Source organism: Armatimonadota bacterium, assembly GCA_036504095.1.
Taxonomy (GTDB): Bacteria; Armatimonadota; DTGP01; order JAKQQT01; family JAKQQT01; genus DASXUL01.
In genome coordinates this window covers 56,668-114,338 of record DASXVS010000048.1, presented here as the reverse complement: position 1 = coordinate 114,338, position 57,671 = coordinate 56,668, and the positions used below count along the sequence as shown (strand labels likewise).

General features: G+C 61.9%; 51 protein-coding genes (2 of these 51 only partly in view). 19 read left to right on the top strand and 32 right to left on the bottom strand.

Annotation, left to right across the window (positions count from 1 at the left end):
* The 3 genes from VGM51_11910 to VGM51_11900 form a co-directional block, all read left to right on the top strand.
* Positions 1-873, top strand: the 3' portion of a protein-coding gene (locus VGM51_11910) for a Clp1/GlmU family protein (GenBank protein HEY3413742.1). 171 nt of this gene lie to the left of the window's left edge; 873 of the gene's 1,044 nt are visible here — the last part of the coding sequence; the start codon falls outside the window, past its left edge; its stop codon occupies positions 871-873.
* Positions 874-886: 13 nt separating this feature from the next.
* The gene (locus tag VGM51_11905) at positions 887-1,537 is read left to right on the top strand and encodes a histidine phosphatase family protein (GenBank protein ID HEY3413741.1); all 651 of its coding nucleotides are present in this window, start codon (positions 887-889) and stop codon (positions 1,535-1,537) included.
* Between the two features lie 142 nt (positions 1,538-1,679).
* Positions 1,680-2,279, top strand: coding sequence for a superoxide dismutase (locus tag VGM51_11900; protein HEY3413740.1), 600 nt, complete (start codon positions 1,680-1,682; stop codon positions 2,277-2,279).
* A 67-nt stretch (positions 2,280-2,346) separates the two neighbouring features.
* On the opposite strand, the gene VGM51_11895 is transcribed toward VGM51_11900, so the two are convergent.
* From VGM51_11895 to VGM51_11820, 16 genes are all read right to left on the bottom strand, one after another.
* Positions 2,347-3,417, bottom strand: coding sequence for an AsnC family transcriptional regulator (locus VGM51_11895; protein ID HEY3413739.1), 1,071 nt, complete (start codon positions 3,415-3,417; stop codon positions 2,347-2,349).
* A gap of 110 nt (positions 3,418-3,527) precedes the next feature.
* Positions 3,528-4,613: a hypothetical protein gene (locus tag VGM51_11890; protein HEY3413738.1), complete on the bottom strand. Its 1,086-nt coding sequence runs from the start codon at positions 4,611-4,613 to the stop codon at positions 3,528-3,530.
* A gap of 133 nt (positions 4,614-4,746) precedes the next feature.
* Positions 4,747-5,196 carry a hypothetical protein gene (locus VGM51_11885; protein ID HEY3413737.1) on the bottom strand — a complete coding sequence of 150 codons (450 nt, stop codon included), beginning with the start codon at positions 5,194-5,196 and terminating at the stop codon, positions 4,747-4,749.
* A 102-nt stretch (positions 5,197-5,298) separates the two neighbouring features.
* Entirely contained in the window at positions 5,299-6,384 is a 1,086-nt protein-coding gene (locus VGM51_11880) for a zinc-binding dehydrogenase (GenBank protein ID HEY3413736.1), read from the bottom strand.
* A 54-nt stretch (positions 6,385-6,438) separates the two neighbouring features.
* Positions 6,439-6,786 (bottom strand): hypothetical protein, encoded by a 348-nt coding sequence (locus VGM51_11875; protein HEY3413735.1) that lies wholly within the window; start codon positions 6,784-6,786, stop codon positions 6,439-6,441.
* A 48-nt stretch (positions 6,787-6,834) separates the two neighbouring features.
* Complete coding sequence (hisI, locus tag VGM51_11870; GenBank protein HEY3413734.1) at positions 6,835-7,203, bottom strand: phosphoribosyl-AMP cyclohydrolase; 369 nt, start codon at positions 7,201-7,203, stop codon at positions 6,835-6,837.
* A 33-nt stretch (positions 7,204-7,236) separates the two neighbouring features.
* Complete coding sequence (locus VGM51_11865) at positions 7,237-7,830, bottom strand: helix-turn-helix transcriptional regulator (GenBank protein ID HEY3413733.1); 594 nt, start codon at positions 7,828-7,830, stop codon at positions 7,237-7,239.
* Between the two features lie 70 nt (positions 7,831-7,900).
* Positions 7,901-8,692, bottom strand: coding sequence for an imidazole glycerol phosphate synthase subunit HisF (gene hisF, locus VGM51_11860; GenBank protein HEY3413732.1), 792 nt, complete (start codon positions 8,690-8,692; stop codon positions 7,901-7,903).
* A 154-nt stretch (positions 8,693-8,846) separates the two neighbouring features.
* Positions 8,847-9,569, bottom strand: a complete 723-nt coding sequence (gene hisA / locus VGM51_11855) for a 1-(5-phosphoribosyl)-5-[(5-phosphoribosylamino)methylideneamino]imidazole-4-carboxamide isomerase (GenBank protein HEY3413731.1) — start codon at positions 9,567-9,569, stop codon at positions 8,847-8,849.
* The gene (gene hisH / locus VGM51_11850; protein HEY3413730.1) at positions 9,566-10,177 is read right to left on the bottom strand and encodes an imidazole glycerol phosphate synthase subunit HisH; all 612 of its coding nucleotides are present in this window, start codon (positions 10,175-10,177) and stop codon (positions 9,566-9,568) included. The genes hisA and hisH overlap by 4 nt, the downstream gene beginning before the upstream one ends.
* A gap of 75 nt (positions 10,178-10,252) precedes the next feature.
* The gene (hisB, locus tag VGM51_11845) at positions 10,253-10,840 is read right to left on the bottom strand and encodes an imidazoleglycerol-phosphate dehydratase HisB (protein ID HEY3413729.1); all 588 of its coding nucleotides are present in this window, start codon (positions 10,838-10,840) and stop codon (positions 10,253-10,255) included.
* A gap of 92 nt (positions 10,841-10,932) precedes the next feature.
* On the bottom strand, positions 10,933-11,916 hold the full coding sequence (locus VGM51_11840) for an HAD family hydrolase (protein ID HEY3413728.1): 984 nt from the start codon (positions 11,914-11,916) through the stop codon (positions 10,933-10,935).
* Complete coding sequence (hisD, locus tag VGM51_11835) at positions 11,913-13,214, bottom strand: histidinol dehydrogenase (GenBank protein ID HEY3413727.1); 1,302 nt, start codon at positions 13,212-13,214, stop codon at positions 11,913-11,915. The genes VGM51_11840 and hisD overlap by 4 nt, the downstream gene beginning before the upstream one ends.
* A 123-nt stretch (positions 13,215-13,337) precedes the next feature.
* Positions 13,338-15,125 carry an acetylxylan esterase gene (locus VGM51_11830; GenBank protein HEY3413726.1) on the bottom strand — a complete coding sequence of 596 codons (1,788 nt, stop codon included), beginning with the start codon at positions 15,123-15,125 and terminating at the stop codon, positions 13,338-13,340.
* A 187-nt stretch (positions 15,126-15,312) separates the two neighbouring features.
* Positions 15,313-16,290: a dockerin type I repeat-containing protein gene (locus tag VGM51_11825; GenBank protein ID HEY3413725.1), complete on the bottom strand. Its 978-nt coding sequence runs from the start codon at positions 16,288-16,290 to the stop codon at positions 15,313-15,315.
* Positions 16,291-16,326: 36 nt separating this feature from the next.
* Complete coding sequence (locus VGM51_11820; protein ID HEY3413724.1) at positions 16,327-17,091, bottom strand: prepilin-type N-terminal cleavage/methylation domain-containing protein; 765 nt, start codon at positions 17,089-17,091, stop codon at positions 16,327-16,329.
* A gap of 130 nt (positions 17,092-17,221) precedes the next feature.
* On the opposite strand from VGM51_11820, the gene VGM51_11815 reads away from it, so the two are divergent.
* The 10 genes from VGM51_11815 (at position 17,222) to VGM51_11770 (ending at position 29,428) form a co-directional block, all read left to right on the top strand.
* A complete protein-coding gene (locus tag VGM51_11815; protein ID HEY3413723.1) occupies positions 17,222-18,301 on the top strand; it encodes an SAM-dependent methyltransferase in 1,080 nt (359 codons plus the stop codon).
* Between the two features lie 735 nt (positions 18,302-19,036).
* Entirely contained in the window at positions 19,037-20,215 is a 1,179-nt protein-coding gene (nuoH, locus tag VGM51_11810) for an NADH-quinone oxidoreductase subunit NuoH (GenBank protein HEY3413722.1), read from the top strand.
* Positions 20,184-20,675 carry a 4Fe-4S binding protein gene (locus VGM51_11805; GenBank protein ID HEY3413721.1) on the top strand — a complete coding sequence of 164 codons (492 nt, stop codon included), beginning with the start codon at positions 20,184-20,186 and terminating at the stop codon, positions 20,673-20,675. The genes nuoH and VGM51_11805 overlap by 32 nt, the downstream gene beginning before the upstream one ends.
* A gap of 80 nt (positions 20,676-20,755) precedes the next feature.
* Positions 20,756-21,340 (top strand): NADH-quinone oxidoreductase subunit J, encoded by a 585-nt coding sequence (locus tag VGM51_11800; GenBank protein HEY3413720.1) that lies wholly within the window; start codon positions 20,756-20,758, stop codon positions 21,338-21,340.
* A 26-nt stretch (positions 21,341-21,366) separates the two neighbouring features.
* On the top strand, positions 21,367-21,681 hold the full coding sequence (gene nuoK / locus VGM51_11795; GenBank protein HEY3413719.1) for an NADH-quinone oxidoreductase subunit NuoK: 315 nt from the start codon (positions 21,367-21,369) through the stop codon (positions 21,679-21,681).
* An 88-nt stretch (positions 21,682-21,769) separates the two neighbouring features.
* Positions 21,770-23,995: an NADH-quinone oxidoreductase subunit L gene (gene nuoL, locus VGM51_11790; GenBank protein ID HEY3413718.1), complete on the top strand. Its 2,226-nt coding sequence runs from the start codon at positions 21,770-21,772 to the stop codon at positions 23,993-23,995.
* A 147-nt stretch (positions 23,996-24,142) separates the two neighbouring features.
* On the top strand, positions 24,143-25,720 hold the full coding sequence (locus VGM51_11785; GenBank protein ID HEY3413717.1) for an NADH-quinone oxidoreductase subunit M: 1,578 nt from the start codon (positions 24,143-24,145) through the stop codon (positions 25,718-25,720).
* 33 nt (positions 25,721-25,753) lie between these two features.
* Positions 25,754-27,340, top strand: a complete 1,587-nt coding sequence (locus VGM51_11780) for an NADH-quinone oxidoreductase subunit N (protein ID HEY3413716.1) — start codon at positions 25,754-25,756, stop codon at positions 27,338-27,340.
* A gap of 85 nt (positions 27,341-27,425) precedes the next feature.
* Positions 27,426-28,409, top strand: a complete 984-nt coding sequence (locus VGM51_11775) for a Gfo/Idh/MocA family oxidoreductase (GenBank protein ID HEY3413715.1) — start codon at positions 27,426-27,428, stop codon at positions 28,407-28,409.
* A gap of 419 nt (positions 28,410-28,828) precedes the next feature.
* Positions 28,829-29,428 carry a PEP-CTERM sorting domain-containing protein gene (locus VGM51_11770; protein ID HEY3413714.1) on the top strand — a complete coding sequence of 200 codons (600 nt, stop codon included), beginning with the start codon at positions 28,829-28,831 and terminating at the stop codon, positions 29,426-29,428.
* A gap of 69 nt (positions 29,429-29,497) precedes the next feature.
* On the opposite strand, the gene VGM51_11765 is transcribed toward VGM51_11770, so the two are convergent.
* The 4 genes from VGM51_11765 to VGM51_11750 all read right to left on the bottom strand — a co-directional run bounded on the left by VGM51_11765 (position 29,498) and on the right by VGM51_11750 (position 34,228).
* A complete protein-coding gene (locus VGM51_11765) occupies positions 29,498-29,872 on the bottom strand; it encodes an RNA-binding protein (GenBank protein ID HEY3413713.1) in 375 nt (124 codons plus the stop codon).
* Positions 29,873-30,196: 324 nt separating this feature from the next.
* Positions 30,197-31,174: an aldo/keto reductase gene (locus VGM51_11760; GenBank protein HEY3413712.1), complete on the bottom strand. Its 978-nt coding sequence runs from the start codon at positions 31,172-31,174 to the stop codon at positions 30,197-30,199.
* A gap of 66 nt (positions 31,175-31,240) precedes the next feature.
* Positions 31,241-32,365: a hypothetical protein gene (locus VGM51_11755; GenBank protein HEY3413711.1), complete on the bottom strand. Its 1,125-nt coding sequence runs from the start codon at positions 32,363-32,365 to the stop codon at positions 31,241-31,243.
* A 72-nt stretch (positions 32,366-32,437) separates the two neighbouring features.
* Positions 32,438-34,228 carry a M3 family oligoendopeptidase gene (locus VGM51_11750; GenBank protein ID HEY3413710.1) on the bottom strand — a complete coding sequence of 597 codons (1,791 nt, stop codon included), beginning with the start codon at positions 34,226-34,228 and terminating at the stop codon, positions 32,438-32,440.
* Positions 34,229-34,410: 182 nt separating this feature from the next.
* Between VGM51_11750 and VGM51_11745 the strand changes: the two genes are divergently transcribed.
* The 3 genes from VGM51_11745 (at position 34,411) to VGM51_11735 (ending at position 39,923) form a co-directional block, all read left to right on the top strand.
* Positions 34,411-36,663 carry an alpha-L-rhamnosidase C-terminal domain-containing protein gene (locus tag VGM51_11745; protein ID HEY3413709.1) on the top strand — a complete coding sequence of 751 codons (2,253 nt, stop codon included), beginning with the start codon at positions 34,411-34,413 and terminating at the stop codon, positions 36,661-36,663.
* Between the two features lie 29 nt (positions 36,664-36,692).
* Positions 36,693-38,906 carry a hypothetical protein gene (locus VGM51_11740; GenBank protein HEY3413708.1) on the top strand — a complete coding sequence of 738 codons (2,214 nt, stop codon included), beginning with the start codon at positions 36,693-36,695 and terminating at the stop codon, positions 38,904-38,906.
* A 114-nt stretch (positions 38,907-39,020) separates the two neighbouring features.
* Complete coding sequence (locus VGM51_11735) at positions 39,021-39,923, top strand: proline dehydrogenase family protein (protein HEY3413707.1); 903 nt, start codon at positions 39,021-39,023, stop codon at positions 39,921-39,923.
* 234 nt (positions 39,924-40,157) lie between these two features.
* Here VGM51_11735 and VGM51_11730 read toward each other — a convergent pair whose 3' ends face one another.
* Both VGM51_11730 and VGM51_11725 read right to left on the bottom strand, forming a co-directional pair.
* Positions 40,158-42,290, bottom strand: a complete 2,133-nt coding sequence (locus tag VGM51_11730; protein ID HEY3413706.1) for a DUF5916 domain-containing protein — start codon at positions 42,288-42,290, stop codon at positions 40,158-40,160.
* A gap of 89 nt (positions 42,291-42,379) precedes the next feature.
* Positions 42,380-45,310: a right-handed parallel beta-helix repeat-containing protein gene (locus VGM51_11725; GenBank protein ID HEY3413705.1), complete on the bottom strand. Its 2,931-nt coding sequence runs from the start codon at positions 45,308-45,310 to the stop codon at positions 42,380-42,382.
* 186 nt (positions 45,311-45,496) lie between these two features.
* Here VGM51_11725 and VGM51_11720 point away from each other — a divergent pair, with 186 nt between their 5' ends.
* The 3 genes from VGM51_11720 (at position 45,497) to VGM51_11710 (ending at position 48,486) form a co-directional block, all read left to right on the top strand.
* Entirely contained in the window at positions 45,497-45,946 is a 450-nt protein-coding gene (locus VGM51_11720; GenBank protein ID HEY3413704.1) for a GtrA family protein, read from the top strand.
* 85 nt (positions 45,947-46,031) lie between these two features.
* Positions 46,032-47,204, top strand: coding sequence for a sugar-binding domain-containing protein (locus VGM51_11715; protein ID HEY3413703.1), 1,173 nt, complete (start codon positions 46,032-46,034; stop codon positions 47,202-47,204).
* Between the two features lie 61 nt (positions 47,205-47,265).
* Positions 47,266-48,486, top strand: coding sequence for a hypothetical protein (locus VGM51_11710; protein HEY3413702.1), 1,221 nt, complete (start codon positions 47,266-47,268; stop codon positions 48,484-48,486).
* A 36-nt stretch (positions 48,487-48,522) separates the two neighbouring features.
* Here VGM51_11710 and VGM51_11705 read toward each other — a convergent pair whose 3' ends face one another.
* The 10 genes from VGM51_11705 to dnaB form a co-directional block, all read right to left on the bottom strand.
* Positions 48,523-48,777 (bottom strand): hypothetical protein, encoded by a 255-nt coding sequence (locus VGM51_11705; protein ID HEY3413701.1) that lies wholly within the window; start codon positions 48,775-48,777, stop codon positions 48,523-48,525.
* 306 nt (positions 48,778-49,083) lie between these two features.
* Positions 49,084-51,345 carry a phosphoribosylformylglycinamidine synthase subunit PurL gene (gene purL / locus VGM51_11700; protein ID HEY3413700.1) on the bottom strand — a complete coding sequence of 754 codons (2,262 nt, stop codon included), beginning with the start codon at positions 51,343-51,345 and terminating at the stop codon, positions 49,084-49,086.
* A 36-nt stretch (positions 51,346-51,381) separates the two neighbouring features.
* Positions 51,382-51,810 carry a hypothetical protein gene (locus VGM51_11695; protein HEY3413699.1) on the bottom strand — a complete coding sequence of 143 codons (429 nt, stop codon included), beginning with the start codon at positions 51,808-51,810 and terminating at the stop codon, positions 51,382-51,384.
* Between the two features lie 44 nt (positions 51,811-51,854).
* The gene (purQ, locus tag VGM51_11690; GenBank protein HEY3413698.1) at positions 51,855-52,541 is read right to left on the bottom strand and encodes a phosphoribosylformylglycinamidine synthase subunit PurQ; all 687 of its coding nucleotides are present in this window, start codon (positions 52,539-52,541) and stop codon (positions 51,855-51,857) included.
* Positions 52,542-52,555: 14 nt separating this feature from the next.
* Entirely contained in the window at positions 52,556-53,182 is a 627-nt protein-coding gene (locus VGM51_11685) for a class I SAM-dependent methyltransferase (protein ID HEY3413697.1), read from the bottom strand.
* Complete coding sequence (purS, locus tag VGM51_11680) at positions 53,182-53,418, bottom strand: phosphoribosylformylglycinamidine synthase subunit PurS (GenBank protein ID HEY3413696.1); 237 nt, start codon at positions 53,416-53,418, stop codon at positions 53,182-53,184. Before purS ends, VGM51_11685 begins: the two co-directional genes overlap by 1 nt.
* A gap of 108 nt (positions 53,419-53,526) precedes the next feature.
* Complete coding sequence (gene purB, locus VGM51_11675) at positions 53,527-54,819, bottom strand: adenylosuccinate lyase (GenBank protein HEY3413695.1); 1,293 nt, start codon at positions 54,817-54,819, stop codon at positions 53,527-53,529.
* A 145-nt stretch (positions 54,820-54,964) separates the two neighbouring features.
* Entirely contained in the window at positions 54,965-56,245 is a 1,281-nt protein-coding gene (gene purD / locus VGM51_11670) for a phosphoribosylamine--glycine ligase (protein ID HEY3413694.1), read from the bottom strand.
* Between the two features lie 35 nt (positions 56,246-56,280).
* Positions 56,281-56,613 (bottom strand): hypothetical protein, encoded by a 333-nt coding sequence (locus VGM51_11665; protein HEY3413693.1) that lies wholly within the window; start codon positions 56,611-56,613, stop codon positions 56,281-56,283.
* A gap of 147 nt (positions 56,614-56,760) precedes the next feature.
* Positions 56,761-57,671 carry the 3' portion of a replicative DNA helicase gene (dnaB, locus tag VGM51_11660; GenBank protein ID HEY3413692.1) on the bottom strand. It continues 517 nt past the right edge of the window, so only the last 911 of its 1,428 coding nucleotides appear in the window; its start codon lies off the right edge, out of view; its stop codon occupies positions 56,761-56,763.

Sequence of the window (57,671 nt, the reverse complement as noted above, 5' to 3'; positions counted from 1 at the left end):
GAGGTCGGGCCGCCGGGCATGATGGACCTTTGCGAGGCGGCACCGGACAAACCAGTCAGTGAGTGGAGGATTCGCGCGCAGTGGTATGTGGGCGCCACGACGCCGTTTCCGTCGATGGTGGAAGTCGTTACGGGGGCCTTGCGGCTTGCGGAGAGAGCGATCGAACTGGGCGCGGAATTGGTGCTGGTGGACACGCCGTCGTTCGTGAACACGCCTTCGGGCCATGGGCTGAGTCGCTTCCTGGTGGACGCGCTGCGTCCGGGTGCGGTTCTGGCGATCCAGCGACGCGATGAACTGGAACGATGGCTGTCCGGGATCGGAGCGCCGGTGGTGCGCACCGAGGTAGCCTCCGGCGTGCGGCCGAAACCGCCCGGTCTCCGGGCCGCTCGCCGCGCGTCGAAGCTGGCGAGGTATTTCGCCGACGCCCGGCGGCACCAGGTTCCGCTTACGGACAAACTCCTGCGCGGCACACGCCTGGGCTTCGGAACCCCACTCACGAGCACCGACCATCGGATCGCGTCGCCTTTGCTTGGCTGCCCGGTTCTCCACGCGGAACGCGGAGCCGCTTCGGTGGCATTCTGGACATTGGGACCGCCGCGACATTCGCTGGACAAGGTGGCGGCGGAATTCGGGGTTCGCTCCGCAGTGACGTTCGACTGCGCGTTCTGGGCGGGGCGAAGCCTCGGGTTCATCGGTCCACACGGGTTCTGCGTGGCTATGGGTGTGATCGAGAAGGTCGACTGGCCATCGCTGACGGCGGCGGTGCGCGCTCCTGTGTACAGCCTGGCCGAGGCCATTGCGGTCCATGCGGGCACGATGAGGCATCGGACGGACGGAACGGGTCTGCCGAACGTCCCGGAAAGGGACGCATGAGAGAGAGGAATCATTGACACGACTGCTGATAGTGAGACACGGAGAGACGGACTGGAACGCGGATGCCCGCGTTCAGGGTTATTCAGACATCCCGATGAACGCCGCAGGCAGGGCTCAGGTCCAGTTGACCGCCGCTGAGCTTGCCGAAGAGGGCATATCGGCGGTATACGCCAGCGACCTCAGTCGCGCCAGGGTCACAGGGGATATGATCGCCGCGCCGCACAGGCTGGCCGTGCAGATCCTCCCGGCGCTGCGGGAGCGCTGCTGGGGCGCGTGGGAAGGCCGCAGCATGCCGGAACTGGCTGCCGATGATCCGGCGAATTACGCTCGGCTTCAGGCCGGCGATTGGGTGACGCCGGATGGCGCCGAGGATTACGATGCCCTCCAGGATCGGATCGTCGGCGCTATAGAGCAGATTGCCGCCGACCATGCGGATGAGACGGTCGTCGTTGCGGCGCACGGCGGCCCCATCAAGGTGTTCACGGCCTGGGTGCTGGGAGCTCCTGTGGCCGCTCACCATAGGATGCGCATCGGGAACGCTTCGGTCACGACCGTCATCCTGCGCGATGGCAGATTCGTTCTCGAGTCGTATAATGTGCCCCCCAGAGAGGCCGTTCCCGAGCCTCCGAACCCGGGCAAGACGCTCATTGAGAGCGCTTTCTGAGCGATGGATGCGGCGGGTTAAGGTACGTCTGAGGGAACGGTTCGGCGTTTTCGGGGGTTAGTATTACAACAAAACCAAACGTCCCACTGGGAAGGGGCGCTCGAGTTGGGGCCTTAAGGCCCGAAACGCCAAGGAGAATGAAATGCCGTTTGAACTACCACCATTGCCTTACGCATACAACGCGCTGGAGAAGGCCATTGACGAACTCACGATGCAAATCCATCACGATAAGCACCATGCGGCTTACACGAACAACCTGAATGCTGCCATAGCGGGGCGTGCGGAAGTGGCAGGCAAGAGCGCCGAGGACCTGCTGAAGAACCTGTCCGCCGTCCCGGAAGACATCCGCACGGCCGTGAAGAACAACGGCGGCGGCTACGTGAATCACATCCTGTTCTGGGAGAGCATGGGCCCCAACGGCGGCGGAGCGCCGACCGGTGCGCTGGCCGGCGCCATCGACAGCGCTTTTGGCGGATTTGATGCGTTCAAGGAAAAGTTTAACGACGCCGGCGTGAAGCGATTCGGCAGCGGCTGGGTCTGGCTGGTGAAGGACTCCGCGGGCAAACTGAGCATCATCTCCACCGCGAACCAGGACACGCCGATCTCCGACGGCCTGACGCCGATCCTGCTGAACGACGTCTGGGAGCACGCCTATTACCTGCGCTACCAGAATCGCCGGCCGGATTACCTGAAGGCTTGGTGGGACGTCGTTGACTGGAACGCCGTTAGCAAGCGGTTCTAGTTTCGAGTGTGGATGGACAACGTTGAAGGCTCTCAACCGCGCGGTTGAGAGCCTTCGCTGGTTCGGATCAGGCTGCGGTCTGCAGCATCTGGTCCAGCGTCAAATCGGATTCGACGAAATACTGCACTCGTATCTTCTTCCATTCCCGCGTGCTGAACAGCAGGTCGTACTCAGCCAATCCCGTCTCCGCCTTGATGGCGTCCGCCACCGCGTGGCAATCCTCGTAACTCCGGCCGTGGATCATGCCGAACAGCGCGTAAGGCCAGTCCGGGTAGGTTGGGCGGCGGTAGGCGTGGCTGACGGACCGGAACCCGGCGATGATTCGCCCACAGCGCTCGATGTCGCTTTCGTCCGGCACCTTCCATACGCTCATCGCGTTATGGGTGAATCCCGCCGACTGATGGTGCAGCACCGCTGCGAACCGGCGCATGCGGCCGTTGTTGAGGAATGTTTGGGCGCGCTCCAGAAGCGCAGGCACGGTCACTCCGAGGCGTTCCGCCATCGGCGCGAACGGCTCCACGACGGTCGGCATATCCAATTGGAGTTCGCGGATGGCGAAGATGTCTTCGGTGGTGATGGGCTTCAATTCGCCCGTCGGCTTCACGTAGGCGGTTTCCTCTTTATCCGTTGCGCTGGCATCACCGCTCATATCCAGCTTCACGTTGATCTTGTAAAGCTTGATTGTCGGAAGAAGGCGGCTGGATGTTGCGCCCGCCGCATCGCCCAGGCGGTTCATCTCGGTTTCGAGGTCCATGCTGGGGTGGATGGTGAGCGTGAACCACATGTTGAACGCGTGGTTGCGCTGGTAGTTGTGCGAAACGCCTGGATGCGCATTCACGATCTGAACAGCGCGCTCCTCAAGGTCCTTCGGAAACGCCATTGCCACCAGCGAAGACTTGTAGCCCAAGCGCCGGCTGTCGAAGATGGCGGAGATCTGGCGGATCACGTGGTCGCGGCGCAAGCGCTCGATCCGCGCCAGCACCTCTTCTTCCGGCAGCCCTACGGCCGCGCCTATGGCCTGGAAAGGCCGCTCGGCGAGTGGGAACTCCCACTGCAGGGCGTTCAACAGCGACTTATCACAGTCGTCCAGGGGGACAACGGTATCAGCGACAATTTGCGGTTCTTCAGACGTGCTCATAGTACTGTGAGTATAGCATGTATGACTGGAGAACTACCCGCGGAGGAGGCAGTAGGCGGTAGTCAGCAGACAGTAGTCAGCAGGCATCATTGCTGTCCGACACCTGCCCCCTACTTCGGCGTCTTGTTTTGCCCCACCCGGTCTTCCACGTAGCGGTACAGTTCTTCGTTGTTCATCAGCGGATAGTGGCCCATGTGCATCGGCAGCCAGGGGCGGCCGGTCAGGTAGAGGAAGTGGCTCTCCAGTATCGACTGATCCACGCCCGGGTCCTCCTGCAGGAAGTGGCGCATGGTGCTGTCGGGAAGGGTGTCCAGCATATCCGGCGGGGTGGAGGCGAGGAAAGTGAGGTGGACCACTTGGGCGTCGGTCACCAGATCGGGCATGCGCTCCCGGATCATTTCCGCGATCGCGTCGTCTTGGTCCGCGTGCGTAGGCGTGTACTTTTCCAGCGTGTCGATGGCATCGGCCAGGTAGGAGCCGACCGCGGCGCCGACGCCGTACAGCAATCCAGCGGCCAGAACGGCGGCATCATCGGATGCACCGGGCCCGGTCTGGTAGCGCACGTACATGCTCTGGACATCGCCGCCCTGCTCCGTGCTATCCGGCAGGATGACTCCCTTTGCGCGAAGGTCCTGCAGATCCTTCTCATGAGCCTCCTGGGATAGCGAGTAGCCGTCCAATCCCACCGCTTCCATCGCGGGGATGTTCACCGGGTGCGCTTCGCCGTAGCCGATCTCGATGTTGTAGATTTCCTGCGCCTTGCGGCGCCAAGTGGGGTTGTCGCGCAGGCCGCCGAGGGCGAGGCCGATGAGAACGTCACGGGGCTCGACCTCCAGCCAACGGAAAATCCCGATTCCGAAGAGGGGGTTGCCGTCCTTGTCAACCGCGAAACCGGGCGCTTTGCCGGCGATGGCGGCCTCGGCGTATCCTCGGACGTCATCGATCCACGTCTGGCGCTGCTGCCGCTCCGCGCGGGCATCCAGGCCCAAGGCCTGCGCCACGTGATCCTCGGTCGTGTTTGGGTATTTGCGGCCCTGAAAGGCGCCGTGACCCTCGTGAGCGTGGCTGGCGACGGCGATCTCGAGAAGCGCGCGCTCCATCGCCCAGGTGCAGCGGAGACGCGTTCGCCCGCTGAGATCGTGGAAATCGCGGATGATGACCGCTTGTGGGGCGATCTTTTCCGATGAATTTCGCATTTTCGGCGTACCCTTTCAGCGAATTACCACAAATGCACGGAAACACAAAGCGCAAATGATGAAGTCAGAATGATGAATGTCCGGAGTCCTCTCGGCGTTCATCGTTCATCGTTCGTACTTCATCGTTTCCGCATCAGTCCATCGGCAGAATTAGTTCCCGGTTGTCATAAAAGCCTTCGCCGTCGGCGTGGGCGAGGCCTCCGACGGCGCCGCAAACAGCGTCCATGGCTGCATTCAGTGGTCCCCAGACGGTGTCTTCGGCATCGTCCAGCACTCGGAACGCGATGATCTGGCGGCACTCCTGGATGGCGTTCAGAACGTTTGCGGCGGCCTCCTCGTCAATCGATTCCAGCGTAGCCCTGAAATCGTTGATGTCTTCTTCGAACAGGCCGTCGGTTGCGGGCAGGTAACGCTCTAACTCTACCGGCTTCTTTTCATCATCGTAGAGGAGTTCGGCGGTCTCCCAGTCGTCCTCGTCGTCCGAGGTAGTCAGGGTGGCGGCAAACTGGCCCGCGAGGATGCGGATGCTGTCCAGCGGCGGGACGGCATCCGAAGGTGAGAAAATGCGTGCGAAATAGGGCATGGATTTTAGAATTGAGATATGAAAATTGAGCCTTGATTCTGTGACCAGGAAATGAGGAAACGGGGAAATGGTTCGGAAATTTCCTCATTTCTCCATTTCCTCCTATGGTTTGACGGCGGCTTTGATGACGGCCGCGCGCTCAACGTCGGCCAGAGCCTCGTTCATTTCATTCAGAGTGTAGGTCTTCGTCAGGAAGTCCGACCACGGGACTTCGGATTCGTACCTTTGCATCATCTTCAGCGCCCGGTGGACGTGGCTGTAGTCGGAGCCCCAGACGCCCTGGATGCGGAGGTGCTTCCGGTTGATGTCCAGATGGGGGTTGATCGCGGCGCCGCCGTTGTCCGTATACTGCCCCACGATTATGTACGCGCCGGCATCGCGCGTCAGTCGCATGCCTTCCGGCACGGCGGCCGGATTGCCGGACGCTTCTATGACGACATCCGCCCCTCGCCCGCCCGTAACGTCCCGCACGGCCTGTACGCGCTGGGATTCAGTGGTGTGGAACACGTCCAGCCAGAGGTCGGCGCCGAGTCGGAGCGCCATATCGCGGCGTTCATCCGCGCCGCCGCCGATCATCAGGAGGCGCGTTGCCCCCTTGAGACGGGCAAGGATCAGCGCGTTGAGCCCCACCGGGCCGCTGCCCTGTATCAGCACGGTGTCGCCGAAACGGATCTCGGCGCGCTCAACGGCGTGGAGGGCCGTGGCCAACCCGCAGCCGCCGCCCATGTAGGCCTCCGGAGAGGCCGAGCCGAGCGGCAGGATGCGCGTGCCGGGTTTGAGGTATATCTGCTCGCTCCAGCCCCCCAGCAGGCCGTCGTTCGCGCTCATCGTGATGCCGTACACGCGGCGCTCCGGGCAGCGGGTGGACGCCTGGGCCACCTGGCAGTACCAGCACTTCCCACACGTGCCGTGAACGTCGAGAAACGTGACAATGTCGCCGGCGATCAGCGAAACGCCTTCAACGTCCGACGCGGCGCCCTCAATGTGGGCGATGCGCCCGACCGAAACGTGGCCGGGGATGATCGGGTAGGGGACTCCGGACAGCCGGCCGTGGAGAAGATGGACGTCGGTCCCGCACACCTCACTCAGGACGGTGTCCAGCACAATACCACCGGGTTCGGGCGTTGCAGCGGGCAACTCGCGAACCTCCAGGCGATTCGGCTCGATCATGACGGCGGCTTGCGGCATCAGGGGTTGGCCTTCATTCCAATTGCGTTCGGGGCAGTGAGCTCGAGCCTGCGATCAGGAGTTGTCAGGGATGTCATCCACGTCGAAATCGGCCCAGGGTGGCACCTCGGACTCCTTCGACCCGCGATCTATCCTGCCCCCGCCCACATCGGCGACGGAAGCGCGGACGGTTTCTTCCACGAAACCGGAGATCGCTTCCTCCTCCATCAGGGCATGCACCTGCTTTTCAAGGTGGGCGATCTTCAGGCGCAACGCTTCGTGTGTTTGCGGGTCCTGGGCCGCCTCGGCGCGCAGGCGGTTCAGGCGCTGTTCCAGAGCCTCGCGCCAAAGGCGCAGTTCCGAGGCTGGAGCACTGTCTCCCAGGAACTCGCGAACCGCATCATTTATATGCTGACTATCCATGATTCGAAGGGGTGTTCCGCCGATGCCGGCGCTACCTGATAGGGCCCTCTAGTACGGTTTGACCAGTTGTGGGGCAACGATAACCGGTTCGTCGCCTTCGTCGATGCGGCGGAAGAAGCAGGAACGATACCCCTCGTGGCACGCGGCGCCCTGCTGAATGACACGCAGAAGCAGGGCATCCTTGTCGCAGTCGTAATACGCACTTTGAAGCTCCTGTGTGAACCCGCTGGTCTCGCCTTTGATCCAGTATTTCTGTCGGCTGCGGCTCCAGTAGGTCACGCGGCGAGTTTCAAGGGTCCGTCGAACGGCTTCCTCATTCATAAAACCGACCATCAGGACTTCGTCGTTCACATCGTCCTGGATGACTGCGGTTAAGAGGCCTTTGTCGTCAAATTTAAGTGTGCTTGTTTCAATCATGGGTGTCAGGTGTCAGGTGTCAGGGATCGGCGGTCAAGACTCGGGATCCGAGAGTGGAAAGGCCTGGGCTATTTCGATGAAAGCCGCGCGGTCCGCGGGCTGATCAGTCTCAGGATTCAGGAGATCGTTGTACCCCCAGTGGGTGATACTCAGAGGAAGGCCGAGCAGACGCGCGAGCTCCGCGAGTTTCTCTTCGGCGAAATCGTGCTCGCCTTCCAGGATATGGTTAACCTGGGCCGGCGATACGTGCGCCAGGCGCGCCAGGCACCTCGGATCGCCGGACAGCGCTTCCATTTCGCTGTCCGGCAGGGATTCGTCGAAGTAATCCGGCCAACTGGAAAACTGATCGACCAGCTTTCCGTTTTCGGCGAGCGTGTAGAGGAGGACGTCACTCTCATAGACCATGAACCCGACCGCAACGGTATTCAGCCTGGCGCTCAGCATCACGGTATAGCCGCTTAGCCGGTCTTCATCCGGTTGATCGGACGCCTCGTCAAACACCGCGGTCCATTTGTCCACGGGCGGAGCCACGAGAGCGCCGAGGCGCCGCGGTAGCTGGCGCACGGCGGCCGCGACGGCCGTCTGGTCGCCGGAGCGCACAATTATATTGGCGAATGTAGCAGTCATTGATTGGAAGGATTACGGGGTCACACAGACGGCACAGCGCGCGGGATCGGTAAGGCGTTGACTCAGTATGTTACCATTTCAAGCGAACCGGAATGTCCGCGTCGTGCATCGCCTGCTTGCATTCGCGTATCGAATATGTGCGGTAGTGCACGATGCTGGCGATGAACACAGCCTCCGCATGCCCTTCGGTGACGCCGTCCACAAGGTGTTGCGGGGTGCCGCCGCCGCCGGACGCAATCACGGGTATGCCGACACTGTCGGCGACCGCGCGGGTGATCCCCAGGTCAAACCCCTGCTGCACTCCGTCGGTTTCCATGCTCGTCAGGAGGAGTTCACCCGCGCCGAGTTCCTCGACCCTCTGTGCCCATTTTACCACGTCCAACCCTGTGGGAGTGCGCCCTCCGTGAATGTAGACCTCGTACCCGGATGCGAACGCTTCCGCGTTTTCGTCTCGTTCGTGCCGCGCCTTCGCGTCCACCGCCACGACCACCGCCTGCGCGCCGAAGCGGTCGGACGCCTGGGTGATGAGTTCGGGTGTGGTCACGGCGGAGGTGTTGATGAACACCTTTTCCGCGCCGGCCGCCATGATCCCCGCAAAATCGTCGACCGTGGTAATTCCCCCGCCAACTGTGAACGGGATGAACATCATCTCGGAGACCCGCCGGGCCAGGTCGAAGATGAGGCCGCGGCGTTCGTGGCTGGCGGTGATGTCCAGGAAGGTGATCTCGTCCGCGCCTTCGGCGTCGTAGAGCGCGGCGAGTTCCACGGGGTCGCCGGCGTCGCGCAGGTTGACGAATTTCGTGCCCTTGACGACGCGGCCATCCTTGATGTCGAGTCCGATGATAATACGTTTGGCAAGCATAAGTTTTCAGCAGATGACCACAAAGACACAAAGGCACAAAGCGATAATAAACTCTCCGTAGAATGGCGACCATTCGAAGTGTTGCACCTCGCCCACTATCTGCGCCCAGTCCTCACCACTCGCCCTTTGTGTCTTAGTGTCTTTGTGGTTGTTCCTATGTTCCGGCAGCGATGGCGTCCCGTAGAGAGAACGCGCCCACATAGATCGCCTTGCCGGTGATGGCGGCCTCGACACCGAGCGGTTCCAGTTCCTTCAGCGCGCGGATGTCCTCCAGCGTACTCACGCCGCCACTGGCGATAATTGGCACGCCGGATGCCCCTGCCATCGCTCCCAGGGCGGGCAGATTCGGGCCTGTGAGCGCGCCATCCCGCGCGATATCGGTGTAGATGATTCGGCGGGCCCCGATGCCGACCATCTGACGGGCAAACTCAACGGCTGTCTGATCCGTGACCTCGCGCCAGCCCCTGATGGCCACTAAGCCGTCGCGCGCGTCCAGTCCGAGAATCAGCGCGTCACCGAAGCGCTCAAACAGCGAGCGCGTCGCATCGCTTTCAACCGCCGCGGTTGTCCCCACGATGCAGCGCTGAACGCCGGCATCCAGCATCATCTGGATTGTATCCGCGTTGCGGAGGCCGCCGCCGGTCTGAACTGGAATCTTCAACGCGGCCGCGATACGGCCCACGATCGCGCGGTTCATCCCCTCGCCGTCTCGCGCGCCGTCCAGGTCGACCACGTGGAGGCGCTCGGCGCCCTCGGCTTCCCATCGGAGGGCCATCTCCACCGGGTCGGCGCCGTAAACGGTTTCCTGAGCGTAGTCGCCCTGGTGCAGGCGGACGCACTGTCCGCCACGAATATCGATCGCGGGAATCACGGTCATGAGGGCAACTCCGCGAAATTCTTGAGGAAGCGAAGCCCTGCTTTGCCGCTCTTTTCCGGGTGGAACTGGGCGCCATGGATATTGCCTGAAGCGATCACGCTGCAATACGGTCCGCCGAATTCGGTCGTTCCGCCGATCGCCGCAGCGTCTGCGGGACGGCAGTAAAACGAGTGGACGAAGTAGAACATCATGCCGTCGTCTACCCCGTTCAACAGCGGTGACGTGCCGGTTGGCTCGATGGTATTCCAGCCGATCTGCGGAATCTTCAGGCCGGGCGCGTCGAACTTCACCACATCGCCAGGCACGAGGCCGAGACCGTCCCACTCGCCGAGTTCGTACCCCTTCGACAAGAGGAGCTGCATGCCGAGGCAGATTCCGAGCACAGGCTTGCCGCTTCGCGCTGCGTCCATGACGACGTCATCGAGCCCCGACTCACGCAGTTGGGTGATGGCCGCGCCGAACGCGCCCACGCCGGGCAGGATGATGCGCGGGGCCGCGCGCAGAACAGCCGCGTCCGCGGTGATCACGGCTTCGTGTCCGCCGTGCTCGATGGCCTTCTGCGCGCTGCGCAGGTTGCCAACGCCATAGTCAACGATTGCGATATCCATAAGACTGAGGGCCGAGGGCTGCGGGCTGGGGGTTGAGACATGAAATCACCGCCCTCAGCTCTTGCCCCTCAGCCCCTAGATCGTACCTTTCGTGCTGGGGATCCCTTCTACACGGGGATCGAGCTGAACGGCGGCGTCGAGGGCGCGGGCAAAGGCCTTGAAACCGGCCTCGATAATGTGATGGGTGTTGCGCCCGCTCAACTGACGGATGTGCAGGTTCATCAGGGCGTTGTTCGCCACTGCCTGGAAGAAGTCCTCCACAAGTTCGGTATCCATTTCGCCGAGCCGAGTGGCGGGCAGGCTGACGTCCAGCATGAGATAGGGCCGGCCGCTGAGGTCCAGTGCGCACATGACCAGCGCTTCGTCCATCGGGACCGTGAAGTTGCCGTAGCGCAAGATGCCGGCCTTGTCGCCCAGCGCATTGGCAACCGCCTGGCCCAGCGTGATGCCCACATCCTCCACCGTGTGGTGCGGGTCAACATGCAGATCACCCTTTGCGGTGATCTGCAGGTCGAACCGTCCGTGGTGCGCAAAGAGCGTGAGCATATGATCCAGGAAGCCCACCCCGGTATTGACGGAAGCGCTGCCCCTGCCGTCCAGGTCAATGGACAGGCGGATCTGCGTCTCCTTGGTGTTTCGTTCGACTGTTGCGGTTCGTGACATGGTTGTTAGTTCCGAGTTCCGAGTTCCGGGTACGTGAGTTTGATTTCTCAGTCGGCGAAGGCCGACTTCGAATCAGGAGTCCGCCGACTCTTTCACAGCGATTCAAACCAACGCATCAGGGCATTAACGTCCGGCGCTACGACGTCGGCGCCGTGATCGGCGAAAAACTGCCGGTTCGCTTCTCCCGCGGGCCCGCTGAGAACCTGGCAGGCCAGATAGCCCGGCTCGGTGCGAACCTTCCTGTAATTATGAACCGTCCGCATGTCGTCGAGGGTATCGCCGACGAACGCAGCGGCAGCAAAACTCATGCGATCAGCGAGAACGATCAGGCCGTTCGGATCGGGCTTATGCAGTCCATCGTCCGCGGTCATCGTCGCCGCCCTATCGATCAGGCCGCGAAGGCCGGTCATTTCGAGCGCGACATCGAGTTCGCCCCGTAGGCGTCCGGAGACGATTCCGTAGCGATACCGGTCCGTGAGTGCGGGCGTGTCGAGCAGCACAGTCTCGTTCAGAAGCTCGCCACGCTCCTGGTCCACGAGCGTCGGCTCGAAGCCGTATACGCGCTTGCAGTGGGTTCGCCCGGCGTACATCTCCATGAAGATGCGATCGATGACATCCTTGTCCCAGAGCGCGCGTGCGATTTGGATGATGTCCGCCGGGAAGGCGTCGGTCAGGCAGGCTACGGCGTTATCCTCGCCGCCGCCACGCCGGCCGATCTCGGCGGTGTATTCCGCCGTGCTCGGCGGGAGGGCGCGGAGCAGTGCGGCGGAGGTCCCATCCGCGGCGGTTCCCTTGCACAGAAACAGAAGGATGGCGCATTCCGCCAGCGACCAGTCGTTGTTGAATCCTCCGGCGCGTTTGAAGAGCTCCGTCTCGGAGACAGGCAGATACTCGCCGCCGCCTTCCCAGCCGAGCGTCTTAGCGAGGAAGAACTGCGTCGTCGCGGAAATGCATTTTCGAAAAGAGCCGGAGACGTTCAGGAGAACCCCATCCACGTCGAAAACGATGGCGTCCACGCTTGGACCGAGGCGCAGAGCGGTGTCCGAGGCCCAGATTCCGTTTCCGAGATCGGTCACGCCGGATCCTCCACCCGAACGCGCACGGCGTTGGCGTGGGCATCAAGCCCTTCGGCTTCGGCGAACCGGATAACGTTTGGAGCGGCCTCGCGGAGGCGTGCCTCGTCGTAGCAGACAATGCTCGATTTTTTCAGGAAGATGTCCACGCTCAGTGGGCCGTAGAAACGAGCGGTCCCGCTCGTGGGGAGCACGTGGCTTGGCCCCGCCCAGTAGTCGGCAACCGGCTCAGTGCTCCACGGGCCGATCATGATGGCGCCCGCGTTTCGAACCTTGCTCAGGCGGTTCCAGGCGTTTTCGATCTCCAGTTCGAGGTGTTCCGGCGCCATCAGGTTGGCGAGGTCGAGCGCCTCATCCACGTCGCGGGTGATGACGATGAGCCCGGCCTCTTCGAGCGCCTGTTCCAGGATGGCGCGGCGGCTCTGTGTGGCGGCCTGGCGTGCCAGCTCGGCCTGCACGGCATCGGCGAGAGCCCTTGACGGAGTAATGAGCACGGCCGCGCTGCTCGCGCCCACGCCTCCATGCTCTGCCTGGCTGAGCATATCCGCGGCAACGAAGCGCGGATTGGCGGTGTCGTCGGCGACCACGCAAATCTCGCTCGGGCCGGGAAGGCTCTCGATGTTCACGCTGCCGACGACCATCTTCTTGGCCAGCAAGACGTAGATGTTGCCGGGCCCGCAGATCACGTCGACGCCCGGGACAGTCTCCGTGCCGTAGGCCATCGCGCCGATCGCCTGCGCGCCGCCGACGGCGAAGACGTCCGAAATGCCGCACTCGTGGGCGGCGGCGAGGACCAGCGGGTTAACCTGACCACTCTTGTCCGGCGGGGTACAGATGATGATGCGGCTCACGCCGGCCACGAGGGCAGGGACCGCCGTCATCAGCACCGTACTGGGGTAGGCTGCCGTACCGCCGGGGACATAGAGGCCGACGGTGTGCACAGGCTGGACCAATTGGCCGAGGATGATTCCATCCTGTGCGCCGTCAAACCATGATCGGGGCATTTGCTGGCGATGGAATCGCTCGATGTTCGCCTTTGAGCCCCGCATCGTTTCAAGCAGGGTGGGATCGCACGCGGCATGGGCGGCGGCGATGGCTTCCGGCGTGATGCGAAGGGTTTCCAGTTTGGGGCAATCCCATCGACGGCCGTAATCGAGCAGGGCCTCGTCGCCGCGCGCGCGGACATCCTCGATGATATCCCGGACGGCGGCTTCTTTCGCGGCATCACCGAGCGATGCGGAGCGGGTGAGCCTTGCGCGGATCTCCCGCGCCGAAGTTGTGCGTGTATCAATAACTTGCATGACGCTCCCATTATAGGGCCACGGGCAAGGCGGACGCGATTCAGAAATGAGGAAACGGGGAAATGGTCCGGTTAGGTCGCATTTCCCCGTTTCCTCAGTTCCCCATTTCCATTTCCCGGTGGGTCAGCCGATCAGGAACTTCGTGAGCCACTGGAGGCTGGCCGATGCCTGTGACGGGGTGACCTGATGGCCGGACATTTCGTCCGCCTGAATCATCACGGCCACGCCCTGCGGGATGGAGTTCTTGACGGTATAAGCGGTCTCCGGTGGGACGATGTCGTCTTTCATACCGAGGCTGATGAGCGTTGGTATCCGGATTCGCGCCGCAAGGAAAGCCGGGTCGAAGTAAGCCATCGTCTGCTCAAGCTGGGCCTTTTCGGCCGCATCGAGCCCGGTGAGGAATCCGCTGGCCGGGTTCCGCCGCGCCTGGCTGAACATGCGCGGGAAATCGGCGGCAGGCGAACTGGCGACGGCCACGACGACGCGGGGTTCAAGCGCCGCCACGTCGAGGGCAAGCCCTCCCCCCTGGCTCATACCGGCAACACCGAGTCGGTCGGCCCGGACTTCCGGTCGCTGCGCGAGGAAGTCAACGGCACGAATGCCGGCCACTACCATTCCGCGCATCACAAACGTGTTGGGATCGGCGAATCCACCCTTTGCGTACGAATCTGCCTCGGACGGATACGTTTTGGAGTCAACATCCGAGCCGAGCACGTTAATGGCGAGGGCGGCGAAGCCGCTCTCGGCGAGGAGCGTGGGCGGCTCGATGCTATTGTTGCCGTACCCGGGGAGCACCACCACGCCCGGGGATTTGGCCGCGGCGGCGGGAACGCAATACCAGCCATAGATGGTCTGGCCCTTGAGCCCGGCGAACGTGACCTTATAGACTTTCACCTTGTCCGTGGACTTCGCGGTGTCTTGAACGGCTGTTGGGGCGAGAGGAGTCGCCTTCACCGCGGTAAGCGTGGTCTTCCAGAAGGTGTCCAGTTTGGCGGTGAAGGCCTTGATCTGGTCCGGCGTTTTGAAGGTCGTGCTGCGGATTCCGCCCGGGTTGAAGACAAAGGTCTTGGAGGTGGTCTGGAACGTAGCCCCGCCCATCTGAGTGGCGGCGTTGACGGTGTAGATGCCGGGGTTGAGGTCGGACTCTTTCAATTGCAGCGTGGCGCGATAGACCTTCTGCGGGTTCACGTCAACCATCATTGGCGAGGTGACGATGGTCTTGCCGGCGCCATCGAGGACGGAAACCATCACTGTGCCCTTTTGCCAGGCCGCATCGCCCTGATTTTCGACAACGATATCGAAGGTCAGCCCATCGGGGCCGGTGAACTCCGCGCGATTATCCTTGCCGACGATTGAGACGTTGAGGTAGTCGGCGAAAGTGGGCTCGCGAAGCGAAAGCGGACCGCCCACGATGCCGCTCGCGGTGCCCTGGCCGTACACGCGGACCGCCAGCACATTGTCGCCGCCAAACGTGGATTTGTCTGCGGGAACCCCGGCGTGAACGTCCCCCGTCGCCGCCGCATAGGCTGGCGGCAGTTTGCCTCCGGCCGCGATGATGCCGCCGTTCCAATAGATCTCGTAGGCGTCGGCGATCTTGCCGAGGTCCAGGTACAGGACGGCTTTACCGGTGGTGACGAGAGGGTCACTCCCCCACCGCGCGGGAAGGGCAACGTGCTTTCGGTACCACGCGAACCCCTTGAGATCCGGGTTGCCCTGATCCTGCCACGTGCCCGGGACGGTGGCATCCTTCCAAAGCGCGTCGTCAAACTGCGACTGGGCGTAGCTCTTGTTGTCGCCTTTGAAGAATTTCCACGTGCCGGCCAGATCCATCGATGAAGAGGTCTGGGCCCGCAGCGGAGCGGCAAAAAGAAGCCCGGCAGCTAGGACGGGCAGCAGGAGTAATCTTCTCACAGGTAATCCTTTCAGAATGTGATGGTGGACGTCTGGTATGACTGATTGCGCTCGTACGTTGTTCCGGTCTCATTGTATGCCGCGGATCGAGGGCGGGCAAACGGGGAACGGACCGTGCCCGTACGCGGCCACTCGGAAAGGGGAGGCCGAAGGAATCCGGGATTCAGGTTGGGGCTTCGCGGGCCTGTCACCCGGCACAAACGCGGCGTGCGATGGCTATCGCGTCCTCTACGGTGACGAGGTGATCAACCGGATCCGGACAGACGTCAGCGCGGCTGCGGAAAGCGAGCGGGCATGGGTTGATGCCGGAAGCTATCTGCAGCGCCAGGGTTACGTCGTGGGCGTTCAACACGCCATCTCCGTTCACATCGCCCCACACGGCGCCATCCACCGAGGCTGTTTCGCCGGGCGGGATAATCCACGGCGGCGCGGTCTTAACGTAGACTGTCACAATCTGGCCGTCTCGGGTGCGCGCGGTGACGTCCATCACCCATCCCGAAGTGACGGCCACGTTGAAATAGCCGACGTCGACGGGGTTCTGGCCGTCCGGAACCGCGGAATACTGCGTGAGGCCCGAGCCGGAGATGCTGCCTGTGAGGCCAATGGCCCGTATTATGGCCCCGTTGGCGGGCACGGTACAGCCAGGATCGGTGTATGCGTGGCCGCGAAACCAGGCGCCATCCCCGTCCGGCGCGATGGTGACCGAATCCGTGCTGTACCATTCACTCACGGTGGGCCCGGCGTCCTCGACCGGTCTGAGGGCGACAACGCTGATGCGGAAAAGGATGTGGCCCCGGGGGGCGGTCGCCTCGAGGCGTACGAAGATGTGCCCCTTCCAGTTGCCATACTTGTCTGTTTCAAGGAGAGGCTGGCAGGTGTCCCAACGCTCTTCCTGGGCCGCCCACAACTGGCGCTGCGCGGCCCAAGTGAGGCCGTAATAAGGCCGCATGCCCGTCGAGAACGTGCCCTTGATGGCGTATACGTTGTTGGGGTAGCCGCCCGTCAACGTGCAATACACTGCGGCGGGGGTGGCGTTATCCGGGGCGACACCAGCGGGTACAGCGGCCGTTAGGACCGCCGCCGCATGTGCCGGCCGGCCAACCCGCGACGTGATAAGCGCGGCGGCAATCAGGAGTTTGATACACCGGACGAAGAGGGGTCTCATCAATGTGGTGCACCGGCGGATTTCGACCGGCCCCGGCTAGTTGAGGCGCGCCTTGGGGTAGTAGCCGTAGAAATACCCGCTGTTGGTGAGCTTCACCGGCTTCGCCCACCCTGCGTGGCCATCAGCGTACACGAATTCGCAGCCACCCAGGTGCTGCGGCCTGCCCCACCAATCGCTGACGCCGGGTTCCCCCCAGTCCCAGTATTTGGTGCCGGGTGGATCGCCGGATGGCAGAACAGACGGGGCGTTGGCGCCAGAGTACCAATAGATGCCGTCGCCGAACATGGCGATGCTCGCCGGGTCCTTCAACTGCTTCAGGGTGTGGCGCTTGTTGTCCAGGTAGCCTCCGATCTGGACTTCGTTGAATGCGTAGCCAATCGCCGGGACCTCCCTTGTGTACCACGTGTTCACGTCGGGATTGGCGGGAATAGCCCCGTTGTTGGCCGGATAGCCCGTGGTAAAGAAATGTTCCGAGTCGATCTTCCAGGCTTTAACCGGCGTCCCCGCATGGCTGGGGCAGCGGAAGATATCTGCGCTCTTGGCATAGGCCATGAACAGGTGGACCCATGGACGCGTGTGCGGCAGGGAGGTGGTATACGGGTTGAAGGGAAGCCCTTCATCGTAGTCATCCGCGTACTGCCGCAAAATCAATCCGATTTGCTTGCTGTTGGAGAGGCAGGCCGCCATTTTGCCGCGTTCGCGGGCCTTGGCGAATACGGGGAACAAGATCGCGGCCAGGATCGCTATGATAGCGATGACTACGAGCAGTTCGATAAGCGTGAATCCGCGGCGAAGTCTCATGGTTGCCTCCTTACTGAGAATCCATGATGAATAGCATGATTATACACTCAATTCACCTGGCGCGCCATCGGTCCGAAATCCTCTTTGCCCGCCGGCGTATGGTGCCAGCCCTGGATTTGGACGGGCCGCGATGAAGGCGTTGTACAACGACGTGCGGAGATCTCTGGCGCTGGAGGAATTGATCCGGGCCGAGATTCGTTCCGGAGGGCCGATGACGTTCGCGCGGTTCATGGCGCTGGCCCTGTACCACGATCCGCTGGGCTACTATCGCAGTCACCCGGACGCGACGACGCGCGCCGGCGACTTCCTGACCGCCCCTGAGACGCACCCGTTGTTCGGGAGGCTGCTGGCGCGGTACGCGGCGAGCGTTCGGCGCGAGATCGGCGGATCGGAATTCACGGTTGTGGAACAGGGCGCCGGGACCGGGGCGCTGGCGGAGTCCTTTCTGGACGCCTGGCCGGAAGAGGCCGGCGGCGCGGCCGTCTCATACGCCATTGTCGAGCCTTACAGCCCCGCCGCGGAGCGTTTACGCGCCCGGCTGCCTGGTGAAGTCCGCATAGTACCGGATATTGGGTCGATCGCGCCGTTCTCCGGGTTGTACCTGTCCAATGAACTGCCGGATGCGTTTCCCGTGAACCGTGTCCGGTCCGTGGAAGGCGGGTTACGCGAAGTCTTCGTGGCGCTCGACGGGGACCGGCTCATCGAACATGAGGGCCCCTTGAGCTCGCCGGTTCTGGCCGACTGGATTGCGGTTGCCGGGCTGGAGGTGGAGGAGGGAGCCGAGATCGAGGTCAACCTGGGGATCGAGCCGTGGCTGCAAAGCGTGGCCGGCGCTTTGGAAGCGGGGCGGATCCTCACCATCGACTACGGGTACGATGCGTCCGGCGTGAGACGGTTTCCCCGCGGCACGCTCCTTGCCCATTACCGCCACGCCGCGAATGAGGATTTCCTGTTGCGGATCGGCATGCAAGACCTGACGGCCCACGTTTGCTGGACGGCGGTGGAGCGATTTGGCGAGCGGGCGGGCCTTCGGAGAATCGAGCGTACAAATCAGCGGGAGTTTCTGACAAGGCTCGGTTGGAAAGAGCACGGGCGCGCCCTCATGCAGGCGCCGGGTGCGACGCACGCGGAACTGGATGCGGTGGATCGGCTGGGGCGGTTGGAAGAGGGCCTCGGGGGGCTGGGCGTGCTGGTGCAGGAGAGGATGTAGCGGAGGACGCCCGCCTCGTTCGGTGGCCCGGCCCCACCGATGCCGGCGGGGACGCCGGCGCTACTGTTTCGGATGCCGGCGAGGATGCCGGCGCTACTGTTGGAGCACACGCAAAACGGCCTGCCCCGGCCGTGGCGCCGCGTTTGGGCGACGCAAAGGGCGCTCCCAAAGGAGCGCACAGCGGTCTTTGAAGACCGTGGCGGCCGGGGTGGCCGTTATGCTCCCGAACGAGCCGGGCACGGCAGGCTGCCGCAATTATCTCGCCGGCAGTCCGTTCGGGATTTCGTGTTGGGGCACCGTGTGGGCGATCAAATCTTCACAAGAGCAGCAGGCGCGGCACAGCGCGCCAACGCGCATCCTTCGGCCGGTGAGACGGTCAACCTCTTCCAGCCATTTCCAGACGGGCTTCCACATCCGACACATCAGGCAACGTTCCATCGCGCACCATCCTTACCTGGCCCACGCATCCGGGCCGGTATTTAGTTGTACCATAAGAGAAAGCAAGAATGGTGCCTATTTGGGCCGACCTGGGTGGCAGAACGGGGCATTGCGACGAAGTCGGAGGCCATTTTACGGTCGATCAGAATTGAATCCCCAATGCCAGCGTCTCTATAATGCTGTGTTGGAATTGCATTTATAATTCCGGGGTCAATTGCCCCGGCCGATTCCAATGGGCGCGGCGTTCCAGGGGCCGTCGCTCGTAATTCCGCCGGTGTGACGGCGCGAGACAACCCATTGATCCAACAACTACTCAAGAATCCGGTGGTCCACGATTTGTTGATCATGACCGCGTACGCTGTGGGGATACTGATCGGCATCCTGCTGACCGTCCTCATCATGATCCTGGTCCTCCGGAAGTTCCTCGGTGATATTCAGAATCGCATCGGTCCCAACCGCGTCGGCCCTCGAGGCTATTTCCAGACCGTGGCGGACGCGTTGAAATTGCTGCTCAAGGAAGACGTCATCCCCACGCTTGCCGATCGCCTGGCGTTCATCCTCTCGCCAAGCATCGTCTTCTTGCCGGCTTACCTGGTTTACGTGGTTATTCCGTTCGGCCCCGGCCTGGTAGCGGCTGACCTGAATGTGGGTATCCTCTACATCTCCGCGATCACGTCCGTCGCCGTCATCGGCTTCATCACGGCCGGTTGGGCGAGTAACAATAAGTACGCATTGCTGGGCGGGATGCGCAGCGCGGCCCAGATTGTGTCCTATGAGGTTCCGCTGGTGCTGGCGATGATCGCGCCAGTCGTTCTGGCTGGCAGCCTTCGCTTGGGCGACATCATCCACCAGCAGTCCGCTGTATGGTACCTGTTCATCACACCCGTGATGGCGCTGTGCTACCTCACGGCGGGCCTGGCCGAGGTGAACCTCACGCCGTTCGATATGGTGGAGGCGGAGTCGGAGCTGGTTGCCGGCTTCAACACGGAATACAGCGGGATGAAGTTCGCGCTGTTCTTCCTGGCGGAGTTCGCGAACACCTTCACAATCTCGATCATCTGCGTGAGCCTCTACCTGGGCGGTTGGACATTGCCGATTCCCTCATTCAACGGGTGGATGGAGTCGGCGGGCGCGCTCGGGAAGCTCGCGGCATTCATCGTGATCATGGCGAAGACGTGGGGTGTAGTGTTCTTCACAATGTGGATCCGCGGAACGCTTCCCCGCGTTCGGGTGGACCAGTTGATGGAACTCGGCTGGAAGGTGCTGATCCCGGTGACGATGATCGGGGTGGTGGTCAACTCGATGACCGTTGCCCTTCCGATGTCGCACAATGCCCAGTTGGGTGTGCTGGCCGCGGTAAATTGGATCGGCCTGATTGGGCTATTGCTGATCGGGATGAAGAAAGTCGTGCCAACCGGCACACAATCGGCGAAGGAGATGGCGAGTGCGGCAGTACCTCAAAGAAGCCGGGTATAGCCTGTACAGCATGCTGAAGGGGCTGAAGGTCACGAACGCCAACCGACGGCGGGCGGAGACGACTGTTCAGTACCCGGACGTTCGCCCGGACCTCGCGCCGCGCTTCCGTGGGTTTCCGGAAGTGGATCTGGACATTTGCATCGTGTGCCACCTGTGCGAAAAGGTGTGTCCGACGCAGTGCATCCACATTGAGGATGTCATCCACGGGCCGGCGCATGGAGAGGCTGCCGATCCCAACGCCCCCAAGCCGGAGAAGAAGAAGGAAGCGGTCGTCTTCACGATCAACGCGGCCATCTGTATGGTCTGCGGGTTGTGCGAGGAAGCGTGCCCGACGAAACCCGTTCGGAGCATCGTGCTTGGCCACAAATTCGAATTCGCGATGTACGACCGGACAAAGCTGGTGTACGGCATCGAAGGGCAGGCTGTGCCCGTGCCGGAGAACCCGCCGAAAACGAAATGAATATGCAGGGGCCAAGGGGCAGGATTCAGATGCAGAATCCTGAATCCCGAAACCTGAATCCTGAAATCTGAATCCTGACAATGAACACGACCGCGGAAGTCATATCGTTTGTTGCGCTGGCGTTGTTAACGCTGGTGCCCGCCGTGCTGGTGGTGACGCTTCGCAATCTGATTCACGCGGCGCTCTGCCTCGGCGTATCGTTTGTGGGTGTGGCCGGCCTGTATCTGCTTTTGAACGCGGAGTTCATCGCGGCGGCGCAGGTGCTGGTCTATGTTGGCGCCATCACGGTGCTTATCCTGTTCGCCATTATGCTCACGCAGGGGCTCACTGGTACGACGTTCGGCGGCCCCACGCACTCGCAATGGCCGATTGGGCTGGCGACGGCAGGCGTGATGATGGTGTTGCTCGGCACGTTCCTGATGCGCCAACCGTGGCCGTTGCAAACCGACCCGGGCATCGTTGCCAATACGCCGCAGGTTCTGGGCATTCAACTCCTCACTACTTACATCATCCCGTTTGAGGTTGCGTCCATCGTTCTGCTGGCCGCGCTCGTCGCAGCCATCGTCCTGGCTTCGGGCGAAGAAGTGGTGCCGGTGCAGCACATCAATGAGATATATGACGACCAGGACCCGGCGCACGGGCCGGCAGCGGAGGTGAGGCTGTGATCCAGAACCCGCTTACACCCTTCCTGATGATCAGCGCCGCGCTCTTCTGCATCGGGCTCATGGGTGCGCTGACGCGCAGGAACGCCGTATCCGTTCTGATGTGCATCGAACTGATGTTGAACGCGGCGAACCTGAACCTTGTGGCATTCAACAGATACCTCGGCCCGGCCGCGAACGCCGTGCCGAACGGGCAGCTGCCCATCCTGGGTGGACACGCTTTCGCGGTAGTGGTCATCACCATCGCCGCCGCCGAGGCTGCTATCGGCCTCGCGATCATACTTACTGTCTATAAGAACGCCCACAGCATCAGCGTGGACGAGATCAACTGGATGAAATGGTAGGAGAGGGCTGAGAGAGATGGGCTGAGGGCTGAGATTCAGCCGATTGACCTCAGCCCTCGCATCTCAGCCCTCAGCCCTGACACTGACTATGCTTGAGCACTCATACTGGATTGCACTGCTGCCGGCGCTCTCCTTCCCAATCAATCTGGCGCGCAAATACAAGGAGCCTGTGCCGGCCTATATCGGCCTGGCGCTGATAACGCTTTCGTGGCTTTGGTCCGTGGCGTTGTTCGCGACGACGCTCGGTCAGCAAACGGCATATCAGCATTCATGGGAGTGGATTCCGCTGGCCGCCGGCGCTCTGAAGTTCGGATTCCAGATCGATCACCTGACCGTCATGATGCTCCTCGTGGTTACCACGGTGAGCGCGGTCGTGCAGCTGTACTCCATCGGGTACATGCACGGTGACAAGCGCTTCAACATCTACTACGCCTACCTCGGCCTGTTTTCCGCATCGATGCTCACACTGGTGATGGCGGACAACTGGCTGCTGATGATGGTAGGGTGGGAACTCGTGGGATTGTCCTCGTACCTGCTCATCGGGTTCTGGTACCAGAAGCCATCGGCTATGAAGGCGGGCAAGAAGGCGTTCATCGTCACGAGGTTTGCCGACCTCGGCTTCCTGGCCGGCGTGATGATCCTCTGGAACACCTTTCATACGTTCTCGTTCGTCGAAGTGCGCTCGATGCTGGACCCTGGCAATCCCGGAATGATCTGGGCCGCGGGCGCGTCGGCGATGCTCCTTTTCTGCGGCGCGGTGGGCAAATCGGCCCAGTTCCCGCTGCACGTGTGGCTTCCGGATGCAATGGAAGGCCCCACTCCGGTCTCGGCATTGATCCATGCGGCCACGATGGTGGCGGCCGGCGTCTATCTGGTTGGCCGGTCGTTCTTCCTCTTTGAGTACGGAAGCCTGCACACTTTCCAGTGGAACCTGCTGGTGACCACGATCGGCGTGACCCCCCTGGGCTTTGTCCGCTTCCTCGGAGTCTGTACGCTGATCATAGCGGCGACCATCGCCCTCGTGCAGAATGACATCAAACGCGTTCTGGCATACAGCACCGTGAGCCAGTTGGGCTACATGGTGATGGCGATCGGCCTGGGTTCCTGGGTGGCGGGCCTGTTCCATCTGATGACCCACGCGGCGTTCAAGGCGCTGCTGTTCCTCGGATCCGGTTCTGTGATTCATGGGACGGGCACGCAGGACATGAGGGAGATGGGCGGCCTGCGCTACAAGATGCCGTGGACGTTCTGGACGTACATGGTCGGTTTCCTCGCGCTGGCGGGCTTCCCGTTCATCTTCGCGGGCTTCTGGAGCAAGGACGCTATTCTGGACGGCGCCAAATTGCTGTCGCACCAGGGGCAGGGCTGGTTCCTGATCCTGGGAAGCATCGGCGCGTTCCTCACGCCTTTCTATATGACGCGCCAAATGTATATGGTCTTCGACGGCAAGACGCGTAACCCGAGCCTCCACGTGCACGAGAGCGGGAAGACGATGCTTGCCCCGCTGGTGATACTGGCGATCCCCGCGGTAGCCGCCGGCTGGCTAGGCATACCGAGGAACAACCTTTTCAAAGATTACCTGGCCCCCAGACCCGCCGTGGTGGCGGGAACCAGTGAAGCGCCGGAGCTCCCGAAATACCTGATCGGCGCCAACCTCACCACAGCAGGGGTTGATCCCGCGCTGAGAGCGGTCCACGCGCCGGAAGAGCATCCTGAGGGACTCCTCGGCGAGATAACCGGTCTGAACCCGGCGGTTGCCGTACCGAGCATGCTGATCGTCCTGGTGGCGCTGGCGCTCGGGATCATCGTATACAAGAAGGCAGTAGAGGATTCACAGGTCAAAGCCGCCGCATACGCCAGGACAAACGGCCTGGTAGACGCTCACGGCCACATCCATGAGCACGGCAACGCGCCGGATATCGATCCGGCCGGCTTCTGGAAGGAACCGTTGAGGGCGCTGGGCCCGATCCACACCTTCCTGCTGAACAAGTGGTATTTCGACGAACTGTACGTTGCCATCCTGTGGACGCCGTGCAAGGCCATTTCCGAGATCGCGAAGGCGTTCGACCGTTATGTTGTGGATGGCCTGGTGAACGGTGTCGGGCGTGTTGGTCTGATGATCGGCGACGGTATCCGCATTGTGGACCGGTGGGTCGTTGATGGCTTCGTGAATCTGACCGGCATCGTGCCCCGATGGATCGGGAGCAAGCTGCGGCTGTTGCAGACCGGTAAGGTGCAGAACTACGCCGTGGCGCTCTATGTGGGGGCGCTGGTGCTGATCGCCGTCGGGTTGTTGAGGATTCCGCATCGGTAATGGCAGGTCGGGCCTCAGTGCCCGACGCTGTATCGCATCGGGCGCGGAGGCCCGACCTACCGAAAGCTGGCGAGGATCACGTAGAATGTTGGGCACGGAGTCCCGACCTGCCGAACGAATGAAGGGCAGTATATTGGAGGCTGAGATTTGAACACTGGAGTGCCTTGGCTCTCACTAATAACGTTTACGCCGTTGCTTGGCGCGGTCATCATCATGGCGCTTCCGCGCGAGAACAAAATGCTGATCCGTCGCGTGGCGCTGGCGTTCGCGCTGATATCGCTGGGGTGCGTGGTCGGTGCTCTGATGGCATTCAACACCCGCGCGAGCGGCGTCATGCAATTGACGGAAGTGCACGAATGGGTTCCCGGCCTGAAGGCGTTCTACAAAATGGGCATCGACGGCCTCAGCCTGCCGCTGGTCGTGCTCACGGGCGTTCTGATGCCTTTATGCATTATCTACAGCTACCGCATCGAAGAGCGTGTCAAGGAATACATGGCGCTCTTTCTCCTGCTGGCGGTCGGCATGTACGGAACGTTCCTGGCGCTGGATTTCTTCCTGTTCTACGTGTTCTGGGAAATCGGCCTGGTCCCGATGTACTTCATCATCGGGATATGGGGCGGCAAGAACAAGGCTTACGCGAGCATCAAGTTCTTCCTGTACACGTTGGCCGGCTCAGTGCTGATGCTGCTGACGATCATCAGTCTCCGGCTGCAGTGCGGCACTTTTGACATTCTCGAACTCTCCAAACTGCACCCGTACGCCAAATCAGGCACGGAACTGCTGGCCTGGTTCGGACTGTTCATCGCATTCGCGATCAAGGTGCCGATGTTCCCGTTCCATACGTGGCTCCCGGATGCCCACACCGAAGCGCCGACCGCGGGCTCCGTCATCCTGGCCGGCGTCCTGCTGAAACTCGGCGGGTACGGCATCATCCGCATCGTCATGCCGATGCTGCCGAACGCGTGCCACACAATGGCGTGGTGGGTGTTCCTCATGGGCGTTATCGGCGTGGTGTACGGCGCCTTCTGCGCGATGGCCCAGACCGACTTCAAGCGGCTCATCGCCTACACGTCGGTAAATCACATGGGTTACATGATGATGGGCATCGGCGCAGCGATGGCGGCGATCCCGGCCAAATACGCCGTGGGAAGCGCCGAGTACAACGCTTTGGTCGCGGCTAAGAACCTGGCCCTTCAGGGTGCGCTGTGGCAGATGATCACCCACGGAGTCGTGACGGGCGCACTCTTCTTCCTCGTCGGTGTAGTCTACGACCGCATGACGCACACGCGCGATCTCTCCGCTTACGGGGGGCTCGGTGAGGTGGTGCCGCAGTATTCCTTCTACTTCACGGTCTGCGCGTTTGCATCGCTCGGCCTTCCCAGCCTCGCGGGGTTTGTGAGCGAGCTGATGTGCTTCGTAGGCTCCTTCCGCGTTTTCCCTGGCCTCACGTCGTTCGCGGTGATCGGGCTTATCGTCACAGCAGCGCTGTTCCTTCGCACCGTGGAGAAACTGCTTCTCGGTCCGCTCAATCCGAAGTGGAAGGACATCAAGGACATGGAGGCCCGGGAGCACTGGTCTCTGGGACCACTGCTGGCCGCGACGATTGTGCTGGGTGTCTATCCGTACTTCGCGCTGAAGGTTGTGGGGCCGGCGACAGACAACGTGGTGCAATCAATCGCGCAGGACACGGGCCCGGGCGTGCCGGTTGCGGGGTCAAACGGCTGACGGTTGCCTTGCGCGGCCCGGACCGATTCGATTATGTCTCCTTTCAATAGTTATACACTGATGGCTCCGGAGATCATCCTCACGCTTGTGGCGGTGATACTCCTCCTGGTGGCTGTGTTCACCGGTTCGCCGAATTCGCGCGTCAATCGCGCGGTCCCGCTCCTGACGGTGCTTGGCCTCGGCGCCGCGCTGGCGTCGGTGGTATGGCTGGCGACCTCGTGCGCGGCAGTCGGCCAGGATGTGGATCACGGCGGCCACCTGCGCGTGGACATGCTGAGCCTGCTCTTCAAGGGCATTGCGATCACGGCCACGATGGTTGTGGTGGCGATGGCGTTCGAGTACAGCCGCCGGTTCTCGTCCCCTGGCGAGTTTTACGGCCTGATCGTTTTCACAACGCTGGCGGTATCGCTGCTATGCAGCGCTGCCGACCTTGTGACCATCTACCTGAGCATGGAGTTCCTGAGCATCACGTCGTACGCGATGGCGGGATATTACCGGGAGAACGCGCGCAGCAACGAAGCGGCTCTGAAGTACTTCCTGTACGGCGCCCTCAATTCCGCGCTGATGCTTTACGGCATATCGCTTCTCTATGGCCTGAGCGCCACCGGAATGCCCGGCAGCGTGGCCAGCACCAACCTCAGCACGGTTATCCGCGCCGTCTGCTCCCAACCGCCGACACCGCTTCTGCTTGCCGCCGTCGTGTTCGTTCTGTCAGGTTTCCTGTTCAAGGTGTCCGCGGTCCCATTCCACCAATGGGCGCCGGACACATATGAGGGCGCGCCGACGCCATTCACGGCGTTCCTGAGCGTTGCCTCGAAGATCGGCGGGCTTGCGGTGCTGGTCCGCGTTGTGGCGAGCGTTTTCCTGGTCCCAAATCTCGCAACGGGCGATTACACGCTCGCCAGCCTCACCGCTATGCTGATTGCGATCGTCGCAGGATTGAGCATGGTCGTCGGCAACGTCGTCGCGATGCATCAGCGCGACATCAAGCGCATGCTTGCGTACTCAGGTATCGGTCAGGTGGGCTATATGCTGGTGGCTGTGGCCGCGATGACGGGCGGGAACTCCGACAAAGGGCTGCAGGCGCTTCTCATCTACGCGGTGACCTACCTCTTCATGAACCTCGGCGCGTTCGGTGTGGTGACGGCGATTAACAACCGGCTGAACTCATCGGATCTGGACGATTATGCCGGACTGGCGCAACGCAACCTGCCCCTCGCGTCCGCGATGGCGGTGTTCATGCTCAGCCTGGCCGGTATTCCGCCCATGGCCGGTTGGTTTGGGAAGTACTATATATTCTTCGCGGCGATCGACCCAAGCCTTCACGGAGTTTTCTCCGGGGGCGCGTGGAACGCCACCGATATTCTGGCGCTGGTCCTCGTTGTGAATTCGGTCATCGCGGCGTACTACTATTTGAACGTCATCAAGCGCATGTTCTTCGACGAGCCGCAGGTTACGACCGCTGTGCCGGTCGGGCGCACGCTACGGGCCGGTATCGTTGCGTCGATGGCGATCACCCTGTTCCTCGGGGCGTTGCCGCTGTGGCTGTACAGCGTTGTGACCCAGAATGCCACGTTCCGCCCGGACGAAGCGAAGCCGGCGATCTCTCAACGCAAGTAGTGCTTGAACCACAAAGGCGCAAAGACACAAAGTGATACGAGCTTTGTGTCTTTGTGCCTTTGTGGTATTTCGTGACGGAGGTGGGATGGTGGTTAGAGTTGGCTTGTTGAGTGCGGCGCACGTTCATGCCGGGAGTTACGCGAGCAGTCTGAACGCCCTGCCGAACGTGGAGTTCGTTGGCGTTTGGGACGACGATGTCGCGCGCGGCAAGGCAGCGGCGGACGGTTGGAACACAGCGTTCTATGCCGATCTGGAAACGCTGTTAAGCGCAGACCTGAACGCGGTCATCATCACCGCGGAGAATGTGCAGCACGCGCCGCTGACGAGAGCGGCCGCCGCCCACAAGTTGGCCGTCTTGTGCGAGAAGCCGCTCGCGTTGTCCGTTGCAGACGGCGAGGCCATGATCTTTGCCTGCCGCGAAGCGGGGGTACCGCTGATGACGGCGTTCCCGTGCCGTTTCAGCCCGGTTGCCTTGCGCCTGAAGGCCACCATCGATTCCGGCGCCATCGGCAAGGTGCAGGCGATCAAAGGCACCAATCGGGGACGCAACCCGGGATCGTGGTTCAACGACCTGGCCAAGGCCGGTGGCGGCGCCGTGATCGACCATACGGTTCACGTGGCCGATCTGATCCACTGGCTCACCGGCGACAGGGCGTCCACCGTGTTCGCCGAAGTGGACAATTCGTTCCATCACAAGGATTTCGACGATGCCGGCACCATGCTGATCCGTTACGAATCCGGTATGTTCGCCACCCTCGATTGCTCGTGGTCTCGGCCAAAATCCTACCCCACGTGGGGAGATGTGACTCTGGAGATCATCGGCGAAAAGGGATCTGTCTATGGCGACCTCTTCGCCCAGCATTTCCGGGTATACTCCGAGGAAACCGGCCGCATGGATGAGGCGCCGTGGTGCGACAATATCGACCTCGCGATGGTGAAAGCATTCGTGGAAGCGGTGGAATCCGGCAAACCTGTGCCCGTGACGGGCGAGGACGGCCTGGCGGCGGTCAAGGTGGCGTTTGGCGCCTACGCCAGCGCGAAGTCTGGAGCGGCGACGCGGGCATCATAACTCGCATCGCTGTACATAGGTGGCGAACTGGAGATCATAGGGGCAATTTACCGCGACCGTAATCCCCCTTGGTTCCAGCCGTTCCGGACAGGGTTCCGGCACGCCGACTCATAATCGCTGAGGATACACTTCTTGTCCGTATGAAAATCGGCGGCCGCGTTCGAACCATTAAGGTCATCCATCCGGGAACCCCTCGTTCGTTCGCGCGTCCAGTAAATGCGGAAAGCTGCCTGGCGGCGGCGCCACATTATCGGAATGACGAGAAGGCTGCAGGCGGGGCTCTTGTCTCGACCGGTCACGCCGCGAAAGCGTAGGCAACGACACGGCGTTGGCGCGCTTAGTGGGACACATCAGGCCGCACAGAGCTTTTCAACCCCGTATTCCGCCAACGTTGTTTGCGGTTGAGGAGAACAATCACAGTGAGCAGATTCGCTGCACTCATCCTTCTTGGGACGATTGCGCTGGTTTCTGCCGGCGCTTCCTCCCCGGTTCAGACTGTCGCCATCGACGCCGTATACTCCGGCACTGCTGGCTGGCACGTGCTCTCCTGGCCCAGATCCTCGTTCGGCGCGTCGACCGAGAACGCGTCTGCGCCGTCCGGCCTCACTACCGCCTATTTCTCTAGCGAGGGGTTCGTCAACATATTTGGGAATCTAGAGTATTCGCAAGCGGGCGACCTCGGAGGCGTCAGCCTGTACGGAACCAATGGGGACGTGTTGGCTGCGCTCTATACCCTCTCCGCGCAAGGCACCGCATATCGCTACGGTGGGAGTTTCACCATCACCCATGGAGGGGGTCGCTTTGTCGGGGCTACCGGCAGGGGAACGTTTCTTCTGGAAGCGGGCGAGTACAAGCGGAACCAGTACGGTGGATTCGAGGCTCCCGCGACCCTGACGATTCGAGGAAAAGTCAATGCGCCGGCAATACCAGAGCCCGGAACATTAACGCTTATCGCCTCATCGCTACCAGGCCTGGCCGGCCTCGCTCTCAGGAAGCAACGAGCTGTCGTTTCGCGGTGATCCGAAAACAAGAAGAGTGCCGCCTATTTGGACGGCACTCTTCTTGTTAACGCTAAGGCAATCTGGCGATTACCAGCCGCTGCTGCGACCGCCGCCACCGCTGCTGCGTCCGCCACCACTGCGTCCGCCGCCGCCGCCGCTGCCGCCACCGTAGCCGCCACCGCCGCCGTAGCTGGAACGTCCGCCGCCACCGCTGCGCTCTTCGCGCGGCTTGGCTTCGTTAACGGTCAGCGTGCGACCCTGGAGGTCCTTGCCTTCCCAATCCGAGATGGCCTGGGCGGCCTGGTTGTCTTCAACCGTGACAAACGCAAATCCGCGCGGGCGGCCGGACATGCTGTCTGTGGGCATGTGGATGTCGGTGACGCCGTACGGCTGGAAAGCCGTCTGCAGATCAGATTCGCGCGTTTCGTAGGACAGGTTGCCCACGTAAAGCCGTTTACTCATTCAAGTTTCCTTCCGGACATGGCCCCATTGAGGGGCGGGTTTCGCTACGAGGTGTGCCATGAAACTCGAGACGGAAGGGAACCGGAGAGTCCGGGAAGGACAAACATCAGCCCACGGAGCGAGTCTATTTGTTGATAAAGAGCAAACGGGCTGGATCAGATGGTTAGCCAGGAGACCGGAGCGACATATGCAGGTGCACACCACGTGCAAGTAGATAATAGCACATTACATTACAAAAAGCAAAGGAATTTACGCGGATATTTCTGGAGGCAACAGTCAGCAGAGTGGATATGTGCTCCAATCTGCTGATCGTTGCCCACTTCGTTACCATGCGTACGCTTCGGGCGCCGCTCCGCCGGGGCCGGGGAATATTGCGTCCAGCTTTGTAAGCGTTTCCTGCGACAGTTTGATCTCCAGCGAATGCAGTGCGCCGGTGAACTGATCCATCGTGCGCGGACCGATGATCGGAGCCGTTACGGCGGGATTGTTCAACAGCCAGGCCAGAGCCACGTCGGCCGGATGCTCGCCAAGGTCGGCGCACAGCGCTTCCCACTTTTCCAACTGCGGCCGGTTATCGTCAATCCGCTTCAGGGTATGCTCCGCGGATCGTCGCCCTTCCGAGGCTTTTCTCAGTGCTCCGGCGAGGAATCCGCCGCCAAGCGGGCTCCATGCGATCACGCCCAGGCCATACGCCTGGCATGCAGGCAGGACTTCGAGCTCCACCGTGCGGGCGGACAGATTGTAGAGGCTCTGTTCGGAGACGAGGCCGAGGAAATGCCGGGACCTGGCGGCCTCTGAAGCCTGCGCGATGTGCCACCCGGCGAAATTGCTGCTCCCCGCGTAGAGGACCTTTCCCTGGTGGACGAGCATCTCGAACGCCTCCCAGACCTCGTCCCATGGGGTTTCGCGGTCGATGTGGTGCATCTGGTAGATGTCGATACGGTCGGTCTGAAGGCGTTTGAGGCTGGCTTCGCACGCGCCGATGATGTGGCGTTTGGACAGGCGCGCGGAGTTGGGCCATTCGAGCGGTGCCATACCTCCGTACACTTTCGTGGCGATGACGGTTTTCTCGCGCCGGTCGCCTCCGCCGGCGAACCATGTCCCGACAATCTGCTCCGTGATGCCTTCGCCCGGCTTTCGGCCGTAGACGTCGGCGGTGTCAAAATAGTTGATGCCGAGTTCCAGGGCGTGGTCCATGATGGCGTGACTGTCCTCTTCGGACGCAAACGGGCCGAAATTCATGGTGCCGAGGCAAAGCGGGCTGACACGCAGTCCGCTTCGACCGAGTCTGCGATACTCCATTTGTCTCTCCTTCGTCCGGGATGCCCCTGGCCGGGACGCGGCGAGGGCGGTCGATCTGACGCGGCCTCAGCCTGTTGCGATGGCAAGGGCTTTCTGGAGGTGATTTGCGGCTTCGATATCCTGTTGTCGGGCACGCTCAACGATCGAGGCGACAGCGCGGCGGACGTGAGGTTGCTTGAGCTTGCGCACTTTGTCGTCGTCCCGGCCATTACCGCCCACCTGACCCCAAGCCTCCCACATCAGGTCGTGCTCAGCAACGTAACACTCTGCGGCGTCCAGCAGCTCGGATGCCATCGCGGGCTCTTTTTGCGCCACCATCTTGAGGTATTCGCTTGCGTACCAGCGCCCCTCGGCCACCGTGCCGACGGCATCATCGTGAACTTCGAAAAGGATTCGCAGCCTGTCGAGATCGTCTGTGGCGAAGTCCTCGTCGCGCAGCAAATGCGCGGCCCAGGCGGAATACGCGGCGAAACCGTTGTGCCGTCCCCATGCTTCAACAAACGGAGTGCGGCATACCTGGAGCGCCCAGCGCAACGACTCCAGAAAGGCCTTGCGGGCATCGGGGACGGGCCCTTTCTCCCCGATGAGAATGATACCCTCGGTGTCCGCGAACCAATCGCGTTTGCGGAACTCTCCCGTCGGTTCGAACTCCACACCCGCGTTGAACGGCGCGAGACTCTGGAAGTAATTCCAGCCGATTAGCACTTCACCGCCCTCGTCGTAACCGGTGACGATACAAGACTCAGGCGGCGGGATGACTCCGAATGCGATGACGGGCCTGCGTGATCGTCGCAGTGAGTTGACTATGGCGTCGCGCATCGCCGACTCTCCAATATCCTTGCGGAGAATCGTATACGCGTAGCCCACCGATTCGAAAGCATGGCGGAAGGGCGCCTCGGGATCGTCGGAGATGTACCGGATATCGACGTTGTCCTGTTCCCAACCGGGCTTCCAGCTAAGCCGAAACGCGCACCCCGACGAAGCCATCAGGAAAGCATATCCGCAGTCCAGGCGCCACGTCGAAGCATGCGCATCGATCAGCTTGCACCCGACAGGATCGCCGAGGAATTCCAGGCATGCGCGCAGGCACGAAGGGAACGGGACGTCCTCGGGACAGCGTGGGCCCCCGCTATAGAACTCGACCTTGGGCACGCCATCCAAAACGCATCTTTCAGAAATGAGTTCAGCCATGGCGGTTTCCTCCGAACCTAATTGCTTCAACAGGCGAAGATCAGTGGCGTGCTTGCCGGCCCTCGGGGGCGATCACTCGCGCCACTGGTCGTGAATCGTCTCAAAGCGGGCGATAAAGCCCTCCAGAACGTCCATGCCGCCTTGCCAGAAGGCGGGGTCTTTCAGGTTGATGCCAACCTTGGCCATGAGGTCCTGCGGCGTGAGGCTCCCGCCGGCTTTGAGCAGATCGACATACTTGGGCTCGAAGGCCGCCCCTTCCTTCTTCGACTGAGCGTAAAGGGCGAGGACCAGCAATTCGCCGAAGGTGTAGGCATAGACATAGAACGGCGTGTGGATGAAGTGGCTGACGTATTGCCACCAGGATTTGTGTTCTTCACCGAGTTCGACGCTGTCGCCGAACATGGCCTGCTGGTGCTTCTGCCAGAATTCCCCGATAGCTTCGCAGGTCAATTCGCCTTGTTCGCGGCGTGCCGTGTGAATGTCGCGTTCGAAGAGGTACATGGCTGCCTGGCGGAAAATGGTGGCGAAGATCCCCTCAATCTTGTTGGCATAGAGAGCGAGTTGGTCGGCCGTGTCCGCGGATTCGAGGAGTTTCTCGAAGACCAGCATCTCGCCAAACGTGCTGGCGAGTTCCGCGATAGGCAGCGTTCCGTGCATGCCAAAATAGCCGAGCGGCCGGCTGAGAGACGCGTGGACGCCGTGACCGAGTTCATGGCCAAGGGTCATCACATCGTCCAACTGATTCATGTAACTCTGGAAGACGAACGGATGCAGGTCCGGTGATACGTACGAACAGAACGCGCCGCCGCGTTTGCCCTTGCGCGGTTCGGCGTCGATCCAGTTCTTCTGGAAAAACTCGTCGGCGGTGTCTCGCATGGTGGGGCTGAACTTGCCGAAGGCATCCAGGATGATCCGCCGGGCTTCCGCGAACGAAACGGATTCTTTGGTTTCGAAGAGCGGGGCGTACCGGTCGTAATGTGTCAGGGTGTCGTACCCCAGAATCCGGCGCTTGAGGTTGTAGTAGCGCTCCACCAGCGGGTAGTTGCGCTGGGACGCCTCGATCACGATATTCACGGTCTCGGCGTCCAGTTCATTGGAGATGTGCCGGCTCTCAGCCGGATCGGAATAGCCGCGAAGGCGGTCCTCAACGGCCTTGTCCTGAAGCAGGGTGTTCATCACGAACGTCAGCGGGCGGCTCTGTGTCGCGAGGCCCTTCGTCAGTCCCTCCGCGGCGGCGCGGCGGACTTCCCGATCGGGATCGCGCAGTTTGTTGAGGATTTCCGGCTCGGTAAGCTGCTGTGTCCCACCGTTGAGTCTCATCTCAAATACGATGGACGCGACAGTCTCGTCGAAGAACCGCACCCAGGCGCGCTCGGCGGTGTTTGCCTTCTCCTCCAGTATCCGCTCTTCCGGTTCCGGCAGGACATGCTCTCGCGAGAGACGCAGAGCTTTCACGTGATGCGCGTAATGGGCCATTGCCGGATCCGCGAGGAGGGCAGCCATATGTTCTTCGCACACCGCCATGATCTCCAGGTCGAAGAAGAGCAGGTTAACGCTGATGTCCGTGCAGCGCTCCATCATCTTCTGCCGGAATGCCGCGTTCTCGGCGTTGGAGGTGTCCGCGGCGAACAGCAGGCCCGCATAGACAGCCGGCTTGCTCATTTCCTGCTCAATGTTTTCGTATTCGGCGATGGCATCGAACAGGATCTGCGCGGTGAGTGTTGGGCTGGCGATTTGGCCGGCGTATCGTGCGGCGAAGTCCTGGGAGCGCTGTTTCTGCTTGACGAGCGCCTCTTCGATGCGCGGATCGGCGATGCTGTCAAAGAGGGCCGAGAGGTCCCAGGAGGGAGGTGTGTCTGGCATGATTATCTCCGGAATATCGAGTGTCCGGCTCCGTCGCAAGTACCCGGGAGCCTGAATGGTTCTGCACAGGATCGTGTTCTCCAGCAATGGTAGCACGCGACCCCCATCGGCGTTCGACCTTGAGGCATTGCTCGCGCTTACAATGACGTGACTTGGCGGCAATTCCTTTCTTCGGAGGCATTATGACGGACACGCTTGCAGTTCCCGCAAAATGGACGGCCAGATGGATATGGGACGAGGGCATCCCGCGAACGACGCCCGTGGAACACGAGTTTCGGCTCTTTCGCCGGGCCTTTCAAGCCGGCTCCGGCGCGAAGTTGGTCATCCATGTGACCGCGGACAGCCGGTATCAGTTGTTCCTGAACGGCGAACGTGTTTCGATCGGGCCGTGCAAGGGTGACGCGTGGCGCAAGCACTACGAGACGGTGGACCTCAGCGACAGGCTGAAGCCGGGGCGCAACGTTCTCGCCGCGCGCGTGCTGCATTTTCGGCCGGCCGAACCGCCTCACTTCAACACGATCGGTATCTCATCGGTTACGCGAACGGCCTCAGGCGGCTTCCTGCTCCAGGGGACCGTTGAGGGCGGCGAATGCATCGACACCGACCAGAAATGGAGGGCCGGAGCGGACACCTCCGTCACGTTCCACTTCAACGAGGGCTCGCAGCTTCTTGGCGAGACGGAGTCTGTCGATGGGGCACTGAGCCCGCACGGTTGGCAAACGCCGGAATACGATGATTCCGCGTGGAAGCCCGCGGTACAGTTCTGGGACGGCCTGACCCCGGAGCAGACCCTGAACTATGAGTTCTCGGGCCCCTGGAGCCTCACACCCCGCACGATACCGCCCATGTTCGAAACGAAGCACACGTTTGATGTGCTGAACGGTCCGGTAACGGTTCCCCCGCACACCACCTGGACGCGGGACCTGGATGCCCGCGAGCTGACCACAGCCTATCCGACGCTTCGCGTTTCGGGCGGAAAGGGCTCGAAGATCAAGCTGGTCTACGCCGAAGCGTATGGCGAAGGCGAAGAGGGAAAGGCGTGGATCAAGAAGGGCATCCGCGACAATCCCGAGGGCCGCGGCATCTTCGGGCAGTGGGACCAGTATTCCCCGAACGGCGGCGTGGAGACCTATCAACCGTTCTGGTTCCGAACGTTCCGGTTTATCCGCATCAAAGTCGTCACCGGCGACGATCCAATGACCCTGGACTCGCTGAGCTACATCGAGACAGGTTACCCGCTGGACGTGAAATCTACGTTCGAGTCCTCCGAACCTCGGTACCAACCGCTCTGGGACATCAGCATCCGCACGGTTCGTCGGTGCATGCAGGAGACTTATGTAGACTGCCCGTACTACGAGCAACTCCAGTATGCGATGGACACGCGCCTCGAGGCGCTGTACTCGTCATATTTGAGCGCGGACGACCGACTGATGCGCAAGGCGATCCACGACTACCATTGCTCGTGGCACCCGTCGGGCCTCCTGCAGAGCCGCACGCCCTGTGTCTACCCGCAGATCATCCCCGGCTTCTCGCTCCACTGGATCCTGATGCTGCACGATCACTGGCGGCTGTTCGGCGATCCTGCGCTGCCCCGGCGCTATCGCAGCACGGTAGACAGCGTTCTCGACTGGTTCGACCGCAAGCTGACTCCGGACGGCCTCGTGGGCGGCTTCGGGTATTGGCCATATTTTGACTGGGTGAAGGGCTGGAACGGTGGCTGCCCGCCACCAGCCCCGGACGCTCCCAGTAGCGTGTTCAGCCTGATGTACGCGGCCTCCCTGAACCTAGCCGCGGAGTTGTCGGAGCCGGCAGGATACCCGTCGCGCGCCGAGGAATACCATCAACGCGCAAGGGTCGTGAACCAGGCCGTGAACGCGCACTGCTGGGATTCCGCAAAGGGTGTGTACAAGGATGGGCCCGACCACGATACTTATGCCATGCACCCGCAGGTGTGGGCGGTGTTGAGTGGGGCATCGACCGGACGGAAGGCTGCCGCGCTGATGGAGCGAACGCTGGGCGATCACAGCATGGCGCAGATGAACTGGGCGATGCAGTTCTACCTGTTCCGGGCGCTCCGGCAGACCGGAATGTACGAGCGCGCCTTCCCGCTGTTCCAGGGGTGGCTGGACCTTGTGGACCTGCACGTGACAACGTGGCCGGAGGACCCGGTTAACGGCCGTTCCGACTGCCATGCCTGGGGCAGTGTGCCGATCTACGAGTTCATGGCCGAGATCCTCGGTGTCCAGCCCGCCGAACCGGGCTTTGCGGCGATCCGTGTGGATCCGCAGCCGGGACCGCTGTCCTGGGCGAAGGGAACGGTTATCACCCCCCGTGGACCGGTGAGCGTTTCCTGGACCAAGGTACCGTCCGGCCTGAAGGTAGACGCTAAGGGGCCGGAAGGGGTGCGGATGGATGTGCGAGGCTCCGGGGGATGAAACCCCGTCGCTGATAAGGATGAAAACCAATGGAATTCCGATTGCTGATACTCGCAGTAGTAATGGTCGCCCTGGCAATCCCCGCTCCGGCGGCGGATGACAAGGAGCGCGCTAAGGAACGTACCTCATTCCAGACCGGCGATGCCTGGAACCCGGGCATCGACATCCAGTCGGATGTAGCGATGGTGTACGGCATCGACCCCAGCCTGCCGGATCGACTCAAAACGTGGACCGACAAGGGTTATATTCCGCAGGTCATGACAGGAGTGGCGTGGGGCTCCTACCAGGACTACCTCTACGGGCGATTCGACGGCAAGAACCACGAGGACGCCGCGCAGGAGGAAGCCGGCGGGACGAAGATCAGCCACGGCGGGGATGTGTACTACATGGTACCTGAAGAGCCGTACGGCCGCTTCCTCTGCGTGGGTGTTCAGCGGGCGATCGACGCCGGCGCCACGGCCATCTACCTGGAGGAACCCGAGTTCTGGGTGCGCGGCGGATACGCGCCGGCGTTCAAGCGCGAGTGGAAGGCGTACTATGGCGAGGACTGGCAGGCCGAGGACTCTTCCCCCGAGGCGCGCTATCGTTCCGGACAACTGAAGTACTACCTCTATAAGCGGGCCCTGGGGCAGGTGTTCGCGTTCGTGAAGGAATACAGCAAGAAGATCGGCCGTACCGTCAGGTGCTACGTGCCAACCCACAGCATGCTCAACTATGCGTCTTGGGGAATCGTCAGTCCCGAATCCAGCCTCGCCACGCTGCCGGGATGCGACGGGTATATCGCCCAAGTCTGGACCGGAACAGCCCGCACACCCAACTGGTACAACGCAGTCCATAAGGAGCGCACCTTCGAAACGGCGTTCTTCGAATACGGGTCGATGCACAACCTTGCCCGCGCGACCGGGCGCCGGATGATCTTCCTCGCAGATCCCATCGAGGACTGGCCGGACCATTCCTGGGAGGATTACAGGTACAACTACGAGCAAACACTCGTTGCCTCCCTCTTGTGGCCGGACGTCACCCATTTCGAGGTTGTGCCGTGGCCGCAGCGCGTGTTCCACGGCAAGTACCCCACCGTGGACATGAAGCAGCGGAAGCCGGGCGAGCCGGTTGTCAAGGAAGGCATCCCGGCCGCCTATGCGACCGAATTGATGACTCTATTTGAGACGCTGAAGAATATGGACCAGAAGAATGTTGAGTGGCATGCCGCCGCGCACGGTGTAGGCGTTCTGGTCTCGGACACGCTGATGTTCCATCGCGGCGGTCCGAACGACCCGGGCGGCGACCTGAGCCACGTTTACGGCATGCTGATGCCGCTGTTGAAGCGCGGAATCGCCGCGGAACCGGTCCAGCTCGAAAACGCGACCCTGAAGGATTACCTCAAGCCGTACAAAGTCCTGTACCTGTCTTACGACGGACAGAAGCCAATGTCGCCCCAACCGCACGACGCGCTGGTGAAGTGGGTAAAGGCAGGCGGCGTGCTTGTGGTGTGTGGCAACCCGGATGCGTTCAGTAAGATGCGTGAGTGGTGGAATACGGCGCCGAACGCGTTCGATTCACCGGAAGCGGACCTGATGACACGCCTGGGACTGCCGAAGGACGCGTCGGTGGCGGACGCCACCGTTCAGGCCGGTAAGGGTTGGGTGATCCGAACTGCATTGGAGGCGCGGGACGTTGCGGAGCAGGGAAAGGGGGCTCTCGCGCAGTACCTGACGATCAATTCGACGGCGCTCGGCAAGGCTGGACTACCGGATAACCCGAGCAATGCCATCTGGCTGCGGCGCGGACCTTACGTGCTGGGCGCGGTGATGGACGAATCGGTTTCGGCGGATGCCCTGAAACTGACGGGCCGATTCTTGAACCTGCTGGGCGGGAGCCCCAGAACGATGACAGACCCGTCATTCAAGCCTGGCAGCCGGTTCTTGTTACTGGACCTTGCCCGGGTCGGAGACAAGCCCGGCGTGTTGGCCTCCGCGTCCGCCATTCGAGGTCTGAAGGTGGCGGATGGCGAGATGACGTTCACTGCCGTCGGCCCCGCCAACGTTCGCAATGAAATATGGCTCCAGGTCCCCGCCGGGGCGAAGGCCGTCGCCACGGGATCGAACGGCCTCCCGGTTGAGGCGCTGCTCGTTACGCACGGCCTCCCGGTTGAGGCGCTGCTCGTTACGCACGGCCCCGGTGGACCGATGTGGGTTGCATTCCCCAATTCGCCGGAAGGGGTTAAGGTCGCCGTGCGCTGGTAGCGGTGGAGAAACCGCTTGACGGGAAGCGAGGGGATGTCCACGAATGGACGTTTTCTCGCTTCCCGGGGTTTTGTGCGCCGATGTTGTGCCGCTATAATGAATCGGACACACCTTATGATCACTCGAACAATCCTCCTCAAGCTCGCGGATAGCCCCACAATGCGGAACCTGGTCGAGAAGCGCGGATGGCGATTCGCCTCCCGTTTCGTGGCCGGAACAACCCTCGATCAAGCCGTTGCTGCCGTGCGGAAACTCAATGAGGCCGGCATCACTGCATCGCTGTCGCACCTCGGTGAGCACATCACCGATGCCGAACGCGCTCGCGCGGAGGTCTGCGAATTCGAGCACGCCCTCGAAACGTTGAACGCCGCAAACGTGCGCTGCGGCCTATCCCTCAAGCCGTCGCAGTTGGGGATGTTCATCGACCCCGCGATGGCCGAGGACGGCATCCGGAGGGTTACACAATGCGCCGCCGCGAACGGGCGCTTCGTGCGCATCGATATGGAAGACTCCGATTGGACCACCGCCACGATGGACCTCGTCAATTCTGTCCACGCCGAGTATCCCAATATCGGCGTCGTGGTCCAGGCCTATCAGCGGCGCAGCCAGGCCGATGTCGAGGCGCTCAACGCGGCCGGCATCTCCGTGCGATTGTGCAAAGGCGCGTATGACGAGCCGGCGTCGGTCGCATTCCCCACGAAACCGGAGGTCGATGCGCATTACGTAGCGATGGCACGTCTCCTGCTCGAAAAGGGCAATCACCCGGGATTCGCCACACACGATGAGAAGATGATCTCCGCGATCAGGCGCAAGGCAGCCGAGCGCCCGGACGCTCCGTGGGAATTCCAGATGCTCTACGGTATACGCCGCGACCTGCAGGCCAGCCTGGTCGCAGAAGGCTGCAAAGTCCGCGTCTATGTGCCATACGGCACCGAGTGGTACCCGTATTTCGTGCGCCGCCTCGCCGAGCGCCCCGCCAACATCGGCTTCATCCTCCGCAACCTGTTCAAGGGGTAAGCGACAAGAGCGTACGGGTGGAGACGAGGGAAGTCGCGCCCTCTACGAGGCGTGCGGAGCCGACGCTCAGCACGGCGACCAAGTACCCTGCCGGCGGCGTTTGCGGCGTTAAGCGGTTCGACGCCCATAACTCCCGCCCTCGGTTCCCTCTGGTGAAGCATCAAGGCAATGGGTGAACGAGGGAGCCGACGCGTGGCGAACGTTGACTCATAGACTCGTCCACTGGATGACGCACTAGAGCGTCCTTACGTACTTTACCGCTACCTGCGAACGCACCCCAACCGTGTTAGGGTCGCCCACCAGCACGAATATATCCGCACCCTTACGCAGTTCCTGGCGATAGGCGATGAAGGCGTTGCGCAGGCTGGAATCGTAGGGGCTGAAGTCATCGCTGGCAGTCCCACGGGAGGAGTATTTCTGGTTACCGAGGATGCACCGGACCGCCAGGCTCCGCTCGTCTGAAAACTCGTACAGACCGTTCAGAATCGCGCGTGTCGTGTTCAGCCGCACCAGTGTTCCGGAGAGCCGGACGCGAACGATCTCCGCGCTTCCGGACAACTTCTCCGTGACGCGGAACCCCTGACTGAACGCCAGGAGGTGATACGGACCGCCTGCCTGCCTGCCGGAGCGCCCGAAGAGGCTGCCCCGCTTGTATATGTCCGATTGCTTCCACCCGAGATTCAGGTTGACGATCCGGTCTCGGTAAAACGGTGCAGACGCGGCTTCCTGTCGGGTCGATGCATCGTGGCGGTTGCCCCAGTCGAATCCGAGGTTCACCATTGTATCGTTCCGGAACTGCGCCCCCACGCTGGGAGACCCCTCGCTGTGCCAGGAGCCGCCGTCCCAGTACATGGTGTGGTTTGCCCACAGGTATGCGCTCCAGCGCAGCAGGGGCCCCCGCTTCACCTGCCAGCTCTCGCCCATCTCCGTGTGCGCCCGGCGGTAGCCCACTTCCGGGATGTAGGCCAATTTGCCATCGAAATCAGGTGACACCTGCTCGTAGAGACCGTGGCTCTCGAACAGGCCGTCACCGGTGTAACGGTCGAAACTCGCGCGGACCGCGTTGCCGGAGTACCGGAAGGGATCGCCTTCGCGGGTGTCGCCGGTCGTGCGGGTGGAGTAGTAGTCAAACTGCGTCGAAAGCCCGTTTACCGCCAGCGGATGCCAGTAATGCCCCCCGATCCGAAACACTCCGTTGTCCACGGTCGCCAGGCCACTCTCCGTCTGCGGCATCCGGTTGTCGTTGCCGGTGAGATACGCTTCCTTGTGAAAGCCAACGGCCTGGAACCACAGGCTGGAGAACTGGTTGAACGAATACTCTGTTGTCAGCATCCCGTCGCGTTCGTCGTTCCGTCGTTCCGTCCCCAGAATCCCGTATCCGGTATTTCCTACCTTCCCGAACGACTTCGCTCCCACGTCCACCTGGCCGATGCTGCGCGAGTAGAACCCGAAATGGCTGCCGAACATGTCCCCGCCTTCCGTAAAGAACGGGCGGCGGTCATCCAGGTATTGTGGGTTATAGCTGAAGTCCACGGTTTTGACGACGTCCTCGATGGTCGCGAAATCCGGCCGGATTGTAATCAGGGAGGTGGTGTTGTTTTCGGCGGTATACTTCAAGTCCACGCCGGCACTGCTTTTTATGGTTCCGCCCGCGGCGAGGACGTACGGCATCACCAGCGGCTTGCGCTGGATGCGCGGCGCGTCGAGGCCGTCCCATCGGGCCTCGTTGTCATGCACGTAGTAGAACGTCTTGACCGGCCAGTTGCTTCCCTCCAGCAGGCGCGAGAGGTGCCTGGCGAACATCAACCCGAACACACGCTGGCCGCGTGGGTAGCGCAGGATGGCGAACGGGATCGCCATCTCCGCTGTCCACCCTTCGGCGGTCACCTTGGACGCCGCGCTCCAGTCGCCGCGCCACTCCACCTTGCTGGCTGAGCCGCCCGGGATATCCTCGGCCTGAGTTCCCACGGGGTTAGTGATGAACCAGTAGGCGCCCGTCTTGTCAAACTTCGGATCGATACCCACTGAAACGGTGTCGTCAGTAGACATGTTGCCGTTGCGTTTTCTCTGGCCGGAGCGTATGGAGCCGGGCTGTGGGTCGTGGCAAACGAACGCGAAATACATCGCACGGTCGTCATAGCCCATGCGGACTTCGGTGTCGACGGACGCGGGGCCGGTATCGTGCGTGAAGCCGGTTACTACCGGCGCATCCTTCCAGCAATCTTCGTCCGGGGTCCCGTCAATAGTCGGGGGAGCAGTGAAGCGCACCGCGGGAATCGGCGGATTGGCGACGGAGCCATCCACAGAGGACGCCCTGAAGGAGGGCGTCGCAATGGTCAGTAGCAGGCAGGGGATAAGGATTCTCATATAAAGGAGTGGCCGCGCAACCGGCACGGCCACTCCATTCTAGCCTGAGCGCAGAGGATTGGTAAACGGCGGGATCGTCAGTTGCGGCCTTACGGGTTCGCCTCCAGGCCCGCCACCTTCCGCGCGATGCGTACGGCGTCCTCCAGCGATACCTTGCCGTCTCCGGCGCCCGGCGAGACATCAAGGCGGGCCATGTCGGCGGTTGCCCCGGTCCGCAGTCCCGCGCCGATCCTCAGCGCGTTGGCCGCGTCGGTGGCTGTGTAGGCGGTCAGCTCGTACGTTCCGATATCTACGGCGCCGCCGATGACCCGCGAATTGCCGTCCAGGTCCTGTTCCAGTGCCAGAACGGCGGCGGTGTCACCCGCGTTCAGGCATGGCGATTTGCTCGAGATGTGGTAGTCGCCGCCCGTCGCGTTCGCGAACAGCGGATCGGACGCCATGTTTCCGGCCGTGCCCATGGGGTATACCACGCCGGAGATGTTGTACGCGCCGTTGTTGGCGAAATCGTTGTAACGGAACAAGGGCTGGCTGTTGTTTTCGGCATATAGGCCCATGTCGTTGTTTGCGACGATATTGCTGGTCAGAATGGGCGATGCGTTGTAGAGGTATAGTCCGCCTCCGGCGCCTGATGTCGTGTTCGATGCGATGGTGTTGTTCCTGAGCGTCGGGGACGCGGCCACACAGCCGATGCCGCCACCCATGGCCCCCTGGGCCAGCAGCGGGTTTGTCCCCGTTCCGGAATTGTCGGCAATGAGGTTGTCCAAAATGCTCGCGGTGCTTCCTCCGATAACCGCCAGCCCCCCGCCGCCTCCGGTGATACGGGCCGTGCATGCGGCGGTGTTGTGCACGATGTGATTGCCCTGGATCAGCGGTGAACCTCCGTCGGCGCAGACGCCGCCGCCAACCGTAGCGCCATTGTCGATGACTATATTGTGCGTGATGGTGGGGGATGTAGTCTTCATATAGATGCCGCCGCCGGCCCGGTAGGCGTCCAGCCGCATACCGAGAAGTTGGCCCCGGCCGCCCGTGATGGTGAACCCGTCGAGGAGGGTGGATCGGCTTGCATGGGCGGCGACCGTCACGACCGGTGCGGCCGACAGACCGCTCAGGACTGTGACGTACTGGTCCGGGCTCCGCTGATCCTCGAAGAGCTCCCGTCCGCGGAACCCGCCCAGCAGCGCGACGTCCGCCGGGAGCGTCACGTTAGCGCTATATGTCCCTAGCCTCACCCACACTTTGCCGGGCGAATCGCACTCGGCAAGCGAAGCGGCGATGCTGGCCTTCGGATTCAACCACGAGGACCCCTCCGACGCGTCGTCGCCCGCCGTACTGACGTACACGCGCGGTATGACCACGTTGAATTTACTGCTCACAATAGGCGCCAGGTTGGTGGCGGTTGCCGTGAGGGTGTAGCCGGCGCCGCCTAAATCCACCCTCAAGTTGGTGAATGTGGCCAGCCCGTTAACGAAGGGAAGTGACGTAGTGCCGCTGAGCGTTGCGCCTTTTGTCCCCACCCCGGGCGTCAGGGCCACCGAGACCGAGCCGAATGTGGCGAAGTAAGAGTTACCCAGTGCGTCCAGCAGGGCGATGGCAGGCTGCGGAGCCAGCACGGTACCCTTGTGGCCGTTTCCCGGTTGAGTGGAGAAGACCATGATCGGCTCGAACTCGTCCGCTCCGATGTCGATGCTCGGCCCGAACACTCGCGCCTGGCCATCTACATCCAGGTCGCTGGTGAGGTTCTTTGCCGGGTTCCCCGTATCGACGCAGGGCGAATCCGCCCGCAAGTGGAAATTGCTGTTCGCGGAATCGACGACCTTCGGATCAGCGTTGAAATTGCCGTTCATCCCGATGACATTCGGGACGGGGGAGACGTAATCGGCGATATTACCGAAGAAGCAATTATTGTGAAACTGGCCGGCCGTCGGGCTGGAATACAAAGGCGCCCCTAGGGCGGCATCGTTGCTCAGGAAGATGTTGTTATAGACTGCTCCCGAGGAGGAAAGGTAGACCGCGCCTGTGTCCGGTAGAGTGGTGATGCGTGATTTCTGCCTGGCGAACGTATTGTTGATGATATCGATGCTGCCATCCGCGAAGACGGCATCGCCCGGATATCCCGTATTGCCAACGAAAATGTTCGACACGATTCTTCCGATTGACGATTTTTCGCAGATCGCGCCGCCTGACGATATGCACGAATTGGTGTCGAATACGTTGCCCATGATTATGGAGGTGGCCGATTCGCAGTCGATGGCGCCCCCATACTGCGACGCACTACAGTTTCTAAAGGTATTTCCGGTCACCAATGTGCTACCGGAGTTCGAGATGTCCATGGCCCCTCCGGTCGCTACAGCGCTATTGGTGTCGAAGAGGTTGCTTCGGACGGTGCCTTTGGACAAGAAAATGGCGCCTCCGTACAGAGCCGAATTGCCCGTGAACGTATTGTTCGCGATATCCGGCTGGCTGGCTGAGTCACAGTAGATTGCGCCCCCGCGGCCGACGGGGTAGTTCGCGGGAGATGCTTGATTGTTGCTGAAGATGCAGTTGAAGATGCCTGGGGAGGAGTTCGTTCCGCAGTAGACGCCACCTCCGTAGACCGACGAGCCTAATGGCGCCGTTCCGGTCCCGTTCCGGATGGTGAAGCCATCGATGATGGTCCCGGTCCAGGAATTGGCAGGCACTGTTATGACGCTTCCCGTGAAATTTGCGTCAATGATAGTGACATTCAGAGACCAATCGCGCGCGTCGGGACTGGCCCCCGCCCCGGAATAACCACCGCGCAGCGCTACGCCATCTTTGGTTGTCACCCGCTCCAGGTAGGCGCCCTGCGCCACCCAAACCTCGTCGTTTAAGGATGCAGCGTTGATGCCCGCCTGAACCGTGGTGAACGCCGTGTCCCAGGTGGAACCGTCGTGTGGGGTGCCCGTCGCGCCCGCGCGGACGCGATAGACGGCGCCGCACGCGGCATTTGAAAGGAGCAGGAAAGAGAAAACAAGTAGTGGACCGAAGCCGTGAACTCGCACAATGACACCTCCCGAAGAAGGCGCGCCCAGTACGCCGAATCAGTACGAGAAGAATAATAGCCTCTCCGGTTGGCTGGCGACCATGAAGTGGTGGTAGGCGGCTCGTTCGGTGCTGCAGGTGTCCGGCATCAAACCGGCTTCCGGCGACTCCTGGCCGATACCCTATACTGCACTCGGAGGTATTGAATGGCTTTGTCCGGTATGGAAAGCGCGAAGCACGCGCGGCGGTTTGTAAAGTTTTGCATCGTCGGCGCGTCTTCGACCCTCATCCAGATGGTGACCATGAAGGCGGTGGAGGTTGCGATGCACAGCCAGAGCGATGTTGCGGCGCAACTGGGCAATGGGGCAGGGGCGATACTGGCCATCGCGAACGGGTTTTACTGGAACCGCCGTTGGACCTACCGGCTGCATGGCGAACCGGGCGCGCACAGCCAGTTCGCGCGTTTCTTTGGCGTGAGCCTTGTGGGGCTCCTCCTGAACTGGTCAATCTTCCACATTTTCCTGGTTCGGCTCGGTCTTTTTCGCGGATTCGCGCACGCTGATATCCTCAACCAATTGTTGACAATTTCGTGTGTCGTGGTCTGGAACTTCACGGCGAACACGCTCTGGACGTTCCGGGCTCCGGATGCCGATTGACAGCGGGGCGTCTCATAAGTCACAATGATTCCGTGATAGCATGACGTAACACGTCAATCTTGACGCGGAAGGGCAATAGGGAACTATGGAACCAGCGCTTGGACGGTGGACGGCCGAAGACCTCGAAATTGCCCTTGTGGCATTGCTGGACGAGACGGGCTATGACAACGCGGAGATCGCTGCGCTGATCGGCAAGAGCCTCGCCACGGTCACGAGGCGGTTGCGCGAGGCAAAAGAACGGCGCTGGCTCACCGCGCGGACGATGTTCACGGGTCCCGCGGAACTGCGCACCGAAAGCCCCGCTCTGCTGCCAGACCGGGATCTGGTGGACCGTCTTCGCGAGGATGAAGGATTCGCCCGGATCGAACGTGTCGTCGTCGTTCCGATGCCTTCGCGGAGGGCGAGGCTTTCCACGCCGGACCGCCTGGCCCGCATCGGTCGCTTTTATGCGCCGTACCTCTCCGCCTATCTTTCGGCGGGCGCACACACTGTGGGCCTTCACTTCGGCAGCAGTGTTCGAGCGCTGGTCGAAAGCCTCGCGGCCTCGCCCAACGGGCAGACGTTGTTCTTCCCTCTGCTGGGCATCCTTTCCATGTCGCCGGATAACCCATACCACCGGATCGCCTACGAAACGGGGGCGAATTTCCTGGCGCGCATGGCGGCCGAGCGAACCGGCGGCCAGGACGCGGCGCGCCTCTCCGTCCCGGCTTTCATCCCCCGCGAATTCGCGGACAAGCCGGAAGAACTGGATACCGTATGGAGGTTCCTCCGCGCGGACCGCAGTTACTCCACGATATTCGGGCCGCACTCGCGCGACCACGCCGGGCGCGAAATGACGCCTCTGATCGACCAGGCGGACACGATGATTACCGGGGTGGGGGGCCTCGAGAGCGAGGGCAGTTTCCTTCGTCTATCGGGACTCGTGACGCCCGAGGACAGGCCGCGGCTCGAGGCGCTTGGCGTCATCGGGGACCTGGGTACCCATCTGGTAACCGAGGACGGCATCGTGGAACCGTCCACCGACCCCTCAGACGAAGTCGGAAGCCTGAACTCGCTGGTAGTTGGCGCCAGCCCCCACCATTTGATCGCGTGCGCCAAACGCCGACGCGATACGGGCGAGGGTTTGGGGACCGTAGTCCTGACCACCGGCGAAGCCAAGGCCCGCCCGCTCATCGCAGCGGCGCGCCTGGGCGCGATCTCGGAGCTTGTGACTGATGCGCTTACGATGAAGAGCATCCTTCGGGTTTTGGGGCGGTAGAGAAGGATATGACAGCGGCTTCGGCAGGCTGGCATCAATTTAGGCGCGCCAATCGCTGACTATGGAACCTGAGGTTAACTTCGAACCGTATGTGAAGGCGCAGCGGCTACCTTCTCCGACGCCGTGGGCCGAGTATTCCGCGCTGGATGCCGGCAGCGGCCGTCCTGTTCGCCTGGCCGTCCTTTGGAGCGCGGGCACTCTGCCGCCGGAGCGTTCGCGGGCGTGCCTGGACTGGTTCGCCGAAGCAGGCTACCAGGCGAAGCGACTGGCGAGCCACGGCCTGGCGACGGTGATCTCATACCGCAGTACCGCCGATGCCGCGTGGGTCGCCACTGAGGTGCCCGCCGGTAACACATTGCGCAACTTGTTGCGCGACAAAGGACCAATGGCGGTGGAACGGGCGATGGAGATTTCCTCGCGAGTGGCGTTGACCCTCGCGGACGCTCACACATCCGGTTGGGCGCACGGATTCCTCAATGCCGACAGCGTATGGGTGGATGACGATGTGGTTACCGTGACCAACCTCGGTCTCGCCATCGCGTCGCAGGCTATGTACCCGGACTCAGCTCCGTACAGCACCCAGCGCGGTTTTCTCTGCACGGATCCCCGGCGGCGCGATATGCAGTGCCTCGGGCTGCTCATCACGGAGATGGTCGCGGGAGTTCTTCCGGATCCGGTCGGCGTGCCTCGTACCGACGTCTTCCCCGCGACCGTTCCTTCGCCCGTGGTGAGACGGATCCGATCGCTCGTCAATCTGCAGTCGGAAGATGCGCTTACCGCCGCGGAATGGGCGGAATACGCCCGCTCAGGCGAACCGGAGATTGAGGAATCTCCGCTTCCGCCCAAACAGGACACGCGCTACTACGAGATCCGGCCGAAAGGTGACGTACGGTGGACACCGATTGTGACCGCGGTGGCGCTCGTCATCATTGCAATCGCTCTCGCGGGCCTGTGGATTCAGCAGTTACACAAGGCGCCCAGGACATCGGCTCAATCGCCGGCCGCGGCGGCACAGATCGCCGCGCCGCCCACCGTTGCGCCAACCTCCCCAATGACCGTCCCGCCGCCCGACGCGCTGTCCAGGGTCCAGGTGGGGCCGATCCAGCCTGGGGAGGAGGCGCAGGTAGAGGAGCGGTTGAGGGCACTGAAGTTCAAACCGTGGCCAAAGCGAGAGGGAAACGCCCTTTACCTGCAGGTCGACGCCCTGGCGATTGCCGCCAACGCCGAGGCGGAGGCCGAGACCCTGCGCCGCCAAGGCTTCGCCGTGCGGGTGGTGAAGTAGGGGGCTCGGTCCTTACAGGTAGACCGCCCGGTCCGTTCAGTCCAGGTTCCCATACGCGTCCCAGAGTGCCGCCAAGGCGCGGATGAGGCCGCCAATATCGTGCGAAGCGTATTCCTCCGGGTTCACAAATACAGCGCCGGCATGTGGTATCCCTTGCTCCGCCAACCTTTGCAGTGGTGGCCAGACGGTCCGACGGTCATAGGTCACGAGTGTGAAATCCTCTTCGCACGCAGCGCTGAGAATCGTGGCATCGTCGGCTCCAAGCAGGGTTCCGCCCCGAAATCCGTGCAAACTCGCAATGGGTATCTCGGGTCGGCGTCGGCTCAATTGCTAAGCGATGCCTGGGGACAGGTGTTCGTCGAGCAGGTAGTGTAACACTACCACGCCTCGCCGGTTTTAACGTCGATATCGTAGTCGTCCGGAACGACAAACCGCGAACTCTGGCGTGATCAGGGCGTCACTGATCTACGGGCTGGTGGTCTGAGTTCTGCGGAAACACGAGGCCTAGCCGCCATAGCTGGGATGGCAACTCCGAGGCACGGCAAGCCGTGCCCCACATATGCGCGAATCCCAATACCCGGCACCTGTCAGCCGCAACTACTCTCCAGCTACGGCGTTCGGTATCGCGTTCTCCCAGGCGTTCCAGAGGTCTATGACCGGCGTATCGACGGCGATATGGTGGGGGTGGAAGCCGATTCGCAAGCGGTCGCCCTTCACCCATCCGAGGAACGCGGCGGGGCAGCCCTGCGCTTTGGCGAACGCCAGCAGTTCGTTGAGGGCATACTCGGTACGGCAGGAAACGATAACACGCCCGGCGGCCTCCGAGAAGAGAACGGCGTCCTTTCGGTCATCGGTGCCACAGACTACCTCGGCGCCCAGGCCGTTCACCAGACAACACTCCGCGAGCGCGACCGCGTAGCCGCCGTCCGAAACGTCGTGCGCGGTAAGGATGTGGCCTGCGTCGATGCCTTGAAGCAGTGTTTCGCGCAGGACGGCCTCGCCGTCGAGATCGATGGCGGGCGGCGCGCCTGCCTCGATGCCGTGCACGGTCGCGAGGTATTCGCTGCCACCCAGCTCGGCGGCTAAGCCGGCTGCCGGCTTCCCGAGCAGGGCGATGAGATCGCCGTCACGCTGGAAGCCCATGGTGACGTGCTTGGTAACGTCTTGCAGGATGCCGACCATCCCGATGGCGGGCGTCGGAAGGATCGCTCCGTCCGGCGTCTCGTTGTAGAAACTCACGTTTCCGGAGACGATGGGGATCTTCCACGCGTCGCAGGCGGCGACCATCCCTTTTACGCATTGCTCGAACTGCCAAAACGCCTCGGGTTTCTGCGGGTTGCCGAAGTTCAGGCAGTCGGTGACGCCCGCGGGGCGGGCCCCGACGCAGGCGAGGTTGCGCGCCGCCTCGGCAACGGCTCCCTTGGCCCCTTCCACGGGGTCCAGATAGCAGTGGCGGGCATTGCAGTCCGTTGTGGCAGCGATGCCCTTCTGTGAGCCTCTTACGCGCAGCACGGCGGCATCACCGGCGCCGGGCAGGACCACGCTGTTGGTCTGAACCTGTTGGTCGTACTGCCGGTAGACCCATCGCTTACTCGCGATGGTGGGATGCGCCATCAGTTGGAGCAGTGGGGCGTTGAGGTCCTCGGGTTGAGGAACCGTTTCCAGATCGTAATCGCGCAATTCGGCGATGTAGGCGGGCTCGGACGTTTCGAGGGTATAGGTGGGACAGCGGTCAGCCAGCCAGTCGGCGGGCACGCGAGCAACCGTGACATCACCTTCGTCCACGGTGACCATGCCGTCGTCCGTCACAAAGCCGATGTGAGCGGCGTTGAGGCCCCATTTCCGGAATACACCGGCGACTTCGTCCTCGTGACCCTTGTCAACGATCGCGAGCATTCGCTCCTGGCTCTCGGACAGCATCACTTCGTAGGCGGTCATGCCGGTTTCGCGGCGTGGCACCTTCAGGACGTCGATGTGCATCCCCGTTGCGGCTTTCGCGGACGTTTCACAGGTGCTGCACGTGAGGCCGGCGGCGCCGAAATCCTGGATGCCGGTTATGTAGCCGGTGGCGAGGGCTTCCAACGTCGCCTCAATCAGCAGCTTCTCCGTGAACGGGTCACCGCACTGGACGTTGGACTTGCGGGACTCGGATTCTTCGGTGAGCTCGACTGACGCGAATGTGGCGCCGTGTATGCCGTCCCGACCCGTGCGGGCTCCGACCAGCAGGACCGGATTTCCAACTCCCTTGGCGGTAGCGCGGGCGATCTGGTCTTCACGTACGAGCCCAATCGCCATGGCGTTCACCAGCGGGTTGCCGGTGTAGGCGGGGTGGAAAACGACCTCGCCGCCAACGGTCGGAACACCGACGCAATTGCCGTAGAATGCAATGCCTTCGACGACGCCCTTGAACAGAAATTTAGTGCGGTCATCGGATAGGGGACCGAAGCGGATGCTGTCCAGGCTGGCGATGGGACGTGCGCCCATGGTGAAGATGTCGCGGAGGATCCCGCCGACTCCCGTGGCAGCGCCCTGAACGGGTTCCACGGCGCTGGGGTGGTTGTGGCTCTCCATCTTGAAGACCACGCCGAGACCGTCGCCCAGCGGAATGACCCCGGCGTTCTCCATGGTGCCTTCATCCGCCATCTGGCGATAGTTCGAGATGAGGCGGAGGACAGGGCGGCTGAACTTATAGCCGCAGTGTTCGCTCCACATCACGGAGAACATTCCGACTTCCGTGAGAGTGGGCTGCCGGCCAAGGATGTCTTGGCACTGGGCGTATTCGGCTTCATTCAGGCCCATTTCCAGGGCCATTCCGAGCGTTCCAATCGGGTTGGTTTGTGTTGTTTGTACTTCAGTCATCAGTTTGATACGATTCGTGCTTTCGCTGGGTGTGGCTCAAAACGGCCGAGTCGATTTGGGCGGAAGGCCGCTGTTCAGATTCCAGTCCGGCTTGATGCGTTCGACCAATGCATCCAAGATCCCGGCCCCGATATTGACGCCCCAACCGCGGTATTCAATCGCTTCGTCCGGCGCGAACTCCAGTATTTCAATGTCTTCACCGGTCATCAGCGTTGAGATGATGCGGCGGTCGTTGTCTGTCGCGTGATGATGGGTCATTCCCATCGGCCCTTCGGCGCCGATCTGACCGCCAAACGCCCCTTTGAGCCGGCCGATAAAGACCACCTCGCCACTAAGAACGAACGCGTACAGGGCGGAGCGGTTTGACCGTCCGCTCAAAAGGTGCGGAAACGGCCGGCCATTGTCCAGGATCCACTGGCCGGCCGGTACGAAGCCAAGATCCAGCAGTATCTCGCGATTATCCATATGGTTCCAGATTTCGGGATTGCGCCGCCGTTCGGGCCCCGATGTCAGCCCTCGATTATCAGGCTTTCGAATACTCCTCGGCCATCCTCGCTGCCCAGAATCGCCTCACAGGCCCGTTCAGGATGCGGCATCATCCCGAGGACATTCCCGGCGTCGTTGAGGATGCCGGCGATGTTGTTAATGCTGCCGTTCACATTGGCGGCGCCGCTGATTCGACCGAGCGGATCGCAATACCGGAATACGACGCGGCGTTCGTCTTCAAGGCGGCGGATCTCAGCGCTTTCCGCGAAGTAGTTACCTTCGTTATGCGCGATCGGAAGTTGGATGACCTGGCCGCGTTTGTATGCGCGGGTGAACACGGTCTCATTGTTCTCCACTCGCAGGTAAACCGGTTGGCACAGGAACTGGAGGCCTTCGTTGCGATGCAGTGCGCCGGGCAGCAGATGGGCCTCCGTGAGGATCTGAAAGCCGTTACAGATGCCGATGACCGGCTTGCCTGCGGCGGCGTGTTCCCGAACGGCATCCATGATGGGGCTGAACCGGGCGATGGCGCCGCACCGGAGGTAGTCGCCATACGAAAAGCCGCCGGGCACCACCACGCCGTCCACTCCGCCCAGGCTCGTCTCCTCGTGCCAGATCGGGCGAGCTTCCTGACCCAGGGCGTCCGTAAGAGCGTGCACTGCGTCCATATCGCAGTTACTGCCGGGGAATATAATCACACCAAACGTCATAATTGTTTCTCAGATCATACTTTCTCGAACAGGGCGATGCGATAGGGGCGCCAGACATCCTCGTCCCGCACAACTTCTGCGACGAACTTCAAGTCCGGCCGCATCTCGAGCAGAGGGATGACACGATCGTCTCCCTTCCCGCCAGCGACGACAAACTGGCCGCCGGTCGAGAGCGCCCGCGCCAGGTTGCCGATGACGGCTTCACGCTGTTCCGGCACCAGGTAATACAGCACTTCGCTGGCGACCACCAGATCGTAGGGACCGGCAAGTTCTGCTTTCGTGAGATCAGCGGCTTCGTAGGCCACATCCATTCCGCCAGCCTGCCGCGCGTGCTCGATGGCCACCGCGCTGGCATCAACACCGAGAACGGGCCCTCGCTGCGCCAGGAGGCGCGTCAGGGTACCGGTTCCGCAGCCTACATCCAGTATGCTCGTGTACCGCTCGCGGAGCAGGGACAGAAGATCCGCGCGCTTGCGGTCCTCATAGGGAGCGTTCTGTGTGCGCCACGGATCGCCCTTTCCGAGTTTGTAGAGCAGGTCGAAGCGCTTCGGCGTGGGGTTCTTGTGCATGAACGCCCACAGCCAGCCCGCCGGGTGCATGGAGACGGCGGCCTCGCGCCATTTCGCGATGCGCGATGCCATCAACCTGCTACCTCGAACTTATACTCCTCGAGAACCGGGTTGGCGAGGAGTTTCGTGCACATGGCCTCGACATCCGCTTCGCCGGCGCCATCGGGCAGGCTGATCTCTATATACTTGCCGACACGGACGTCGGTGATGCCTTCGAACCCCAGGTGTTCAAGGGCCGTTTTTACCGTCTGACCCTGGGCGTCCAGGATGGCCGGTTTCAACGTGACATATACTTTTGCTTTGGGCATTATCGCTCCTTCGTCGCTTGAGACTTGAGTATTGAGATTCGAGTATTGAGGGTTGAGATTTGAGATCCGATTCTCAACAGTCGCATCTCAATTGTCAATTCTCGAATCTCATATTCCCAGTCTGTCGAACACGACGCCGAGGTGGCGCGTGAAATAGGTGTAGTCGAACAGCTCGTCCAGGTCCGCTGACGTTACGCGAGCCATGACTTCCGGATCGGCTTCGAGGTTGGCGCGGAAATCGCTTTCGCCGTTCCAGGCGGCGAGGGCATTTCGCTGGACGGCTTTATAGGAATCCTCGCGGCTCATGCCCTTCTCAGTAAGTGCGAGCATCACCCGTTGAGATACTACGAGACCCTTCGTACGCTCAACGTTACGCATCATGTTCGCAGGATAGACGATGAGGCGATCCATCACGTCCGTGAACTTGCGGAGCATGTAGTGCAGGCAAAGGCACGCGTCCGGCAGGATGACTCGCTCGGCGCTGGAGTGCGTAATGTCGCGCTCGTGCCAGAGTGACTGGTTTTCCATCGCCGTCACCGCGTAGCCGCGCAGAAGACGCGCCATTCCGGCGACCCGCTCAGCCGTTATCGGGTTGCGTTTGTGCGGCATGGCTGAACTGCCTCGCTGGCCGGGCTTGAAGTACTCTTCGGCTTCGAGGATATCGGTACGTTGCAGGTTGCGGATCTCCGTGGCAAACTTCTCGAGGCTGCCGCCGACGACGGCGAAAGTGGTCAGTAGTTCGGCGTGACGGTCGCGTTGCAGCGTCTGGGTGGATGCAGGCGACGGCTCCAACCCCAGCGCGCGGCAGGCGAGGGTTTCGACGCGGGGATCGATGTTGGCATAAGTGCCGACAGCGCCGCTGAGCTGGCCAACAGTGATGCCTTTTCGGGCGTGCTGGAGGCGGTCGATGCTGCGGCGGACCTCGGCGATCCAGACGGCGAGTTTGAGGCCAAACGTGACGGGTTCACCGTGAACGCCGTGCGTACGGCCAATCTGCAGCGTTGTTTTGTGCTCACGCGCGCGGCGAACCAGAACGGTTTCCAGCGCTTGAACGTCCGCAATCAACAGGTCGCACGCCTCGCTCAGTTGCAGAGCCTGAGCGGTGTCCACGATGTCTGTTGAGGTGACGCCATGATGGAAGTAGGACTCGGCTTCGCCCATGTCGCGTGTCGCGCATTTGATGAACGCGATGACGTCGTGATCGGTGGTCTTCTCGATCTCGGCGATCTCGGCGGCGTCCACGCGTCCCTTTTCGCGCTGGATGCGGGCGGCTTCCGCAGGGATTTCGCCGATCTCGGCCAAGGCATCGGAGACGGCAAGCTCCACGTCCAGCCACTTCCGAAATTTGTTATCTTCACTCCATATGGCTGCCATATCCGGCAGCGAGTAACGGTCTATCATACTTGCTCGAATCCTCTACCACAAAATCACGAAGGCACAAAGCAGGAATGATGAATTAGGACCGATGAATAATGAATGCCTGACACCTTGCAAGCAATCCCCATTCATAACTCATCACCCTCTTGGTGTCTTTGCGCCTTGGTGGTTATCCCGCGGTTCCCAATAGGTTGCGGCCGATGTCCCGGCGATAATACTTGCCGGTGAAGTCCACCATTTCGGCGGCTTCACGGGCGCGCTCCAGCGCTTCTTTATATGTGGCGCCCTTCGCGACGACGTCGAGCACCCGTCCGCCGGATGTTGCCACCAGTTTCTGTTCATTGATCGTGGTCCCGGCGTGGAAGACGGTCACATCGGGCAGCTCCGCGGCGAGTTTCAGGCCACGAATGACGGCGCCCTTGTCGTACGCCCCAGGGTAGCCCGCAGCGGTGAGCACGATGCACGCCGCGCAATCCGAGGACCATTCGATCGTTCGGCCATCGAGATCACCGTTGGCGCAGGCCAGCATGAGGTCCGCCAGGCTCGACTTCAGGCGGGTGACCAGCGGCTGGGTTTCAGGGTCGCCGAACCGGCAGTTATACTCCAGCAACCTCCATCCGTCCGCCGTCCACATCAGGCCGGCGTAAAGAACGCCGCGATAATCGATCCCCTCGGCTCGAAGAGCCCGAACGGTGGGTTCCAGCACGTCACTCACGGCGGATTTCAGCATCTCCGGAGTCACGAAGGGAACCGGCGTAACCGCGCCCATGCCCCCGGTGTTCTGGCCGGTATCGCCTTCGCCAATGCGCTTGTAATCTTGCGCCGTCTGCATCGGCAGGACGGTCTTGCCATCGCATAGTGCGAAGAGGCTCATCTCGGTGCCGCGGAGCCAGTCTTCCAGCACGATCCGTTCGCCGGCGTCGCCGAAGGCGCGCTCGCGCATGATCCTGTCAATCGCTGCCACCGCTTCGTCGGGTGTCTCGCACATAAGCACACCCTTGCCGCCCGCTTCGCCATCGGCCTTAACGACCACCGGCCCGTTCCACGAACGCGCGGCGGCTTCGGCGGCGACGGGATGATCGAAGGACTGGTAGTGGGCGGACGGGATGCCGTATTTCCGGAAGAGGTCCTTGGCGAAAACCTTCGAACCTTCAAGCCGGGCGCCGTCTGCGCCGGGCCCAAAGACGGCGAAACCGTTGGACCGGAGGAGGTCGGCGAGGCCGGCAATCAGCGGCGCTTCCGGGCCGACGACGACAAGGCCGATCCCTTCGGTGCGGCAGACGTCCAGTATCGCTTGCCGGTCCGTGGCGGAAACAGGAAGGCATCGCCCGAGATGGGCGATGCCGGGGTTTCCGGGCGCGGCAAGGATTTCAGACACTTCCGCACATTGCGAGAGGCTCCAGGCGAGCGCGTGTTCGCGACCACCACTTCCGATCAGCAGTATCTTCATACGTTCTCATTCTAACGGGTGGGTGAAACGCGAAATCAACTGGAGGAGTCATCCGGTGGCTTGGACAGGCTGCTCTTGAGGCGGGCGATGCGCTCGGCCCTGAGGGCGGCGCTCGTTTCGCGATACCTTCGCGCGCTGTCGCGAAGCATTGTGATCATTCCAAGGCCGAACAACGCCCACATGGCCCAGCGGGGGATTATCTCCGCATGGCGGAGGGCCTGGACGCCCCACAGGCCTATCCAAATGCCGATGAGGAGTAGGTAGATGTAGCGCAAGCCGGCGCGGTACTGCTTGAAGAACGTGAAGGTCAGCGAGATGCCGGCGGCCACCGCCCAGGTGCCTATGATTTTGTCCCAGAGTGTTGGCATGATCGGGGCAGGTGCCAGGGGGGCAGGGTATTGTGCTAATCAGTTTGCTGGTAATCGTCCGTACGCGGTACGACCGGCGTCCCGCCGGTTATCTGCGCCACACCGGCGCGACGCCGGTCTTGGCGATTGGAGGCCATTCGGCGCCCGCTAACCGCCCTGATAGGCCGGCTCTTCCTCGTATTCGGCCAGGTCTTCGAAGCGGGCGTACTCGGGAAGAAAGGTGAGTTTGACGGTGCCCACAGGGCCGTTTCGGTGTTTGGCGATGATGACCTCGGTGACTTCGCCCTTTTCCTCGCCTGGAATGCGGCGTTCGTCGGTTTGGTGGCCCATGGCCGCCAAGCCGCTGGAGCTCTCGTCTTTGCGCTTGTAGTATTGGTCGCGGTAGAGGAAGCAAACGACGTCGGCTTCCGCCTCAATGGAACCGGATTCGCGAAGGTCGCTTAACATCGGCCGCTTGTCTTCGCGTTTTTCCACGGCGCGGCTCAACTGGCTCAGGGCGACAACCGGGACGTTCAGTTCCTTGGCCATCGATTTCAGCTGCCGCGCGATGGTGGTGATCTCCTGGTTCCTGTTCTCATCGCGGCCGGAGCCGTGGATCAATTGGAGGTAGTCGATGACGATAAGGCCGAGATTTTCCTCCACAGCCAGTCGCCGGCACTTCGCGCGCATCTGTGTCGGTGTGACATCCGAAGAGTCATCGATGAAGACCTTAAGGTCTGACAGGCGAGCCACGGCGTCGCCGATTCGAGACCAGTCGCCTTCGCGGAGATAGCCCGTGCGAAGCCTGTGGGCGTTCACCCGGGCCTCGCTGGTGATCATTCGGATCGTGAGCTGTTCCTTGCTCATTTCGAGGCTGAACACCGCGACGGCAATGGGTTGGGATTTTGCGGCGTTGATCGCCATACCAAGGCTGAACGCCGTCTTGCCCATGGACGGGCGCGCGGCGACGATGACGAGGTCGGACGGCTGGAGCCCGCTCGTCATGAAATTGAAGCGGCTGAAGCCTGTATCGACTCCGGTGACGTCGCTCTGATCCTCGTACGCAGACTCGATGGCGT

What these genes read in the sequence shown, in the direction of transcription:
- VGM51_11900 (HEY3413740.1), top strand. Translation starts at nt 1,680, where the DNA reads ATGCCGTTTGAACTACCACCATTGCCTTACGCATACAACGCGCTGGAG.
- VGM51_11895 (HEY3413739.1), bottom strand. Translation starts at nt 3,417, where the DNA reads ATGAGCACGTCTGAAGAACCGCAAATTGTCGCTGATACCGTTGTCCCC.
- VGM51_11890 (HEY3413738.1), bottom strand. Translation starts at nt 4,613, where the DNA reads ATGCGAAATTCATCGGAAAAGATCGCCCCACAAGCGGTCATCATCCGC.
- VGM51_11885 (HEY3413737.1), bottom strand. Translation starts at nt 5,196, where the DNA reads ATGCCCTATTTCGCACGCATTTTCTCACCTTCGGATGCCGTCCCGCCG.
- VGM51_11880 (HEY3413736.1), bottom strand. Translation starts at nt 6,384, where the DNA reads ATGCCGCAAGCCGCCGTCATGATCGAGCCGAATCGCCTGGAGGTTCGC.
- VGM51_11875 (HEY3413735.1), bottom strand. Translation starts at nt 6,786, where the DNA reads ATGGATAGTCAGCATATAAATGATGCGGTTCGCGAGTTCCTGGGAGAC.
- hisI (HEY3413734.1), bottom strand. Translation starts at nt 7,203, where the DNA reads ATGATTGAAACAAGCACACTTAAATTTGACGACAAAGGCCTCTTAACC.
- VGM51_11865 (HEY3413733.1), bottom strand. Translation starts at nt 7,830, where the DNA reads ATGACTGCTACATTCGCCAATATAATTGTGCGCTCCGGCGACCAGACG.
- hisF (HEY3413732.1), bottom strand. Translation starts at nt 8,692, where the DNA reads ATGCTTGCCAAACGTATTATCATCGGACTCGACATCAAGGATGGCCGC.
- hisA (HEY3413731.1), bottom strand. Translation starts at nt 9,569, where the DNA reads ATGACCGTGATTCCCGCGATCGATATTCGTGGCGGACAGTGCGTCCGC.
- hisH (HEY3413730.1), bottom strand. Translation starts at nt 10,177, where the DNA reads ATGGATATCGCAATCGTTGACTATGGCGTTGGCAACCTGCGCAGCGCG.
- hisB (HEY3413729.1), bottom strand. Translation starts at nt 10,840, where the DNA reads ATGTCACGAACCGCAACAGTCGAACGAAACACCAAGGAGACGCAGATC.
- hisD (HEY3413727.1), bottom strand. Translation starts at nt 13,214, where the DNA reads ATGCAAGTTATTGATACACGCACAACTTCGGCGCGGGAGATCCGCGCA.
- VGM51_11825 (HEY3413725.1), bottom strand. Translation starts at nt 16,290, where the DNA reads ATGAGACCCCTCTTCGTCCGGTGTATCAAACTCCTGATTGCCGCCGCG.
- VGM51_11820 (HEY3413724.1), bottom strand. Translation starts at nt 17,091, where the DNA reads ATGAGACTTCGCCGCGGATTCACGCTTATCGAACTGCTCGTAGTCATC.
- VGM51_11815 (HEY3413723.1), top strand. Translation starts at nt 17,222, where the DNA reads ATGAAGGCGTTGTACAACGACGTGCGGAGATCTCTGGCGCTGGAGGAA.
- VGM51_11800 (HEY3413720.1), top strand. Translation starts at nt 20,756, where the DNA reads ATGAACACGACCGCGGAAGTCATATCGTTTGTTGCGCTGGCGTTGTTA.
- nuoK (HEY3413719.1), top strand. Translation starts at nt 21,367, where the DNA reads ATGATCAGCGCCGCGCTCTTCTGCATCGGGCTCATGGGTGCGCTGACG.
- nuoL (HEY3413718.1), top strand. Translation starts at nt 21,770, where the DNA reads ATGCTTGAGCACTCATACTGGATTGCACTGCTGCCGGCGCTCTCCTTC.
- VGM51_11780 (HEY3413716.1), top strand. Translation starts at nt 25,754, where the DNA reads ATGTCTCCTTTCAATAGTTATACACTGATGGCTCCGGAGATCATCCTC.
- VGM51_11775 (HEY3413715.1), top strand. Translation starts at nt 27,426, where the DNA reads ATGGTGGTTAGAGTTGGCTTGTTGAGTGCGGCGCACGTTCATGCCGGG.
- VGM51_11765 (HEY3413713.1), bottom strand. Translation starts at nt 29,872, where the DNA reads ATGAGTAAACGGCTTTACGTGGGCAACCTGTCCTACGAAACGCGCGAA.
- VGM51_11760 (HEY3413712.1), bottom strand. Translation starts at nt 31,174, where the DNA reads ATGGAGTATCGCAGACTCGGTCGAAGCGGACTGCGTGTCAGCCCGCTT.
- VGM51_11755 (HEY3413711.1), bottom strand. Translation starts at nt 32,365, where the DNA reads ATGGCTGAACTCATTTCTGAAAGATGCGTTTTGGATGGCGTGCCCAAG.
- VGM51_11750 (HEY3413710.1), bottom strand. Translation starts at nt 34,228, where the DNA reads ATGCCAGACACACCTCCCTCCTGGGACCTCTCGGCCCTCTTTGACAGC.
- VGM51_11745 (HEY3413709.1), top strand. Translation starts at nt 34,411, where the DNA reads ATGACGGACACGCTTGCAGTTCCCGCAAAATGGACGGCCAGATGGATA.
- VGM51_11740 (HEY3413708.1), top strand. Translation starts at nt 36,693, where the DNA reads ATGGAATTCCGATTGCTGATACTCGCAGTAGTAATGGTCGCCCTGGCA.
- VGM51_11735 (HEY3413707.1), top strand. Translation starts at nt 39,021, where the DNA reads ATGATCACTCGAACAATCCTCCTCAAGCTCGCGGATAGCCCCACAATG.
- VGM51_11730 (HEY3413706.1), bottom strand. Translation starts at nt 42,290, where the DNA reads ATGAGAATCCTTATCCCCTGCCTGCTACTGACCATTGCGACGCCCTCC.
- VGM51_11720 (HEY3413704.1), top strand. Translation starts at nt 45,497, where the DNA reads ATGGCTTTGTCCGGTATGGAAAGCGCGAAGCACGCGCGGCGGTTTGTA.
- VGM51_11715 (HEY3413703.1), top strand. Translation starts at nt 46,032, where the DNA reads ATGGAACCAGCGCTTGGACGGTGGACGGCCGAAGACCTCGAAATTGCC.
- VGM51_11710 (HEY3413702.1), top strand. Translation starts at nt 47,266, where the DNA reads ATGGAACCTGAGGTTAACTTCGAACCGTATGTGAAGGCGCAGCGGCTA.
- purL (HEY3413700.1), bottom strand. Translation starts at nt 51,345, where the DNA reads ATGACTGAAGTACAAACAACACAAACCAACCCGATTGGAACGCTCGGA.
- VGM51_11695 (HEY3413699.1), bottom strand. Translation starts at nt 51,810, where the DNA reads ATGGATAATCGCGAGATACTGCTGGATCTTGGCTTCGTACCGGCCGGC.
- purQ (HEY3413698.1), bottom strand. Translation starts at nt 52,541, where the DNA reads ATGACGTTTGGTGTGATTATATTCCCCGGCAGTAACTGCGATATGGAC.
- VGM51_11685 (HEY3413697.1), bottom strand. Translation starts at nt 53,182, where the DNA reads ATGGCATCGCGCATCGCGAAATGGCGCGAGGCCGCCGTCTCCATGCAC.
- purS (HEY3413696.1), bottom strand. Translation starts at nt 53,418, where the DNA reads ATGCCCAAAGCAAAAGTATATGTCACGTTGAAACCGGCCATCCTGGAC.
- purB (HEY3413695.1), bottom strand. Translation starts at nt 54,819, where the DNA reads ATGATAGACCGTTACTCGCTGCCGGATATGGCAGCCATATGGAGTGAA.
- purD (HEY3413694.1), bottom strand. Translation starts at nt 56,245, where the DNA reads ATGAAGATACTGCTGATCGGAAGTGGTGGTCGCGAACACGCGCTCGCC.
- VGM51_11665 (HEY3413693.1), bottom strand. Translation starts at nt 56,613, where the DNA reads ATGCCAACACTCTGGGACAAAATCATAGGCACCTGGGCGGTGGCCGCC.